This is a genomic window from Acidovorax sp. GW821-FHT09B03 (assembly GCF_059418305.1).
Genome location: NZ_JBWKPP010000028.1, coordinates 1 through 51,525 on the forward strand (window position 1 = coordinate 1; position 51,525 = coordinate 51,525).

Sequence of the window (51,525 nt, forward strand, 5' to 3'; positions counted from 1 at the left end):
GGAAGAAGGCCTGCGCTTCGCCATCCGTGAAGGCGGTCGTACCGTCGGCGCCGGCGTCGTGGCCAAGATCATCGCCTGATCGATCCAATAACAAGAAGGAACTGACATGTCCAAGCAAAAGATCCGCATCCGCCTGAAGGCGTTTGACTACAAGCTGATCGACCAGTCCGCTGCCGAGATCGTTGACACCGCCAAGCGCACCGGCGCCATCGTCAAGGGCCCCGTGCCCCTGCCGACGCGCATGAAGCGCTTCGACATCCTGCGCTCGCCGCACGTCAACAAGACCAGCCGCGACCAGCTCGAAATCCGCACGCACCAGCGTCTGATGGACATCGTGGACCCCACCGACAAGACAGTTGACGCCCTGATGAAGCTCGACCTGCCAGCCGGCGTGGACGTCGAGATCAAGCTGCAGTAATGATCCCTTCCTGGCGGGCCTGCCCGCCAGGTTTTGGTCTCGTATAACGCGAACTTGCTTGCAAAAGCAGTTCGCGTTATACTTTAGGGCTTCGCTTTATTTGCGTGCGCTTTTGTGCATGCGGATTCATAGGTGCACCTTGCCCAGGCAAGGTGCGCGGGCGAAGTTTTAATAACCCTCTTTCATGCACGCGAGTGCAACGCCGCAGCCAATTGAAGTTGCGGCGGTGGAAGTTTTGGAGAAACAAATGAGTCTGAGCAACTCCCTCGGGTTGCTGGGTCGCAAGGTGGGCATGATGCGTCTGTTCACCGATGACGGGGACGCAGTGCCTGTCACGGTGGTGGATGTGTCCAACAACCGCGTAACCCAGATCAAAACCCAAGAGAACGATGGCTACGTGGCCCTGCAGGTCACGTTCGGTTCGCGCAAAGCATCGCGTGTGACCAAGCCAGAAGCCGGCCACCTTGCCAAGGCAGGTGTCGAAGCCGGTGAAATCATCCAGGAATTCCGCGTGACCGCCGATACCGCTGCCCAGTACCAAGCTGGCGCATCGGTGGCTGTGACGTCCGTGTTCTCCGTGGGTCAAAAGGTCGACGTGCAAGGCACCTCGATCGGTAAAGGCTACGCCGGTACCATCAAGCGCCACAACATGAGCTCGCAACGCGCGTCGCACGGTAACAGCCGTTCGCACAACGTTCCCGGCTCCATCGGTATGGCGCAGGATCCAGGCCGTGTGTTCCCTGGCAAGCGGATGACGGGCCACCTCGGCGATGTCACCAAGACCACGCAGAACCTCGATGTGATCCGCATCGACGAAGCGCGTCAACTGCTCTTGATCAAGGGCGCTATTCCGGGCTCCAAGGGTGGGTTCGTGACGGTGCGTCCAGCGATCAAGGCCAAAGCCTCCAAAGGAGCGAACTAATGCAGCTCGAACTCCTGAATGACCAAGGCCAGGGCGCATCCAAGCTGGATGTTCCTGAAACCGTGTTCGGTCGTGAATACAACGAAGATCTGGTGCACCAGATCGTGGTGGCTTACCAAGCCAACGCACGCCAAGGCACTCGCGCTCAGAAGGACCGCGAGCAAGTCCGTCACTCGACCAAGAAGCCTTTCAAGCAAAAGGGTACGGGTAACGCACGTGCAGGTATGACCTCGTCGCCACTGTGGCGCGGGGGCGGTCGGATTTTCCCGAACCTGCCAGAAGAAAACTTCACGCAAAAGATCAACAAGAAGATGTACCGCGCCGGCATGTCTGCGATCCTGTCGCAGCTGGCCCGCGAAGGCCGTCTGGCGGTGGTCGACTCCCTGAAGCTTGACTCGCCCAAGACCAAGGTCCTGGCCGACAAGTTCAAGGCGATGAACCTGCAATCGGTGATGGTGATCTCCGAGGAAGTGGACGAAAACCTGTATCTGGCTTCGCGCAACCTGGTGAACGTGCTCGTCGTCGAGCCCCGTTACGCAGATCCCGTGTCGCTGGTCCGTTTCAAGAAAGTGCTCGTCACCAAGGGTGCAATCGACAAACTCAAGGAGATGTTCGCATGAGCACACTCAAGTTTGACGAAGGTCGTCTGATGCAAGTGCTGGTCGCTCCCATCGTGTCCGAAAAGGCCACCATGGTTGCCGAGAAGTCCAATGCTGTGACGTTCAAGGTGCTGCAGAACGCTACCAAGCCAGAAATCAAGGCCGCTGTGGAATTGATGTTCAAGGTCGAGGTCAAGGGCGTTTCCGTGGTGAACACCAAAGGCAAGACCAAGCGCTTCGGCAAGACCGTGGGCCGCCGCGACAACGTTCGCAAGGCATACGTCACGCTGCAGCCAGGTCAAGAGCTGAACCTGTCTGGGGAGGCTGCTTAATCATGGCCGTTATCAAGATGAAACCCACTTCGCCCGGCCAACGTGCCGTGGTGAAGGTCACGCGTGACCACCTGTACAAGGGTGAAGCGTACGCCCCCCTGCTGGAACCCCAGTTCCAGAAGGCCGGCCGTAACAACAACGGTCACATCACCACCCGCCACAAGGGCGGTGGTCACAAGCACCACTACCGTGTGGTGGACTTCAAGCGCAACAAGGACGGCATTCCGGCCAAGGTTGAGCGCATCGAGTACGACCCGAACCGTACGGCCCACATCGCTCTGGTGTGCTATGCCGACGGCGAGCGCCGCTACATCATCGCTCCCCGCAACCTGGAAGTGGGCGCAACCCTGCTGTCCGGTTCGGAAGCGCCGATCCGCGCTGGCAACACGCTGCCTATCCGCAACATCCCCGTGGGTTCGACCATCCACTGCATCGAGCTCAAGCCCGGTGCCGGTGCGCAGATCGCCCGCTCGGCTGGTGCTTCGGCAACCCTGCTGGCCCGCGAAGGCACCTACGCCCAAGTGCGCATGCGCTCGGGTGAAGTGCGCAAGATCCACATCGAATGCCGCGCCACCATTGGCGAAGTGGCCAACGAAGAACACAGCCTGCGCCAACTGGGCAAGGCCGGTGTGAAGCGCTGGATGGGTATTCGTCCTACGGTTCGCGGCGTGGCCATGAACCCGGTGGATCACCCTCACGGTGGTGGCGAAGGCCGCACCGGCGAAGGCCGCCATGCAGTCGATCCTTGGGGCAATCTGACCAAGGGTTATCGCACCCGTAACAACAAGCGCACACAGATCATGATCGTGTCGCGTCGCAAGAAGTAAGGGGTAACAGATGACTCGCTCTCTCAAAAAGGGTCCATTTGTTGACCATCACTTGCTGGCCAAGGTCGAAAAGGCCGTTGCCACCAAGGATAAGAAGCCAGTGAAGACCTGGTCGCGCCGCTCCATGGTTCTGCCCGATTTCATCGGTCTGACCATCGCCGTGCACAACGGCAAGCAGCACGTACCTGTGTACGTTACCGACCAGATGGTGGGCCACAAGCTGGGCGAATTCGCCCTGACGCGCACCTTCAAGGGCCACCCCGCGGACAAAAAAGTCCAGAAGAAATAAGGAACGACCATGTCTGAAACACGTGCAGTCCTCCGGGGCGTCCGTCTGTCGGTCGACAAAGGCCGTCTGGTCGCTGATCTGATCCGCGGCAAGAAGGTGGATCAGGCTCTGAACATCCTGAACTTCACGCAGAAAAAAGCTGCGGGAATCGTCAAGAAGGTTCTGGAGTCCGCCATCGCCAACGCTGAGCACAACGACGGCGCCGACATCGACGAACTGAAGGTCAAGACCATCTACGTCGAACAAGGCACCACGCTCAAGCGCTTCACCGCGCGCGCCAAAGGCCGCGGCAACCGCATCAGCAAGCCCACGTGCCATGTGTACGTGACGGTTGGCAACTAAAGGCTCGGAAGACTATGGGACAAAAAATCCATCCTACCGGCTTCCGCCTTGCGGTCAGCCGCAACTGGTCCAGCCGTTGGTACGCCAGCAACCGCGACTTCGCGGGCATGCTGGCCGAAGACATCAAGGTGCGCGAGTACCTGAAGGCCAAGCTGAAGAACGCCGCCGTGTCGCGCATCCTGATCGAGCGCCCCGCCAAGAACGCCCGCATCACCATTTACTCGGCACGTCCGGGCGTGGTGATCGGCAAGAAGGGTGAAGATATCGAGAACCTCAAGAAGGAACTCGCTGCTCGCCTGGGCGTGCCCGTCGCAGTGAACATCGAAGAAGTGCGCAAGCCCGAAATCGATGCCAAGCTGATCGCCGACAGCATCACGCAACAGCTCGAAAAGCGGATCATGTTCCGCCGCGCCATGAAGCGCGCCATGCAGAACGCCATGCGTCTGGGTGCCCAGGGCATCAAGATCATGTCGTCCGGCCGTCTGAACGGTATCGAAATCGCTCGCTGCGAGTGGTACCGTGAAGGCCGCGTGCCACTTCACACGCTGCGCGCCGACATCGACTACGGCACCTCCGAAGCCAAGACCACCTACGGTGTGATCGGCGTCAAGGTCTGGGTCTACAAGGGCGATACGCTGGGTCGTAACGACCTGCCTGCCGTGGAAACCCCACGTCCAGACGAAGAACGCCGCCCACGCGGTCCACGCCGTGATGGCCGCCCAGGTGGCGACCGTCCAGGTGCTGGCCGTGGAGGCCCACGTCGTCCAGCCGGTGTGAACACCGGCCCGGCCGACGGCAGCGACAAGCCAGCGGAAGCTGGTGGCGCTGATAACACCGCCGTTAAGCGCGTACGCAAAGTCGCCGCGCCCGCTACAGCAGCGGACGGAAAAGGAGAATAAGTATGCTGCAACCTGCTCGCCGCAAATACCGCAAGGAGCAAAAGGGCCGTAACACTGGTGTTGCAACGCGGGGTGCCTCCGTTGCTTTCGGTGATTTCGGTCTGAAGTGCACCGACCGTGGCCGTCTGACGGCCCGCCAGATCGAGGCTGCACGCCGTGCAATCTCCCGTCACGTGAAGCGTGGCGGCCGCATCTGGATCCGCGTGTTCCCGGACAAGCCAATCTCTACCAAGCCCGCAGAAGTGCGTATGGGTAACGGTAAGGGCAACCCCGAGTACTACGTGGCCGAAATCCAGCCCGGCAAGATCGTCTTCGAGATCGTCGGCGTGCCCGAAGAACTGGCCCGTGAAGCGTTCCGCCTGGCTGCCGCCAAGCTGCCGCTGCGCACCACGTTCGTCAGCCGCCACATTGGCTCGTAATTCAGGAGAACAAGCAATGAAGACTACTGAACTGCGCCAAAAAGACGTTGCCGGCATCGAAAGCGAAATCAAGGCTCTGCAGAAGGCCCACTTCGGCCTGCGCATGCAGAAGGCGACCCAGCAGTTGGCCAACACCAACACGCTGCGTACCACCCGCCGCGACATCGCCCGTGCAAAAACCATCCTTGCTGAAAAGCAAGCCGCCAAGTAAGGAGCCGACATGACGGAAGCTAAAAAATCCCTCAAGCGCACCTTGATTGGCAAGGTGGTCAGCGACAAGCGCCAAAAGACCGTGACCGTGCTGATCGAGCGCCGTGTGAAGCACGAGCTCTACGGCAAGATCGTGGGCAAGTCGAGCAAGTACCACGCCCATGATGAAAATGGCGAGTACAAGCTGGGCGACGTGATCGAAATCACCGAGAGCCGTCCGCTCTCCAAGACCAAGAACTGGGTTGCCACCCGCTTGGTGCAAAAGGCCGGCCTGCTCTAAGCCCTCCCGGCTTGTTGGCAGCACTGCCCTCCAAAACGACCCACAATGTGGGTCGTTTTGCTTTTGGGGGTCGCATTTTGTGTGCGGCGCCCGGGGCATGCGGATACATACCTACCAACAACCCTAGGAGAGATCAATGATCAAAGTCGGTGACACCCTGCCTGCCAGCACCCTGATGGAATACTCGGAAGTCGAGGGCGAGGGCTGCTCCATTGGCCCGAACCCCGTGCCGGTGGACAAGGCTACGGCAGGCAAGACCATTGCGCTGTTCGCGCTGCCCGGCGCCTTCACGCCCACCTGCTCGGCCAAGCATGTGCCCGGCTACCTGGAAAAGGCCGCCGAGTTCAAGGCGGCGGGCGTCGATGAAATCTGGTGCGTGAGCGTGAACGACGCGTTCGTGATGGGCGCCTGGGCGCGCGACCAGAAGACCGACGGCAAGGTGCGCATGCTCGGTGACGGCGACGCCACCTTCGCCAAGGCCACTGGCCTGACGCTGGACCTCAACGGCAAGGGCCTGGGCCTGCGCAGCAACCGCTACTCGATGCTGGTGCGCGACGGCAAGGTCGTCACCCTCAACATCGAAGCCCCGGGCAAGTTCGAAGTCAGCGACGCGGCGACCCTGCTGGCCCAGGCCAAGGCCTGATTTCAGCCCTTCGCCGCCAGCCCGCTGTCCATCGACCCGAAGCGGATCGCGGCGAGCAAGCGTTGCAACTTTGCAGTGCGCGCTGGTGCCAGCCATTGGCTGGCCCAGCGGATTTCCCCCTCCAACCGCGCGCGCTCGCCCGCATCCACCTGCGCCTGCTGTGCCAGCCGGTGCAGCCGTGCCTTGAGCGTGTCGAACTGCACTCGGCTGTAGTTGGCGCGCTGGTTGACCACCAGGCCGGTGACAAACTGGCGCTGGTGGGCGGGCATCACCCGGGTCTTGTCGGCCCGCAAGGCAAAGCCTTCGTCCTGTGCAATCGCCGCGACCCAGGCGCGCAGCGCAATGAACTGGCGCCGCAGCATGTCGGGACCGGAAAAGACCAGGTCGTCGGCATAGCGCGTGTAGTTCGCGCCAAACCGTTGCGCGAGCGCCTGCAGCCTCACATCGAGCCCAAAGGCGCACAGGTTGGCCAGTGCCGGCGACGTGGGCGCACCCTGGGGCAAATGGGGCCGGGCCAGGCGCTGGGCGGTGGCGCGGCGCTGCGCAATGGACGTCGGCAGCTCGGGCATGGATTCCAGCAGCCGATCCCGCACCCCCGCCGGGGTGCGCGCGGTGGTCAGTTGGGTGAGCAGTTCGGCGGCGGCGCGTCCGTGGCCCAGGGCGCGCCACAGGGCCCGCACGCGCGTGGCGTGAATCTGCGTGAAGAAGTCCGCCAGATCGAAGCGGATGACCACGGCTTGGCCGGTGTGAATGCGTGCGTGGCTGCCCACGCTGCGGCCGCGAACAAATCCGTGCGCAGCTTCATGGGTGGGGATGTTCGCCAGCAGCGTGTACAGGATGCGCCGCTGCGCGTGCACCAGGCGCGGGCGCGGGGACTCGAGCAGGCGCAGGCCACCGCTGGGCTTGGGCAGCAGCCTGTAGCGGTAGTGCGACGCAGGAAGGGAATGGCCTTCGGAGTGCCGCTCACGCCAGAAGGCGCCTTGGGGCGCAAGCCACAACAGATCCTCCACCGAAACAGCCAGGACCTGGGCCACATCGGTGGCTGTCGCCAGGACCGGCACTGTGGTGCCGCGGTCCATCCAGGCGGGCAGGGTCCCCGCTCCGGCGGGGCGCAGCAGCCAACGCCGTGGCACGGCGCTGCGTGCCGTCGCGGTCCAGATGCGAAATGCCTGGCCCAGGCGCGGTGCCGTCCAATCGGTGGGCGGCAGGCCGGGCAGGATGTCATCGCCTTCACCATCGCCGTCGGGTTCGGCGATGTCTTCGTCATCGCCATCCCAGGCCGATGCGCCATCTTCCACCCCAGCCCCGGAAGGCTCCGTTCCCCAGCGCAGACCTGCGCTGCGCCACCAACGGCCCCAACAGAGCCAGGCGGCCACATCTTCCGGTTCCCACCGCGCCCACTCCGGGGACGACATCGCGGACAGGCGCTGCAACTGTTCCAGCAGAAAGGCAGGGAGGGGAGAGCCTGCAGCAGGCTCCAGTCCCAGGCTGGCCTGTACCCGCGCGACCAAGGCCTGGGGCGTGCGGTGCTCGGGTGTCTGCGCGTCGGCCAGCACGGCCATCGCGATCGCCTTGGCCAGCACGCGGGAGCGGACGGGTGTCTTCACGGCGTATTGGCGGGGATGGGCGGCTGTGGGATGGAGGTGGCCTGGCACCAACCTGCGGGTCGGGCGCGAACTGGGCGCCACGGGTGGCGGGTGGTTCGCGCGCCGCGAAGCGTGCTTGTCGGATACACCGTGGGGCTACCCCACGGCCCGAACCTTCAGTGGTTCAGAATGCTTGGCACCAGGCCGCAGGCATTCTCTCGTTGCTATCAAAAACAGGGCAACGAACGATGGCCCAACAGGTGCAGTGGAACACCATCGACCTCAGGAGATGTCCACCTTGAGGTAGTGCGAGCCCGCAATGGGGTTGTGGTAGTAGGGCGGGATCTCCTCGAAGCCCAGGTCGGTGTAGAGGGCCCGGGCCGACTCCATGCCATCGAGCGTATCGAGCAGCACGCAGGCATAGCCCGCGCGGCGCGCCTGGTCCAGCATGGCCTCGGCCAGTTCGCGGCCCAGGCCGAACCCCCGAAAGGCCTTGCGCACGTACAGGCGCTTCATCTCGCTGGCGTTGGGATAGTCGGCGGCATCCAGCGGACGCAGGGCGCAGCAGCCCGCAATGGCCCCCTCCACCATGGCCAGCAGCAAGTGGCCGCGCGGTGCGGCATAGTCGCCGGGCAACCGGGCCAGCTCGGTCTCGAAATCCTGGAACGCCAGGTCCACGTTCAGGGTGCCGGCGTATTCCCGGAAGATGTCGCGCACCGCCTCCATCTCGGCGGCGGACGACGGATTCAGCAGGGTGACGGCAGGCTTGTCCAAGGCGGAAATTCAGGGGCTGGGGAAGGGGCAGTGTAGCGGCTCGACCCGGGCACGCCGGGAACAGGCGCTCAGAACGCGGCTGCCCCGAGGGTCGACACCCACCAGGCCAGACCCGCGCCCAGGGCCAGGGCCACCACCGCCGCGATGCGGCTGGCCAGGTCGTCACGCGAAGGCGCCACGGGCTGGGGCAGCTCCTTGTCGCCGTGCAGCATGGGCCGCACCAGCCGGTGCTTGCGCACCACCACGTAGAAGACGATGGCCAGCAGGTGCAGCGCGACCAGGCCCAGCACCAGGTACTGGCCGATCTCCTTGTGGTAACCCGTGGCCTGGCCCACGACCGCGTTGGAGACAAAGCGGGTCAGCGGTCCTGAAAAGGCGATCTCATCGTCGCTGAGCAGGCCGGTGCCCACCTGCGCGGCCAGCACGGCCAGCAGGGCGAAGACCGAGAGCGCGCCCAGCGGGCTGTGGCCCACCGCGTCCTCGGGGTGACCGGCGCCGCGCAGGTAGCGCACCAGGCGGGCAGGCGAGTACAGGAAGGCGCCAAAGCGCGACCAGTGCCCGCCCACCAGGCCCCAGACCAGCCGAAAGACCAGCAGCGCCAGCACCACATAGCCCAGGCGCAGGTGCCAGACCATGGCATTGCCGCCCACCTTGGCCGTCACCACCAGGGCGATCACGCTGGCGGCCAGGGTCCAGTGGAAGAGGCGGGTGGGCAGATCCCAGATGCGGACGGTGTGTGTCATGGTCGTGCTCCGGCGCTTGCCGTGTCGTGGGGGTGTTCTTGGCCGCATTGTGCGCGAGATGGCCGGCGTCGCCAACGCGCATCGACAGACATGCCAAAACCGCCGCAAAGCGGCATACTGGCGTCGGCTGGTTGGTTTTTGCTCCCCACGATAAAAGGAAATATCCGATGAAAACCCTCGCTGTAGTCGCCTTTGCCGCGGCCGTCACCATGCTGTCGGCGCCCGCATCTGCCCAGTTCGCCAAGCCCGAAGACGCCATCAAGTACCGCCAGAGTGCGCTGTTCGTGATGGGCCAGCACTTCGGCCGCCTGGGCGCCATGGCCAATGGCCGCATTCCCTTCGACGCCAAGGCGGCGCAGGAAAATGCGGACATCGTCGCCGAGATGGCCAAGTTGCCTTGGGCCGGCTTTGGCGCCGGCACCGACAAGGGGGCGCCCACCAAGGCCCTGCCCGAGATCTGGGCCCAGCAGGCCAAGTTCAAGGAGCACTCGGACAAGCTCGAGGCCGATACCGTCAAGCTGGCGGCGGCTGCGAAGACCGGCAACCTCGACAACCTCAAGACCGCCTTCGGTGCCACGGCCAACAGCTGCAAGGCCTGCCACGACAACTACCGCGCCAAGTGATCCGGCCGCCTCGGCGGTGGTCCCCAAGGCAAAAAGCCTCTTCCGGGTGGAAGAGGCTTTTTTTCATGGCGCGGTGGCTGGTGGGATCAGGTCTCCGCCAGCAATTTCTCGATCAGCTGGTGCAGTTCGGGGAAATTGGGTGCCCCGACATAGGTCTTGACGATCTCGCCACGCTTGTTGACGATGAAGGTCGAGGGCGTGAGCCGCACGTCGCCCCAGGCCTGGGCCACGGCGCCGGTGTTGTCGATGGCCACCTTGAAGGGCAGCTTGCGCGTTTCGGCAAAGTTCACCACGTAGCTCGGCGGGTCGTAGCTCATGGCCACGGCCAGCGTATCGAAGCCCTTGGGCTGGTACTTCTTGTAGGTGGCGACGATCTCGGGCATCTCGGCCACGCAGGTGGTGCAGCTCGTGGCCCAGAAGTTCACCAGCGTCACCTTGCCGCGCAGGTCGGCCGTCGACTGGCGCGAGCCGTCGAGCAGCACGAAGGTGGACTCGGGCGCCGCAGAGCGGCCCGTGTCCAGGTACACGTAGGCACCCACGGCGGCAAAAGCCACCACCGCTGCACCTGCTGCCCACTGCTTGATACCCATGGCGTCATTCCATCCCGAAAGTGCGGGCACCAGCCCGCACGGTATTGTGCCGGACAAGGCTCCCGCCTGCCGGCGGCCTGTCCTTCCGTATGGACTGCGGGGCCGCGCAAAAGTTCTCCTTCCCGTTCGCCGTGCACCAAAAAGGCGAGCACTGCCGATAATGGGTCCATGAACTGGACACTGACCGGCGCTGCCAGCGCCCTCCTGGGACTGGCCGCATGCAGCCCGGCACTCAACTGGCGCACCGTGGCCCTGCCCGAGGCTGCTCTCACCATCACGCTGCCCTGCAAGCCCGACCATGCCACGCGCAAGGTGGAGCTGGCGGGCACGCCGGTCGACCTGTCCATGGTGGGCTGCGAAGCCGATGGAGCGACCTTCGCCGTGTCCTACGCCACGCTGGCCGATCCCGCGCAGGTGGGCGTGGCACTCACGCACTGGCGGTCCGCCATGCTGGCGCGCCTGGGCGGCGCCCAGGCCCAGGCCACCGATGCCCCATTTGCCCCGCGCAACGCCTTGCCACTGCCCCAATCGGTGCGCACCGCGGCGCAGGGGCGGGCGGCCGATGGGCAGGCCGTCACCGCCCAGGCGGTCTGGTTTGCCCGCCCCGTGGGGCCGCAGATGCGGCTGTACCACGCCGTGGTCTATGCGCCCAAGCCGCGTCCGGAGGTGGCCGATACCTTCTTCGCCGGGCTGGTGCTGCCATGAGCGCCGGTGTGCTGCCACGGCGCATGGCCGTCATCGTCTTCCTCGCGTTCGCCTTCGCGTATTTCTTGTCGGCGCTGCTGCGCGCCGTCACGGCCACGCTGGCGCCCACCCTGTCGCAGGAATTCACCCTGCACGCCAGCGACCTGGGCCTGCTCGCGGGCGGCTATTTCCTGGGGTTCTCCGCCACGCAACTGCCGCTGGGCACCTGGCTGGACCGGCACGGCCCGCAGAAGGTGCTGCTTGGCTTTTTGGGCGTGGCCGTCGCCGGTTGCCTGGTGTTCTCGATGGCCACGGGCTTTTCGGGCCTGCTCGCGGGGCGCGTGCTCTGCGGTGCCGGGGTGAGCGCCTGCCTGATGGCGCCGCTCACCGGCTACCGCCGCTGGTTCGACCCGACTGCGCAGATGCGCGCCAACTCCTGGATGCTGATGACCGGTTCGCTGGGCATGGTGGCCTCCACCCTGCCGGTGCAGTGGGCCCTGCCGCTGGTGGGCTGGCGCCCGCTGTTCTGGGGGCTGGCCGTGCTGATCGGCGTGGCCATGGTGGGCATTGCGCTGTGGGTGCCGCGCTGGCATGCGGCGGTGCCCGCGGCAGGAGCGGCTGCGCCGCCAGCTGCCCCGGGCGGCTATGGCGTGGTCTGGCGCCATCCCTACTTCCAGCGCATGGCGCCATTGGGTTTCTTCGTCTATGGCGGCATGGTGGCCATGCAGACCCTGTGGGCGGGGCCCTGGATGCAGCAGGTGGCCGGTTACACCGCGTTCGAGTCGGCCATCGGCCTGTTCTGGATCAACGTCTCCATGCTGTGCACCTTCTGGACCTGGGGCATGGTCAACCCCTTGTTGCTGCGCCGCGGCCTCGGGGCCGACCGGCTCATCCTTGCGGGCCTGCCGCTGTCCCTGCTCATCCTGCTGGCGATCATCGTCGCCGGGCCGGCGGCGGGGGGCGCGGCCTGGGCGCTGTTCTGTGTCTCGTGCACTTTCGTATCGCTGTCGCAGCCGGCGGTGGGCATGGCTTTTCCACAGGCATTGGCGGGGCGTGCGCTGTCGGCCTTCAACCTGGTGATCTTTGCCGGCGTGTTCGTGGTGCAATGGGGCATTGGCCTGGCCGTGGATGCCTTTGCGGCCGCAGGCCTGTCGACGACCGAATCGTTCCGGGCGGCCATGGGGGTTTTCCTGGCCTGCAACACCGGGGCCTACCTGTGGTTTGCCCGGGCCCAGCGCCATAATGTGCTCCAAACCTCTGTCCCATGAGCACCAGCATCCTCCTCATCGCCCATGCCCCCCTGGCCCATGCCCTGCGCGAATGCGCATTGCATGTGTTCGCCGACTGTGGCGACAGCGTGGCCGCACTGGATGTGCAGCCCAACGAGCGGCCCGAAGAAACGCTGGCCCAGGCGCAGATCCTGCTGGACCAGCTGGGCGCCGACTCCACCCTGGTGCTGACCGACGTGTTCGGCGCCACGCCCTGCAACGTGGCGCAGCGCCTGGTCGATGGTGTGCGCTCGCGCCTGGTGACAGGGGTCAATCTTCCGATGCTGCTGCGTGCCGTGAGCTACCGTGCAGAGCCCCTGGACTCGGTCGTCACCCGTGCGGTGGTGGGCGGTACGCAAGGGGTGATGCAGGTGGCCATCGCCGCGCCGCAGAACCAGTCCCGACGCAACCGACATGATCAAGACTCGTACGACCATCAGCAATAAACTGGGCCTGCATGCCCGCGCCTCGGCCAAGCTCACCAAGCTGGCAGGCAGCTTTCCCTGTGACGTTTTCATGAGCCGCGGCGACCGCCGCATCAATGCCAAGAGCATCATGGGGGTCATGATGCTGGCCGCCGGCATCGGCACCGAGGTCGAGATCGAAACCAACGGCGATCGCGAGCAGGAGGCCATGGATGGGCTGCTGGCGCTGATTGCGGACAAGTTCGGCGAAGGCGAATAAACGCGCCATGGCTGACATGGCTGAAGAAGAAAGGGGTTTCCGATGACCTTCGCCGTCCACGGTCTGGCGGTGGCACGCGGCATTGCCATCGGCCGTGCCGTGCTCGTGGCTTCGAGCCGCGTGGACGTGGCCCACTACTTCATCCAGCCCGAACAGATACCGGCCGAGATCGAGCGTGTGCGCCAGGGCCGCAATGCGGTGGTCGAGGAGCTGCAGCGCCTGCAGACCGACATGCCGGCCGACGCGCCGCACGAGCTCACCGCGCTGCTCGACGTGCACCTGATGCTGCTGCAGGACGAGGCCCTCACGGGGGGCGTCAAGCACTGGATCACCGAGCGCCTGTACAACGCAGAGTGGGCGCTCACCACCCAGTTCGAGGTGATCGCGCGCCAGTTCGACGAGATGGAGGACGAGTACCTGCGCGAGCGCAAGGCCGACCTGGAACAGGTGGTCGAGCGCATCCTGCGCTACATGAAGGGCGTGGCCAGTCCCGTGGCACCGCCCGCCAGCAGCCCGCGCCGCAAGACCCAGCAGGACCTGCTGCTCGACGACACGGTGGACGTGCCCCTGGTGCTGGTGGCGCACGACCTGTCGCCGGCCGACATGCTGCAGTTCAAGCAGAGCGTGTTCGCCGGCTTCGTGACCGACGTGGGCGGCAAGACCTCGCACACCGCCATCGTCGCGCGCAGCATGGACATCCCGGCCGTGGTCGGCGCCCGCGCGGCCAGCCAACTGGTGCGCCAGGACGACTGGGTCATCATCGACGGTGATGCTGGCGTGATCATCGTCGACCCTTCGCCCATCATCCTGGCCGAGTACGGCTTTCGCCAGCGCCAGACGGAGCTCGAGCGCGAGCGCCTGTCGCGCCTGCGGCACACCCCGGCCGTCACCATCGACGGCCACCGCATCGAACTGCTGGCCAACATCGAGCAGCCCGGCGATGCCGTGGGGGCCGTGCGCGCCGGTGCCGTGGGTGTGGGCCTGTTTCGCAGCGAGTTCCTGTTCATGGGCCGCACCGGCAACCTGCCAGGCGAGGACGAGCAGTACCGCGCCTACCGCGAGGCGCTCGACGGCATGCAGGGCCTGCCGGTCACCATCCGCACCATCGACGTGGGGGCCGACAAGCCGCTGGACAGCAAGGTCCACAAGGACACGCACCTGAACCCCGCGCTCGGCCTGCGTGCCATCCGCTGGAGCCTGGCCGACCCGGCCATGTTCCGCACCCAGCTGCGGGCCGTGCTGCGTGCGGCGGCGCATGGCAAGGTGAACCTGCTGTTCCCTATGCTGGCGCACACCAACGAGATCCGCCAGACCCTGGCCCAGGTGGACCTGGCGCGCGCCGAGCTCGATGCCCGGGGCGAGCCCTACGGCCCGATCCAGCTGGGGGCCATGATCGAGGTGCCGGCCGCGGCGCTGATGGTGCGCACCTTCCTGCGCTATTTCGACTTCCTGTCCATCGGCACCAACGACCTGATCCAGTACACCCTGGCCATCGACCGGGCCGACGAGGCCGTGGCGCATCTCTACGACCCGGTGCACCCGGCCGTGCTGCGCCTGGTGGCCGACGTGATCGCCGAGGGCGAGCGCCAGGGCAAGAGCGTCTGCGTCTGCGGCGAGACCGCGGGCGACGTGACCATGACGCGGTTGCTGCTGGGCCTGGGCCTGCGCAGCTTTTCCATGCACCCGGCGCAGATCCTGGCCGTCAAGCAGGAGATCCTGCGCGCCGACACGCGCAAGCTCGTGCCCTGGGCGCAGCAGGTGCTGGACGGTGAAGAACCTGCGGCGCTGCTGGCATCCTAGAAAACTCTCGAATCAATAGCTGCCAGCGCTCGCTGGAAAAGCGCTGGAGGTCGATTTGGCCCATATCCCGGTAGCAGTCCCTGCAGACGCGTCCCTCATCGACTCGCGCCAGGCCTTCCAGCGCCTCTTGGTCACCCTGGGCCTGGTGGTGCTGGGCAACAGCAGCATGTACGTGGTGTCGGTCGTGCTCCCGGCCGTGCAGAGCGAGTTCGGCATCGGCCGTGCGAGCGCCTCGCTGCCCTACACCCTGATGATGGTCTGCCTGGGCCTGGGCGGCCTGTTCACGGGCCGGCTGGCCGACCGCCATGGCCTCACGCCCGTGCTCTGGCTGGGGGCGCTGGCCGTGCTGGGCGGCTTCGTCGGTGCGGCCTTTTCCGGCAGCATCTGGGCCTTCGGCCTGGCGCATGCGGTGATGGGCTTCATCGGCAGCTCGGCCACGTTCGCGCCCTTGCTGGCCGACACGGCGCTGTGGTGGAACCGCCGGCGTGGCATTGCGGTGGCGGTCTGCGCCAGCGGCAACTATGTGGCGGGCGCGGTCTGGCCGCCCATCGTGCAGTACGGCATCGACACCATCGGCTGGAGGCCGACCTACATGGCGCTGGGCGTGGTTTGCGGCCTGGGCATGCTCGCGCTGTCGCTGCGCATGCGCCAACGCCCGCCGGCCATCCAGGCCGCGGCGGCTGGCGCCCAGGCGGCCGCCGTGGACCACGCACGTCCCTTCGGCCTCGCGCCGGGCGCCGCGATGGCGCTGCTGTGCGTGGCCGGTGTGGCGTGCTGCGTGGCCATGGCCATGCCGCAGGTCCACATCGTGGCCTACTGCACCGATCTGGGCTTCGGTGCCGCCCAGGGCGCGCAGATGCTGTCGCTCATGCTGGCCTGCGGCATCGTGAGCCGGCTGGTCTTCGGGCTGATCTGTGACCGCATCGGCGGCATCCGCACCCTGCTGCTGGGGTCTGCGCTGCAGGGCATCGCCCTGCTGCTGTTCCTGCCCTATGACGGCCTGGTCCCGCTGTATGTGATCTCGGCACTGTTCGGCCTGTTCCAGGGCGGCATCGTGCCGACCTACGCCATCATCGTGCGCGAGCACTTCGCGCCCGCGCGGGCGAGCGCATTGGTGGGTGCCGCCATCATGGCCACGCTCGTCGGCATGGCGCTGGGCGGCTGGCTGTCGGGCTTCATCTTCGACCTCACCGGCAGCTACCACGCCGCCTTCCTCAACGGCATTGGCTGGAACCTGCTGAACCTGTCCATCACCGGCTGGCTCTTCCTGCGCTTGCGCAGGGCGCAAATGGCTCCCAGGGTGTCCGCGGGGGCGGCTTGAGCTGTTGGCGCTTGCGGGGTGTTCTTTCTCTACTTCGCCCGCATGCCCAGGATGGCCGCACTGATGATCATGGCCGTGGCCAGCGCGATGCTGGCGCTGAACGCGCGGCCGCTCACCACGATCAGCAAGGCGGTCGAGGCCAGGGGCGTGATGTAGCTCAGGATGCCGATGTGCCGGGCATCGCCGAGCTTGAGCGCCTTGTCCCACAGGAAGAACGAAGCACCCAGCGGCCCCAGGCCCAGCACGGCCAGCAGCATCCAGTCGCGCGGCGCCAGGGTGGCCGCGGGCTCCAGCGCCACGTGGCACAACAGCGAGAGCACGCCCGAGACCAGGCCGAAGAGCCCTATGGCCGTGGTCGGAAAGGCCGCCACGCGCTTGGTCATGAGCGAATAGGTGGCCCAGATCAACGCCGCTGCGAAGGCCGGCAGGTAGCCCCAGGCCAGGGTGCCGCTGAGCTCGCGGCCGCCCACGATGGCAATCGCCGCGCCGCCGAAGCCCAGCAGTGCCGCTAGCACGTGCGGCCAGCGCAGTGACACGCCAGGCAACAGCACGGGTGCGAGCACCACGATGAACAGCGGCCACAGGTAGTTGACCAGGTTGGCCTCCACCGGTGGCGCGTGGCGCAGCGCGATGAACAGGAGAAAGTGGTAGGCGAACAGCCCGTACACGCCCAGGGCCAGCGTGCGCAGCGGAATGCGCCACTGCGACGGGTCGCGCAGCACGAAGGGCCAGGCCGGCACGCTGCCGATGATCAGCGCCACCCCGGTCAGCAGGAAGGGCGGCACATGGGTCAGCGACACGCCCAGCGAGGCGAGGGAAGCCCACAGCGCAATGGCGCCCAGGGCATAGAGATTGGCTTGCATGCGGCCACTGTAAGCGCGCCGGGCATCGCGCAACGACGGAGCGTCGTCGCCATCCCCCGGTCGTGGAGCCGGGCCGGTCAGCCGCGGCGCAGGGCCGCCGTGAGGGCCGAAGGTGAGCGGTAGCCCGTGCGCCGCGCCACCTCGGCCACAGCCATGCCACCCGAGCGCAGCAAGCGGGCGTGTTCGAGCCGCTGGCTGCGCAGCCAGGCCATCGCGCCCTGGCCTTGTTCCTCGCGGCAACGCGCGGCGAACTGGCTGGGGCTCAGGTGCACTTGCCGGGCGATATCGGCCACCGACAGCGACCGGTGCCATTGCAGTGCGGCCCAGGCGCGCAGCGCGGGCCAGTCGATGGCGCGGCGGCGTGCGGTGGCGTCCACCGGGTTCGGCGTCCGGGAGGCGGGGGAGGGGGGCAGCCAGGCCTCCAGCAGCAGCGCGGGCCCGTGGGCCTGGGCCAGGGGGCGGCCCTGCTGCAGGGCGCTGGCGAGGTAGCGGGCCAGGGTCAGCGCCGGGGGCGGCGGGGCGCTCTGCAATGCCGGGGCGGTGCAGTGCGTCCAGCCCATGTCGCTGCTGTCCAGCACCAGGCACAGGCTGCCACCGGTGGCCTCGAAATCGTGGTGCGCGCCCGGTGCGATGACGCAGCCGCCGCCGGTGGCCACGCGCATGCCGCGTCCATCGATCTCCAGCTCCAGCGCGCCGGCCAGGCCCAGCAGCACCTGGAAGTGGTCATGGCTGTGGCTGCCGGGGGAGGGGCCATACCGGCGCAGCGAGAGCGAGCCGGCGGTGTCCATGGGCAGGAGGGCAGGGCGCGTGGGCGGCGCAGCAGGTCTTACACGCCGGCGGCGTGGGCCTGCTGGTCGGCGTGGTAGCTGCTGCGCACCATGGCACCCACGGCGGCGTGGCTGAAGCCCATCTTGTAGGCCTCTTCCTCGAACATCTTGAAGGTGTCGGGGTGCACATAGCGGCGCACCGGCAGGTGGCTGTTGCTGGGCGACAGGTACTGGCCGATGGTCAGCATGTCGATGTCGTGTGCGCGCATGTCGCGCATCACCTGCAGGATTTCTTCGTCCGTCTCGCCCAGACCGACCATGATGCCGCTCTTGGTCGGCACCTTGGGGTGCAGGGCCTTGAACTTCTTGAGCAGGTTCAGGCTGAACTGGTAGTCCGAACCCGGGCGCGCTTCCTTGTACAGGCGCGGCGCGGTTTCCAGGTTGTGGTTCATCACGTCGGGTGGCGCGGCCTTGAGGATCTCCAGCGCGCGGTCGTCGCGGCCGCGGAAGTCGGGCACCAGGATCTCGATCTGCGTGAGCGGCGAGAGCTCGCGGATGTTCTGGATGCACTCCACGAAGTGGCCGCTGCCGCCATCGCGCAGGTCATCGCGGTCGACGCTGGTGATCACCACGTACTTCAGACGCAGCTGGGCGATGGTGCGCGCCAGGTTCAGCGGCTCGTCCTTGTCCAGCGGGTCGGGGCGGCCGTGGCCCACGTCGCAGAACGGGCAGCGGCGCGTGCACTTGTCGCCCATGATCATGAAGGTGGCCGTGCCCTTGCCGAAGCATTCGCCGATGTTGGGGCAGGACGCCTCTTCGCACACCGTGTGCAGGTTGTTCTGGCGCAGGATGTCCTTGATCTCGTAGAAGCGCGTGGTGGGCGAGCCGGCCTTGACGCGGATCCACTCGGGCTTCTTGAGCACTTCGCCCTGTTCGACCTTGATCGGAATGCGCGACAGCTTGGCCGCGGCCTTCTGCTTGGCCAGCGGGTTGTAGGCTTCGATGGACTGCGCTTCGCGGACGACGTCGGTGGTGCTCATGGCTTGGTGGCGGTTCAGGGAGACAGGCGGATGCCGAGCTGCTGGCCCAGCACCTTGGCGGCATCGTCCCAGGTGGTTTGGACCCCGATTGTAGAAAGGTCCACGGTTTGCAGTCCCGCGTAGCCGCAAGGGTTGATACGGCCGAAGGGTTCCAGGTCCATCGCCACGTTGAGCGCGGCGCCGTGGTAGGTGCTGTGGCGGCTGACCTTGATGCCCAGTGCGGCAATCTTTCCGAGGCCCGCGAAATCGGGCTCGGCGGGCCCGGCGGCCTCGCGCTTTTGCGGGCGCTGGGGCAGCATGGCGTGGCTGTGCGGGTCATCCAGGCGCACATAGATGCCCGGGGCACCGGCCACGCGGTGGCCGGTGACGCCGAAGTGCGCCAGGGTGCGGACCAGCGCCTCTTCGACGCGGTAGACGTATTCCTTGACGAAGTAGCCCGCGCGCTGCAGGTCGATGAGCGGGTAGGCCACTACCTGGCCGGGGCCATGGAAGGTGACCTGGCCGCCGCGGTTGGTGGGCACCACCGGAATCGTGCCGGGATTGAGCAGGTGATCGCTCTTGCCCGCCAGGCCTTGCGTGTAGAGCGCGTCGTGCTCGCACAGCCACAGCGCATCGGGCGTGTCGGCCGTGCGTGTGGCCGTGTAGTCCTGCATGGCCTGCACGGTGGCGGCGTAGTCCACCCGCCCCAGGGTGCGCAGATCGATGGCCACGGACTTAGAGCACCACCTTGACGAGGGGGTGCGATGACAGGGCCCGGTACAGGTCGTCGAGCTGCTCGCGGCTGGTGGCCTTGATGGTGACAGTAACTCCGAGGTAATTGCCCTTGCTGCTGTCGCGCAGTTCAATGGTGGCGGGGTCGAAGGTCGGGTCGTACTGGCGGGCCAGCTCGGTCACTGCATGGACGAAGCCATCCACCTTGGCGCCCATGACCTTGATCGGGAACCGCGAGGGGTATTCGATCAGCGAGTCCTTGCGGGCATCCGCAGAGGAGGAGTCGAGGATGGTGAGGTTCGGTGGCAAAGGAGGAGACGTCATGGGCAGGTGCTACGGTTGCGGTGGCGGTGCGGGCAAGGCCATTGTGCGGCAAGCCCTTCGCGGTGTCGTGGATGTGTCACACGGATGTGCGCCTTTTCGGTGCATAACCGGGAACCCCAGCGCCCGGGCGGGCGTTGGTGGGTCACCACAAAGGTGCTGGCGAGCGCACCCCTTTCAGTCCCGATTGCGGGTCTTTGTCGCTGCGCACGGGTTTTTACTTATAATTAGAGGCTTTGTGAAATTTGCAGTCTGTAACACGGGCGTTACTCAACAATGAAAACAATCGCCCCTGAGACTGAAACTGAGGCTGAAGATTCTGACTTCAAGCCCCTGACCGCGCAGGAAGCGCAGCAGTGGCGAAGCCGCAACCCACCTGTCTCGATGTGGAGGGTGGTGGCGGGTCAGGCGCTTGTCGGCGTGCTCGTGGCCCTGGTGGCCTGGGGGCTGACGGGCAGGACCGAGGTGGGCTGGTCTGCCGCCTACGGCGCGCTTGCAGTGGTGGCTCCGGCCGCATTGTTCGCCCGCGGTATGTCGCGCCAGATGGCGTCCGGAAATGCGGGCGCCTCCATGGCGGGGTTCTTTGGTTGGGAGATTGCCAAGATCGTGTTCACCATTGCATTGCTGGCAGCGGCCCCCTGGGTTGTGCCGGGGCTGGTGTGGCTGGCCTTGCTGGCAGGCATGGTGCTCACGATGAAAACGTATTGGGTCGCGCTCATGGTGCGGTCCGGTGTCCGAAAAACCGATTGATATAGAGAAGAGTTGTCCGATGGCCGCAGAAGCGCACGCTCCGACTGCAAGTGAATACATCGTTCACCACCTGCAGCATCTTCAAAACGTCAACCAGACCAAGATTGTTGACTTCACGGTCATCAACTATGACTCGATCATCGTGGGTTTGGTTCTGGGTGCTCTGACCCTTTTGATCCTGTGGTCCGCGGCCCGCAAGGCAACCTCCGGCGTTCCCGGTCGCTTCCAGGCGGCAGTGGAAATGCTGGTCGAGATGGTGGACAACCAGGCCAAGGCCAACATCCACAACGCCGAGAGCCGCAAGTTCATCGCGCCCCTGGGCCTCACGGTGTTCGTCTGGATCTTCCTGATGAACTTCATGGACATGCTGCCCGTGGACCTGCTGCCCGCCATCTGGGCCCAGATCTATGGCGCTGCCGGCCATGACCCGCACCACGCCTACCTGCGCGTCGTGCCCACGGCCGACCTCTCCACTACCCTGGGCCTGGCATTCGCCATCCTGATCCTGCGCTTCTGGTACAGCGTGAAGATCAAGGGCGCCGGCGGCTGGGCGCACGAACTCGTGTCGGCCCCGTTCGGCACCAGCAAGAATCCCATCTTCGCCCTGATCCTGGGCGTGGTGAACCTGCTCATGCAGGTCATTGAATATGTCGCCAACACCGTGTCGCATGGCATGCGGTTGTTCGGCAACATGTACGCCGGCGAACTGGTGTTCATGCTGATCGCCCTGATGGGTGGTGCGGCTGCGCTGTCGCTGTCGGGTGTGCTGCTGCCTGTGGGCCACGTCATCGCTGGCACCATCTGGACGCTGTTCCACATTCTGGTGATCTCGCTGCAAGCCTTCATCTTCATGATGCTTGCGCTGATCTACCTCGGTCAGGCGCACAACGCGCACTAACGGTTCCCTTTCGTTTCTCTTTCCTTTCAACCTTTCTTTTTTTAACTCAGGAGTCATCATGGAAAACATTCTCGGTCTCGTCGCTCTGGCTTGTGGTCTGATCGTTGGCCTCGGCGCTATCGGCGCTTCCATCGGTATCGCACTGATGGGCGGCAAGTTCCTCGAATCGTCGGCTCGTCAGCCTGAGCTGATCAACGAACTGCAAACCAAGATGTTCATCTTGGCCGGTCTGATCGACGCTGCCTTCCTGATCGGTGTGGCCATCGCCCTGCTGTTCGCCTTCGCCAACCCCTTCGCTTCCACGTTCTTGGCCAACCTGCCCAAGTAATTCCCACTCAACGCCACTCTAGAAAGGTGTTGCCGTGAGTATCAACGCGACCCTGTTCATTCAGGCCATCGTCTTCCTGATCCTGGTGTGGTTCACGATGAAATTCGTGTGGCCCCCGATCGCGAAGGCGTTGGATGAACGAGCCCAGAAAATCGCCGAAGGCCTCGCTGCTGCCGACCGTGCCAAGTCCGAACTGACCGCTGCCAACCAGCGCGTCGAGAAGGAACTGTCACAGGCACGCAACGAAACGGCCTCGCGTCTTGCGGACGCCGACCGACGTGCCCAGGCCATCATCGAAGAAGCCAAGGCACGCGCCACGGAAGAAGGCAACAAGATCGTTGCTTCCGCCCGTGCCGAAGCCGAACAGCAAACGGTGCAAGCCCGCGAAGCCCTGCGTGAGCAGGTTGCCGCGCTGGCCGTCAAGGGTGCAGAGCAGATTCTCCGCAAGGAAGTCAATGCCGGCGTTCACGCCGACCTGCTCAACCGCCTGAAGACCGAGCTGTAAGGGGACACACATGGCTGAACTCGCCACCATTGCCCGCCCTTACGCCGAAGCCCTGTTCAAGGCCGCTACTGCGGGCGCGGGCATGGACCTGGCCAGCACCGCTGACTGGGTCGATGAACTGGCGGCCATTGCCGCCAACCCCCAGTTGCGCCAGCTGGCAGACAGCCCCAAGGTGACGGCAGACCAGGTGTTCGCCGTCGTCACGGGTGTTGCGCGTTCGGCGCTGTCCGATACGGCCAAGAACTTCCTGCGCACGGTCATCGACAACGGGCGCCTCAACGCGCTGCCGGAAGTCGCCGTGCAATTCCGTGCCCTCGTGAATCGCCGCAGCGGCTCTTCGGATGCCGTGGTGCACAGCGCCTTCCCGATGGACGCCGCAGCGCTGGCTGAGGTCGGCTCGGCGCTCGAAAAGCGCTTCGGCCGCAAGCTCAACCTCGCCGTTCAGCTGGACGAGTCCCTGATCGGTGGCATTCGCGTAGTGGTGGGTGACGAGGTGCTGGACACTTCGGTCAAGGCCCGTCTTGAACAAATGAAAGCGGCCCTCACCGCGTAACGCGCGGCGAGGACAGCGAACCAAAGAAAGAAGGAAAGAGTCATGCAACTCAATCCCGCAGAAATTTCTGAACTCATCAAGAGCCGCATCGAAGGTCTGGCCGCCAGCAGCGATATCCGCAACCAGGGTACCGTGGTGTCCGTGTCCGACGGTATCGTGCGCGTGCACGGCCTGTCGGACGTGATGGCCGGTGAAATGCTTGAGTTCCCCGCCACCAAGGACGGCCAGCCCTCCTTCGGCCTGGCCCTGAACCTCGAGCGCGACTCCGTCGGCGCCGTGATTCTGGGTGAGTACGAACACATCTCCGAAGGCGACACCGTCAAGTGCACGGGCCGCATTCTGGAAGTGCCGGTCGGCCCCGAGCTGGTTGGCCGCGTGGTGAACGCCCTGGGCCAGCCGATCGACGGCAAGGGTCCCATCAACGCCAAGCTCACCGACGTGATCGAAAAGGTCGCTCCGGGCGTGATCGCCCGTAAATCGGTGGACCAGCCCCTGCAGACCGGCCTGAAGTCCATCGACTCGATGGTGCCCGTGGGCCGTGGCCAGCGCGAGCTGATCATCGGCGACCGCCAGACCGGCAAGACCGCCGTGGCCATCGACGCCATCATCGCCCAGAAGGGCCAGGGCGTGACCTGCATCTACGTCGCCATCGGCCAGAAGGCTTCGTCGATCAAGAACGTGGTGCGCGCACTGGAACAAGCCGGTGCCATGGACTACACGATCGTGGTGGCCGCATCGGCCTCCGAATCGGCAGCCATGCAGTACGTGTCGGCCTACTCGGGCTGCACGATGGGCGAGTACTTCCGCGACCGCGGCCAGGACGCCCTGATCGTTTATGACGACCTGTCCAAGCAAGCCGTGGCCTACCGCCAGGTTTCGCTGCTGCTGCGCCGCCCACCAGGCCGCGAAGCCTACCCCGGCGACGTGTTCTATCTCCACAGCCGCCTGCTCGAGCGCGCAGCCCGCGTGAACGCCGACTACGTCGAAGCCTTCACCAAGGGTGAAGTCAAGGGCAAGACCGGTTCGCTGACCGCACTGCCCATCATCGAAACGCAAGCCGGCGACGTGTCCGCCTTCGTTCCGACCAACGTGATCTCGATCACCGACGGCCAGATCTTCCTGGAAACCAGCCTGTTCAACGCCGGTATCCGCCCCGCCATCAACGCCGGTATCTCGGTGTCGCGCGTCGGTGGTGCTGCCCAGACCAAGCTGGTGAAGAACCTGTCCGGCGGTATCCGTACCGACCTGGCCCAGTACCGTGAACTGGCTGCCTTCGCGCAGTTCGCTTCCGACCTGGACGAAGCCACCCGCAAGCAGCTGGACCGCGGTGCCCGCGTGACCGAACTGCTCAAGCAGGCACAGTACAGCCCCCTGTCCATCTCGCTGATGGGCGCGACGCTGTTCGCGGTGAACAAGGGCTTCATGGACGACATCGACGTCAAGAAGGTTCTCGACTTCGAACACGGCCTGCACCAGTTCCTGAAGACCAGCCACGCCGCACTGCTGGCCAAGCTGGAACAGGCCAAGGCCATGGACAAGGACGCTGAAGCCGAATTGACCGCCGCCATCGGCGCGTTCAAGAAGTCGTTCGCTTAAACCGGACGAGGAGCCATCATGGCAGCAGGCAAGGAAATACGCGGCAAGATCAAATCGGTGGAAAACACCAAGAAGATCACCAAGGCCATGGAGATGGTGGCTGCATCCAAAATGCGCAAGGCGCAGGAACGGATGCGGGCTGCCCGCCCCTACAGCGAGAAGATCCGCAACATTGCAGCCAATCTCGGCCACGCCAATCCGGAGTACGTGCATCCGTTCATGAAACTGAACGATGCCAAGGCGGCCGGCGTGATCGTGGTGACGACCGACAAGGGCCTGTGCGGTGGCATGAACACCAACGTGCTGCGCATCGTGACGGCCAAGCTGCGTGAGCTGCAGGGTGCTGGCGTGTCCACCGAGGCGGTTGCCATCGGCAACAAGGGCCTGGGTTTCCTGAACCGTGTCGGCGCCAAGGTGGTTTCGCACGTGACGGGCCTGGGTGACACGCCCCATCTGGACAAGCTGATCGGCCCTGTGAAGGTGCTGCTCGACGCTTACGCGGAAGGCAAGATCAACGCGGTGTACCTGAGCTACACCAAGTTCATCAACACCATGCGCCAGGAATCGGTGGTGGAGCAGTTGCTTCCCCTGTCGTCCGAGCAGATGCAGGCCGAGAAGACCGAGCATGGCTGGGACTACATCTACGAACCCGATGCCCAGACCGTGATCGACGATCTGCTGGTCCGCTATGTCGAGTCCCTGATCTACCAGGCGGTTGCGGAAAACATGGCGTCCGAGCAGTCGGCACGCATGGTGGCCATGAAGGCCGCCACCGACAACGCCGGCAGCGTCATTGGCGAGTTGAAGCTGGTCTACAACAAGACGCGCCAGGCAGCGATCACGAAAGAACTTTCGGAAATCGTGGCTGGCGCCGCTGCTGTGTAAGCAGCTCAACCAACATCTAAATTGGAGCGAAAAATGGCTCAAGTGCAAGGCAAGATTGTTCAATGTATCGGCGCTGTGGTGGACGTTGAGTTCCCGCGCGACCAGATGCCCAAGATTTACGATGCTCTGAAGCTCGAAGGCACGACGCTGACGCTGGAAGTGCAGCAGCAGCTGGGTGACGGCGTGGTGCGTACCATCGCCCTGGGTTCGTCCGACGGCCTGCGCCGCGGCATCATGGTGACCAACACCGGCAACGCCATCACCGTGCCCGTGGGCAAGGCGACGCTGGGCCGCATCATGGACGTGCTGGGCGCGCCCATCGACGAACGCGGTCCCGTGAGCCAGGAACTGACGGCATCCATCCACCGCAAGGCCCCTGCGTACGACGAACTGTCGCCTTCGCAAGAGCTGCTGGAAACCGGCATCAAGGTGATCGACCTGGTCTGCCCGTTCGCCAAGGGCGGCAAGGTGGGCCTGTTTGGTGGCGCCGGCGTGGGCAAGACCGTGAACATGATGGAACTCATCAACAACATCGCCAAGGCCCACTCGGGTCTGTCGGTGTTCGCTGGTGTGGGCGAGCGTACCCGCGAAGGGAACGACTTCTACCATGAAATGGCCGATTCCGGCGTGGTGAACCTCGAAAAGCTCGAAGACTCCAAGGTCGCCATGGTCTACGGTCAGATGAACGAGCCACCAGGCAACCGTCTGCGCGTGGCGCTGACCGGCCTGACCATCGCCGAGTCCTTCCGTGACGAAGGCCGTGACGTGCTGTTCTTCGTGGACAACATCTACCGCTACACGCTGGCCGGTACCGAAGTGTCCGCTCTGCTGGGCCGCATGCCTTCCGCCGTGGGCTACCAGCCTACGCTGGCCGAGGAAATGGGCCGCCTGCAAGAGCGTATCACCTCGACCAAGGTCGGTTCGATCACCTCCATCCAGGCCGTTTACGTGCCAGCCGATGACTTGACCGACCCTTCGCCTGCCACGACCTTCGCCCACTTGGATTCCACCGTGGTGCTGTCGCGTGACATCGCTTCGCTGGGTATCTACCCTGCCGTGGATCCTCTGGACTCCACCAGCCGCCAGCTGGACCCGAACGTCGTGGGCGAAGACCACTACGCCACGGCCCGTGCGGTGCAAGGCACGCTGCAGCGCTACAAGGAACTGCGCGACATCATCGCCATTCTGGGCATGGACGAACTGGCTCCTGAAGACAAGCTGGCCGTGGCCCGCGCGCGCAAGATCCAGCGTTTCCTGTCGCAGCCTTTCCACGTGGCCGAAGTGTTCACGGGTTCGCCAGGCAAGTACGTTCCCCTGGCCGAAACCATCCGTGGTTTCAAGATGATCGTCGGCGGCGAATGCGATCACCTGCCAGAACAGGCGTTCTACATGGTCGGTACCATCGACGAAGCCTTCGAAAAGGCCAAGAAGGTGGCCTGATTGCCCGGCGGCTGAGCGGCGGCCCACCGCTGCTCGGCCTTCCACTGCAATCGAGCAACCCATCCCCTTTTCCTAGGAGCAATGATGAACACCATCCACGTTGATGTGGTCAGTGCCGAAGAGTCCATCTTCTCCGGTGAAGCACGCTTTGTCGCGCTGCCTGGTGAGTCTGGCGAACTGGGCATCTTTCCCCGCCACACCCCGCTGATCACGCGCATCAAGCCGGGCTCGGTGCGCATCGAAATGGCCGACGGTCGCGAAGAGTTCGTGTTCGTGGCAGGTGGCATTCTGGAAGTGCAGCCCAACCGCGTGACCGTGCTGTCCGACACCGCCATCCGCGGCAAGGACCTGGACGAAGAGAAGGCCAATGCTGCTAAGGCATCGGCCGAAGAAGCCCTCAAGAATGCCAAGGGCGAGATCGACTTGGCACGAGCCCAGTCCGAGCTGGCCGTCCTGGCGGCGCAAGTCGCCGCATTGCGCAAGTTCCGCCAGAAGAAGTAAGAAGAGAAAACAAGTAAGCAAGCAAGCCCTCCAGATCCTCGCGGATCTGGCCTGAAAACCCGGCCCTGCCGGGTTTTTTTATGCCTGCTCGCCGGGGCCCTGGACCAGGCGGATCTGCAGGCCTTCGCACGCCAGCGCCAGTGTGTCCTCGGTGGTGCTGTCTGCCTGCAGCAACTGCCGGGGGGCCAGGAAGGCGCGTGCCTTGGCCAGCGAGCGCACGCCGAACGTGAGCGATTCGATGCGCAACTGCCCGGCGGGAAACAGCTCCAGCCCGATGCCGGGAGCGAGGCTGAGGGCATTGCCGGGCGGGGTGCCGGTGAGTGCCCGCCAACGGCACTGGTGCGCGGCAAGGTCCGGCGTGCCGATGCGCACCGTCTGCAGCCCGAGCAGTCCCAGGGGGCCGCCAGCCTGGCCGTGCAGCGCCTGCGTGTGCTGGGCGCGGCGTTGCGTGGGGGTGGCGGCTTCACCCCAGGGGTAGATGCTCCCCTGGGCATTCCATTCGCAAAAGAACACGCAGCATTCAGGTGCCGACAGGTCCAGCAGCACAGAGTTGGTGAAGTTCGTGACCACTTCGCCGTGGGCATTCGTGGATTGGAACGGCCGGGATGGTTTGCATTGCATGCCCAGTGCCGCGACTTGCGCCATGGCCGTCGGCAAAGGCCCCGCAGGCTCGAGTGCGAACCCATGCACGAGGGGTGGTTGTGCGTGGGAGGGCAAGTCGGCATTGGACGCCGCAGCCCAGAGCTCCAGGTCCGTGTTGCCCACATGCACCCAGCCGTAGGTAGCGAAAGCCGTGTGCTGCAAAGGCCAGGCCACGGGCAAGCCGAACACGCGGCTGAACAGATCGAACAAGGGCTCCGCGGCGGTCAGGCGCAGCATGATGTGGTCGATGGAACGGTAGGGTGGCATCCGGGGTGTGCGTGCGGTTCCTGTCCGATGCATTGTGCCTTTGTGAGCCATCACTTCCGCTGTCTCGCGCTTCCCCATACAAAAGGCCGGTGGCCCTCGCGGGGCACCGGCCTTTTGCATGGGGGCTGCAGTGCGGTCTGCAGCCTTGCCTTGCCTGTGGATTACAGGGCGCTGATTTCGCCCGAAGGGATCTGGCCCAGGCGCACGGCTTCGGCGGCTGCTGCACGCACGGCAGCGCGGTCGGCCGTGGACTTGTAGGTCACGACGCGCGAACCAGCGGGCTCGATGCTGCGGGTCTGGGCCACGGTCGCGGCTTCTGCAGCCACTTCAGCGCGGGTGCGGTTCGTCTCGAACTTCAGGGCGAACTGCGAGCTGTCGGCTTCGTCAGCGTGGGCACCGAAAGCGGAGAAAGCAGCCACAGCGGCGATGGACAGGAAACGTGCGGTCTTGTTCATGGTGATCTCGATTCTTTGTTAGGTTTGTTTGGGCAGAGGGTCAGTTCAGTCCGGGGCGCTGATTACAGAGCGCCGATTTCGCCAAAAGAGATCTGGCCGGTGCGCACAGCGTCAGCAGCCTGGGCACGCACGGCAGCGCGGTCAGCGGTGGACTTGTAGGTCACCACGCGCGAACCAGCGGGCTCGATGCTGCGGGTCTGGGCCACGGTGGCGGCTTCAGCGGCCACTTCGGCGCGGGTGCGGTTGGTTTCGAACTTGGTGGCGAATTGCGAAGCGTCGGCTTCGTCGGCGTAAGCGCCGAAGGAAGCGAAAGCGGCAACAGCGGCGATGGAGAGGAAGCGTGCGGTCGTGTTCATGATGAAAATCCTTAAAGTGAAAAAGCGTCTCAAAAAAACCGGAACAAAAACAACTTCGAACCGGGTTCGGTGAGTCGCCTTGCGGGTTCGGCTCATCGATGGGTTGAACTGTACGCCTCGGATGGATAGAGAAAAACCACCCAGTCGCGAACTAACTGTTCCAGTATTGGAAACAATGCATCGGGAACTTTTGCGGGTTTACCCGTGCCTCAAGCTGGCAGGTGGCGCGCTTGTCCGGGGAGGTACAGGAAAACCCGCGGCTGCCAGCAGGACAGTGGCAAATGCTGTGCAGACCGCCCGCAGGGGCCCGCCCGGGCGGGCCCACAAGCACGGCGGACCGCGCACAATAGGCGCACCGCCCACCACCCCCTCTCCTTGCCCATGCCACGCGCACGACCCACAGCCGCCCCTCTGGGCGGCTCTTCGGATGAAACCGAAACTGCCTTCTACGACGCGCTCCAGCGGGGCGACATCGAACTGCTGATGTCGTGCTGGGCCGACGAGGAGGACATTGTCTGCGTGCACCCGGGCGGTCCCCGGCTCGTGGGGGCCGGTGCCATCCGCGCCGCGTTCGAGGCCATGTTTTCCAATGGCACGGTGCGTGCCCGACCGACCCAGGTGCGCCGTGTGCAGGCGCTGTCCAGCGCGGTGCACAGCGTGGCCGAGCATGTGGAGGTGATGCTGCCCGACGGCATGCACCGCGCCATCGTGATTGCCACCAATGTCTACCACAAGACCCCCCAGGGCTGGCGCCTGGTGGTGCACCATGCCAGCGCGGGCGTGGTGGAGGATGTGCAGGCCATGCAGGCGCAGCAGCCGGTGCTGCATTGAGGGTGCCGCACGCCATGCACTCCCTGCAATACACGGCGCCACGGTGGCTGCCCGGTGGGCAGCTGCAGACCATCTGGCCTGCGCTGTACTCGCGCCGCGTGTTCGGTGCGCCGCCATCCTACCGGCGCGAGCGCTGGGACACACCCGATGGGGATTTCGTGGACGTCGATTTCCTCGACGACGGGGTGCCGCCAGCGACGCAGCGGCCGCTGCTGGTGGTGTTCCATGGCCTTGAAGGCTCCTCGCGCAGCCACTACAGCGAGGCCTTTGCCGACCTCGCGCGAGAGCGTGGCTGGGCCTGTGCGCTGCCGCACTTTCGCGGCTGCAGCGGCGAGATCAACCGCGCGCCGCGCGCTTATCACTCGGGTGACCATGCCGAGATCGGCTGGATGCTGCAGCGCCTGCGTGCCATGCACACAGGCCCGCTGATGGCGGCAGGCGTGTCATTGGGGGGCAACGCGCTTTTGCGCTGGGCCGCCGAGCTGGGCGAGGAGGCTGGCCACAGCGCCGACGCTATTGCTGCGGTGTGTTCGCCCATCGACCTGGCCGCCGGCGGGCATGCGATCGGGCGCGGCTTCAACCGGCAGGTTTACACCCGCATGTTCCTGCGCACCCTGGTGCCCAAGGCCTTGCAGAAGCTGGCCCAGCACCCCGGCCTGTTCGATCGCCAGGCCCTGCTGGCGGCCCGCGACCTGTACGCGTTCGACAACGTCTTCACCGCACCGGTGCATGGCTTTCGCAACACCGAGGACTACTGGCTGCGGGCGTCGGCCAAGCCGCTGCTGCACCGCATCCGCATCCCGGCGCTGGTAGTGAACGCGCGCAATGACCCCTTCGTTCCGGCCAGCAGCCTGCCTGGCGTGCACGAGGTGGGCCGCTGCGTCACCCTCTGGCAGCCGGCGCATGGTGGCCACGTGGGCTTTGCCAAGGGGCGGCTGCCCGGCCATGTGCGGGCCATGCCGGATGCCGTGGGCACCTGGCTCGCGGCGCAGACTGACACGGAAAGCCGTGCAGCGGGGGCACAATCGCGGCATGGATGACATCGTCAAGCAGGCCCTGGCCAAATGGCCGAACGTACCCGACTGCTACGGCTGGCTGGGGCTGGATGCGCGCGGGCGCTGGTACATGCGCGACGACCGGACGCAGGCCGCCGGCCCGTTCCCAGAGGCCAAGGGCTCGCTGCTGCAGCACGAGAAGCTGATCGACTTCATCCACCGCAACTATGAGGCCGATGGGGCAGGGCAGTGGTTCTTCCAGAACGGGCCGCAGCGCGTGTACGTGGAACTCGAAGCCACGCCGCTGGTCTGGCGCCTGGCGCCCGATGGATCGGTGACCTCCCACACAGGCAAGTCCACCACGGTGGACCAATGCCTGCTTGATGCGCAAGGCCGGGTGTACCTGGCCACGCCGCTGGGGCTGGGCCTGGTGCACACGCTGGACGTGGGCCTGGCCGCCGACGCCGTGGAGCAGGGCCGCTGGACGCCGGTGGAAGTGCGGGCCGAGGACCTGCCGGCCCGCCATGGTTTTGTGACCAGCCCGGCTGCGCGACACGCCAGCGCCTGAGCAGGCCATTCAGAGGCAACAAAAAAGCCGACCTCGCGGGGTCGGCTTTTTGTTGGGGTGAGCGCAGTGCGCTTACTGCGACGCGCCAGATGCAGGCGCTGCCGCTGCGGCGGATGCGCCGTCACCCGCGGCAGATGCCGCCGCCGCAGGGGCGGCGGGCTCTTCGAACTTGGCACCACCGGCATTGGCCATGAAGGCCACGGCACGTGCGATCTCGGTGTCGCTGAAGTCGCCGCCACCCTGGGGGGCCATGGCGCCCTTGCCCTTGAGGGCGGACTGCACCAGCGTTTCAAAGCCGGTCTTGATGCGGGCCGACCAAGCGGCGGCATCGCCGAACTTCGGGGCCCCTGCTGCGCCGGTGGCGTGGCAGGCGGCGCACTGGGCCTTGTAGACGGCTTCGCCATTGGCCAGCGGCCGGTTGGCATCGCGCACCTCGACCGCGCCCACCTTCTGGATGCGTGCCGCTGTGGCCTTCTGGGTGTCCACCGCGCCGGCGGCCGGCTTGTTGTCCGAGGTGACGTAGAGGACCAGGCCGATGATGGCAAAGATCGGAATCACAAACGAGGCAAGTACCGCGATCAGCAACTGCTTGGGGTTCTTGATCGGGCCGGTATGGGCTTCTTCGTGGTGGGTGTCGCTCATGACTTCCTCGGGTTTATCGTGGGGCTTTGATGCAATCAACCTTCAATTATATCTGCCGGTGCCCCCGGCCCCTGCAGCACGGGCGACGTGCGTGCCGAAAGGCAGACAAAACAATTTCGGGCGGCACACTGTGGCAGTGGCCGCCCGAAGGCGTTCAGGAGCCCGCAGCCGCCCGGGCCACTGGCTCGGCCATACCGCCGCCGCCCAGCGCCTTGTAGAGCACGACCTGGTTCTGCAGTTGGGCCAGCCGCACCTGCACCACCCCTTGCTGGGTGCTGAACAGCGAGCGCTCGGCATCCAGCAGGTCCAGGTAACTGGACACGCCGTTGCGGTAGCGCAGGTCGGCCAGGCGCAGGCGGGCCTCTTCGGCCTCGGCCTGGCGCTGCTGGGCCTCGGACTGCTCGACCAGGGTGGACTGGCCGGCCAGCGCATCGGACACCTCGCGGAACGCCGTCTGGATGGCTTTCTCGTACTGCGCCACGGCGATGCTGCGCGAGGCCTGCGAGCTCTCCAGGTTGGCCTGGTTGCGGCCGGCATCGAAGATCGGCAGCAGCAGCGACGGGGCGATGGTGAAGCCCCAGGAGCCGCTCTTGAACAGGCCCGAGAGCTCGCCACTGGCCGTGCCGGCCTGTGCCGTCAGCGAGATGCGCGGGAAGAAGGCGGCGCGCGCGGCACCGATGTTGGCGTTGGCAGCGATCAACTGCTGCTCGGCCTGGCGGATGTCGGGGCGCTGCCTGAGCAGCTCCGAGGGCAGGCCCGCAGGCAGCGCGGCCATGGCCGGTGCGTTGGCCAGCGTGCTGCCCGCCAGGCTGGCCAGGACCTCGGCCGGCACCGGCTGGCCCAGCAGCAAGGCCAGGGCGTTCTCGTCCAGCGCGCGCTGGCGCTGCTGCTGTGCCAGCGTGGCACGCGCGGCCTGGGTGAGCGACTCGGCCTGGCGGAAGTCGAGTTCCGAAGCCACGCCGGCATCCAGGCGCAGGCGCGTGAGGCGCACCGATTCTTCGCGCGAGGTCAGTGTGCGGCGCGAGAGCTTGAGCAGCTCTTCGTCGGCCAACAGGGTCAGCCAGCCGTTGGCCACGGCGGCCACGAGGCTGACCTGGGCGGCATTGCGGCCTTCCTCGCTGGCCAGGTACTGTGCCAGCGCCTGTTCCTTGAGGCTGGCGATGCGGCCGAAGAAGTCGATCTCCCAGGCCGAGAGGGCCAGGCCCGCGCTGAACGAGTTGGTCAGATCGCCGTTGGACGCCGAGGGCCCCCGGCTGGCGTTGACGCCCAGGCCCACGCTGGGGAACTGGTCCGCGCGGCGGATCTGGAACTGCGCCCGCGCCTGCTCGATGTTGAGCGCGGCCACGCGCAGGTCGCGGTTGTTGGCCAGCGCCGCGCTGATCAGGGTTTGCAGGCGCGGGTCGGCAAAGTAGTCCCGCCACGGCACCTGCGCCGCGCCAGCGGCCCCTGCGGGCGCCGTGGCGCCCGCCTGGTAGGTGCCGGGCACGGGTGCCTCGGGACGCTCGTAGGTGGGGATCATCGAGCAGCCCGAGAGCAGCAGCAGCGCGGTGGCTGCGGCCAGGGCCAGATGGGTGGGGCGGCGGTCAATCATGGGTTCCAACTCCTGCTTCTTCTGCGTGGCGGCGGTTCATTTCCTGCTGGCGCGCGCTGCCCTTGAACAGGCTGCGCACCACCACGAAGAACACGGGCACGAAGAACACGGCCAGTGCCGTGCCGGTGATCATGCCGCCGAGCACGCCGGTGCCGATGGCGCGCTGGCTCGCCGAGCCCGCGCCCGAGGCGATGGCCAGGGGCAGAACGCCCAGGCCGAAGGCCAGCGAAGTCATCACGATGGGGCGAAAGCGCAGGTGGGCCGCGGCCAGCGCCGACTCGACCACGCCCCGGCCCTGGGCCTGCAGGTCCTTGGCGAACTCGATGATCAGGATGGCGTTCTTCGCGGACAGGCCGATGATGGTGATCAGCCCCACCTGGAAGTAGATGTCGTTCGCATATCCGCGCAGCAGGGTGGCCAGCAGCACGCCCAGCACACCGAGCGGCACCACCAGGATCACGGCCAGCGGGATCGACCAGCTTTCGTACAGCGCGGCCAGGCACAGGAACACGGCCAGGATGGCAAAGCTGTACAGGATCAGCGACTGCGAGCCGGCGAGCTTTTCTTCGCGCGACATGCCCGTCCACTCGTAGCCGAAGCCCGGCGGCAGCTGGGCGGCGAGCTTTTCCATCTCGGCCATGGCGGCGCCGGTGCTCATGCCCGGTGCGGGCGAGCCCGAGATGCGCACGGCCGGGTAGCCGTTGTAGCGCACGGTCTGCTGTGCACCCTTGATCCAGCGGGTGCTGGCAAAGGCCGACAACGGCACGGGCTTGCCCTGGCTGTTACTGGCGTTGATCTTGAGCAGGTCCTCGGGCTGCATGCGCGCCGGCGCGTCGGCCTGCACCACCACGCGCTGCAGACGGCCCTGGTTCGGGAAGTCGTTGACGTAGGTGGAGCCCAGGGCGGTGGACAGGGCCGAGTTGATCGCGTCGAAGGGCACGCCCAGTGCGTTGGCCTTGTCGCGGTCGATGTCGATCTGCAGCTGCGGTGCGTCTTCCAGGCCGTCGGGGCGCACCTGGGTGATCACCTTGCTCTGCGAGGCCATGCCCAGCAGCTGGTTGCGGGCGTTCATCAGCGCCTCGTGCCCGGCGCCGCTGCGGTCCTGCAGGCGGAACGAGAAGCCGCTGGCGTTGCCCAGCTCGGGGATGGGTGGCGGGCTCAGCGGGTAGATGAAGGCATCGCGGATGCCCATCAGTCCGCCGAAGGCCCGGCCTGCCACGTCCTGGGCCGACTGGCCGGGGCCGTGGCGTTCCTTCCAGTCCTTCAGGGTCACGAAGGCGAGCGCGGCGTTCTGGCCCTGGCCGGAGAAGCTGAAGCCCAGCACGCCGACCATGCTCTGCACTTCGGGCTGCTTGAGGATGAACTCTTCGACCTGCTGCATCACGGCCAGCGTGCGCTCCTGGGTGGCACCCGGAGGCAGTTGCACGTTGACGATGATGTTGCCCTGGTCTTCCCCGGGCAGGAAGGAGGTGGGCACGCGCATGTAGACCACCACCACGGCGCCGATGATGGCAGCGTAGATCACGAGGTAGCGCGCGGCCTTGCGGAGCATGCGCGAGACCAGGCCTTCGTAGCCCTTGGCCGTGCGCGAGAAGCCGCGGTTGAACCAGCCGAAGAAGCCGCTCTTTTCATGGTGGTGGCCGGCTTCCACCGGCTTGAGCAGCGTGGCGCACAGGGCCGGCGTGAGCGACAGCGCCATGAAGGCCGAGAAGCCGATGGAGGCCACCATCACTGCCGAGAACTGGCGGAAGATGTTGCCGGTGGAGCCGGAGAAGAAGGCCAGCGGCACGAACACCGAGATCAGCACCACGGTCACGCCGATGATGGCGCCCGAGATCTGGCGCATGGCCTTGCGGGTCGCCTCCAGCGGCGGCAAGCCTTCCTCGCTCATGATGCGCTCGACGTTCTCCACCACCACGATGGCATCGTCCACGACGATACCGATCACCAGCACCATGCCGAACATGGTCAGCACGTTGATCGAAAAACCCAGCGCCAGCAGCGTGGCGAAGGTGCCCAGCAGGGCGATCGGCACGACGATGGTCGGGATGATGGTGTAACGCCAGTTCTGTAGGAACAGGAACATCACCAGGAACACCAGGGCCACGGCCTCCAGCAGGGTGATGGCCACCTGGGTGATGGAGATGTCCACGAAGCGCGAGCTGTCGTAAGGGATGCTCCACTCCGTGCCCTGCGGGAAGAAGCGGGAGAGCTCGTCCATCTTCACGCGCACGGCTTTGGCGGCCTCCAGCGCATTGCCGCTCGGCGACAGCTGCACGCCGATACCGACGGCGGGCTTGCCGTTCAGGCGCGCCGAGGTGGCATAGGCCTGGCCACCGAGCTCGACGCGCGCCACGTCCTTGAGGCGCACGGTGGAGCCATCGGTGTTGGCGCGCAGCACAATGCCGCCGAACTGCTCGACGCTGGACAGCTGGCCATTGACCACCACCGTGGCGGCAATGCCCTGGCCGGCCACGTTGGGCAGGTCACCGATGGTGCCGCTGGCCACCTGGGCGTTCTGCGCCCGGATGGCGGCCGTGATCTCCGCCGAGGAGAGGTTGAAGCTGACCATCTTGGCCGGGTCGATCCAGATGCGCATCGAGCGCTCGGTACCGAACAGCTGGGCCTGGCCGATGCCGGGAAGGCGCTGCAGCTCGGGCACGATGTTGCGCGAGGCATAGTCGCCCAGGGCCACGGTGTCCATCTTCGGGTTGGTCGACGAGAGCATCGTGAACAGCAGGAAGTTGGAGCGCGACTTGTCCACGCGCACGCCCTGCTGCGTCACGGCCGAGGGCAGCCGCGGCGAGGCGCGCGAGAGGCGGTTCTGCACGTCCACCTGCGCCAGCTCGGCGTTGGTTCCGGGCTGGAAGCTCAGCGTGATGCTGCCCGAGCCATCGGCCTGGGCCACCGACTCCATGTAGATCAGGCCGGGCGAGCCGTTCATTTCGCGTTCGATGACGGACAGCACGCTGTCCTCCAGCGTCTGCGCAGAGGCACCGGGGTAGGCGGCGTTGATGACGATGGCGGGAGGTGCCACCGGCGGGTACTGCGCGATCGGCAGCTGCGTGATCGCCACCCCGCCCATCACCATGATGAACAGTGCGATCACCCACGCGAAGATCGGGCGGTCGATAAAGAACTTGGCCATGGATGCCCCTTACTTCGACGCGGCGGCAGAGGCCGCAGGTGCGGCACCGGGGGCTGCTGCGGCGGCTGGCGCCGCAGCGGGCGCGGCACCGGCGGCCTGCCATGGAACGGGTTTCACGGGTGTCCCCGGAGGCAGCATCTGCAGCTTCTGGAAGCCGTCGACCATGACCTTCTCGCCGGCCTTCAGGCCGTCGAGCACCACCCAGCGGTTGTTCTGCGCCGCGCTGATCTTCACGCTGCGCGGGCTGATCTTGCCGTCCTCGCCCACCACGCTCACCGTGTCACCCTGCTGGGTGCGCGTCACCGCCTGCTGGGGCAGGGTGATGGCGTTGCTGACCTCTGCCTGCTCGATCTGCACGCGCAGGTACAGGCCGGGCAGCAGCTCGCCCTTGGGGTTGGGCACTTCGGCGCGCAGCGTGACCTGTCCCGTCGACGCATCGACCGACAGGTCCGAGAACAGCAGCTTGCCGGGATGGGCGTACGCCGAGCCATCGCCCAGCAGCAGCTTGACGCTGGCGGCGTCGCCGCTGGCGCGCTTGAACTGGCCGCTTTCCATGGCACGGCGCAGCGCGAACACGTCGCTGGCCGACTGGGTGAAGTTCACGTACACCGGGTCGATCTGCTGGATGATGGCCAGCGGCGTGGCTTCGCCCTGGCCGACCAGCGCGCCTTCGGTCACCAGGGCGCGGCCGATGCGCCCGGAGATGGGGGCCGTCACGCTGGCGTAGCCAAGGTTGATGCCCGCGGTGCGCGTGGCTGCGCGGCCGGCTTCCACGTCGGCCTGGGCCTGCTTCTGGGCGGCCTCGGCGTTCACGAAGTCCTGCTTGCTGATGGCATTGGCGGCCACCAGGGGGCGGTAGCGCTCCACCGTGGCCGTGGCCTGGGCCAGGTTGGCCTCGGCCTTGGCCAGGCTGGCCTTGGCGCTGTCCGCAGCGGCCGCGTAGGTGGCCGGGTCGATGCGGAACAGCGGCTGGCCCGCCTTCACGTCGCTGCCTTCGCGGAATTCGCGCTTGAGCAGGATGCCGGCAGCGCGGGCACGCACCTGGGCCACGCGCGAGGCTTCGACCCGGCCGGGCAGCTCGGTGACCAGCCCCACGTCGCCCGGCGTGGCAACCACCACGCCGACTTCGACGGGAGGCATCTTGGGCGCACCGCCCGCGGCGGCCGGGGCATCGGACTTGCCGCATGCGGCGAGAAAGACGGTAACGGTGCACAGAGCGGCCACGGGCAGCATGCGCTGCAGGGCAGGGATGCGCGCAATGCGGCGGGATGGGTCACGCAGGCGAGGCATGGGAGTCCTTGTGTTGGGCATCAACGGGATGTTCACGGCAGGCATCGCCGAGCAGCGGTGTGCGTCGGCGAATAGGAGTTTCTACCAATAGACGGGCAATTATACATACAACCATGGATGTATAATAGGGCTGGCGCCCAACCTGGGCCGCCTGTGAAATTGCAATGAACGGGAGGCTGTATCCATGGTGCGCAGAACCAAAGAAGACGCGATTGCCACGCGCAACAGCCTGATCGATGCAGCCGAGAAGGTGTTCTACGACAAGGGCGTCTCCAGGGCATCCCTGAGCGACATCGCCCTGGCCGCGGGCACCACCCGGGGAGCCATCTACTGGCACTTCAAGGACAAGGTCGACCTCTTCAACGCCATGATGGACCGGGTGACCCTGCCGCTGGAGCAGGGCTACGGCGAGTTCGAAGCCAGTACCGACCTGGACCCGCTGCAGCGCCTGCGCGCCGTGATGGCCCTGGTGCTGGAGAGCGTGGCCTCGGACGAGCACACGCGCCGGGTGTTCGAGATCGCCATGCACAAGGTGGAGTACGTGGGCGAGCTGGTGGCGGTGCGCGAGCGCCACCTGGCCGCCAGCGACGGATTCACGCGCCAGCTGGCCCGTGACTTCGAGCTGGCTGCCCAGGCCCAGCGCGTGGCCATGCCGGTGCCTCCCATGGGCGCAGCCGTGGGCCTGCATGCCCTGTTCGATGGCCTGATCCAGAACTGGATCCTGTCCAACGGCGTGTTCGACCTCGCCGGTATCGGCCGTGTGACCACCGATGCCTTCATCACCGGCCTGGGGCTGCGGCTCGGGGCCCCGGTGCCGGCCGCCGGCAGGCCGTAAGCGGAGGGCGGGGGCCGCTTGCTCCGCAGGGTGCGTGCTGCATGCGATAATGCCGAGCTACACGCATGCGGCTGTAGCTCAGTGGATAGAGTATTGGCCTCCGAAGCCAAGGGTCGTGGGTTCGATCCCCGCCAGCCGCACCACCATCTCCCAGCATGAACCTGGATGCTGTTCCTGTCTCCATGCCGATTCGGAACGCTGACGCTTCCTTTTCGGAGTGGCATGGACATGCGCCTCCATGCATTGCCAACAGGATCCGGGCACGCCCCTGGGGCAACCAGGTGACCCTCATCGGTTCTATGCAAAAACCATCCATGGTGTTTGCGCAATGCTGATGCGCCGTGTCCAATAGAACCATGCCGCACCTGCTTTTCAAATGGGTCCTGCGCGAGGACCGCTACGAGTTCTCCGGCCAGGCGCTGACCCCCCGTGCCCTCGAAACCGAGGTCAATGCGGAGATCGTTGCCATCTGGGCATGGATCCAGCGTCAGAAGCTGCGCCCCGGGCAATTCGGCTGGGAGGCCACGCGCCGCACCACCACCTCGAAGGACGAAACACTGGCCGTCGCCAACGGCGCCATCGTCGCCGATGGGGGGACGATTCTTCATCCCCAGGAGACACGCGTCGTGGTGACGTTGCCCGAGAAGGTCGCGGTGCAGTTCCGCTTCGAATTCAACGTGGTGGACGACCGGCGCTGAGCGGGCGGCGCGTCCGATGGGCTCAGCGGGGCTCTGCCATCACCAGCAGCACCCGCACCGGGTGCGCGCTGCGATTGCGCAGCTGCCGCGCCTCGCCCGGCGCGATACGGCAGCTGTCGAGCGCGCGCAGCACCTCGCTGCATGGCGGGCCGCCGGGTTGCTGGCTGGTGATCTCGAGCTCGCCGTCCAGCACGACGTAGAACTTTTCCAGCGCGGAGGCGGACAGCGTGGTGCTGCCCCTCGGGGCCACCAGCGACAGCCCTATCCACGCCGTGTCCGCGGGGCCGGCCTCGCGGCCCTGCAGGCGTGCCATCGCGAAGCCTTCGTGGCCCGGGGCGTCGTAGCCGGGCGCATCGGCATGTCGTACCAGGTGCATGCTCGTCTCCGTTCAGGGGGCCAGCACGACACGCGAGGACGAGCCCGCAATCACGCGCCGGTAGGCGTCGGCCGCTTCCTCCAGGGGCACCAGGCCGGCAGGATCGACGTCGAAGGCGCGCAGCGAGCCATCGCTGAAGCCGGGTGCCAGCAGGTTCAGGATGGCGGCGCAGTCCTCCACGCTGAGCTTGAGGCTGTCCACCCCGAGCAACTGCAGGTTGCGGCGGTAGAACATCAGGATGTCGAACGGCACCGAGCGCTCGATGGTGGAGATGAGCACCTGCGTGCCGCCCACGGCCAGGCCCTGCAGCGCGGGTGCGAAGTAGGGCGAACCCACGGTGTTGTAGGCGATGTCGGCGCCGCGCCCGCCCGTGGCGTCGAGGAGGGCCTGGCCCAGCTCGGGGAGGGTTCCGTCCAGCACGGTGACGGGCCGGCTGGCGTGGCCGCGGTAGCTGCTGGTGCCCCGCTCCACGCCGATCACCGTGGCGCCGGCGCGCGTTGCCAGCTGGGTGGCGGCCTGGCCCACCTTGCCGTTGGCGCCGAACACCACCACCGTCTGGCCGGGGCCCTGCAGGCCCGCCCGGCGCAGGCCCTCCCATGCGGTGATGAAGGGCACGCCCACCGTGCCCGCAGCGGCCACGGGCACGGCATCGGGCCGGCGCGCCAGGGCCGCCACCGGCAGCACCAGGTAGCGTGCGTGGCTGCCGTCGCGGGTGACACCCAGGTCGCCGCCCGTGCCCCAGACCTCGGCGCCCAGCCACTCCGTCGGGCCGGCCACCACGCGGGCGGAAAAGTCACGCCCCGGTGTGCGTGGCCAGATGGCCTGCGGCATCAGGCCCAGCGCCGCCTTGACGTCACTGGGGTTGACGGCGGCCGCCAGAACTTCGACGACCGCATGGCCGGGCGGTGCGTCGGGCCGGTCCTGGGGCTGCAGCTGCAGCTCGAGGGTTTCTGGCGCTTCGGCCTTCTGGGACACGCGCAATGCGTGCGCGGGAGAGGCAATGGTCATGATGAGAGTCCTTCGATGGGATGGAGAGTGAAATCGGTTCAGTGCAGGGCGTTGGTGGCACGCAGGCCCCAGGTGGTGCGGGCCTGGGCGCTGGTCGCCAGGCGTCCGCCGAGGTCCTCGACGATGCGGCGCGCCTTGTGCACCAGTTCGGCATTGCTGCGGGCGAGCAGGCCCTTGTCGAGGTAGATGGTGTCTTCCAGGCCGATGCGCACGTTTCCGCCCAGCAGGTGGGCCTGGGCCACGGCGGGAAAGGCGTGGCGCCCCACGGCGAACGCCGACCAGCAGGCCTGCGGCGCGATCAGCGAGCGCGCCAGCATCAGGGCCGCGGGCGTGAACGGCAGGGCATAGCGCACGCCCATGACGAAGGTGTACAGGCCCGGCCCGGCCAGCGTGCCGTCGGCCATCAGGGCCTGCGCGAGCACCAGGTCGCCGGTGTCGAAGCATTCGAGCTCCGGCACCACGCCGTGTTCGCGCACCACGGCGGCCATGCGGCGCACGTTGGCGGGGGTGTTCATCACCACCTGCTCGCCCGAATTCATGGTGTTGAGGTCCAGTGAGCAGATGTCGGGCTTGAGCGCCGCGATGTGCGCCACGCGCAGTTCGGGCCGCAGCAGCGAGGTGCCGGGTGCGGCCAGGCGGGGTTCGTCCGCGCTGGGCACGAAGCGCCCGCCCGGCCCGGTGGTGAGGTTGATGATGAGTTCGGGCCGGTCGCGGCGCAGCGCCTCGACCACGCGGGCATAGAGCTCGACGTCCATGGACGGTGCCCCGGTGTGCGGATCGCGCACATGGATGTGCACCGCTGCGGCGCCGGCGTCTGCGGCCTCCAGGCAGGCGTCGCTGATCTGCCCGGGCGTGACCGGCAGGTGCGGCGTCTGGTCGGGCCGCGTGAGATTGCCCGTGACGGCGCACGTGAGGATGGTGGTGGTTTCGAGGGACATGGTCAGTCAGCCGAGATGGCGGCCTCCGTCGGCGACGATCACGCTGCCGGTGGCATAGCGCAGCGCGGTGCAGCAGGCGACGATGGCGGCTGCCACGTCGTCCGCCGTGCCCACGCGTTGCAAGGGGATGGTGGGACCCACGCGGTCGTTGAAGGCCGCATCGCGCCCGGGAACGAAGGCCGTGTCGACCACACCGGGCGACACCGCCAGGCAGCGCACCTGGGGCGCCAGGGTCTTGGCCAGCGCGCGCGTCAGCGCATCGGTGCCGGCCTTGGCAGCCGCGTAGGCCAGGTTGCTGCCCAGGCCTGTGAAGGCCGCGATCGACGACACGTTGACCACGACCGAGTCGCCCGTTGCCTTCATTTGCGGTGCGAACGCACGGATGGCCGCAAAGCTGCCGCGCCAGTTGGTGGCGAAGATCTCGTCGATCAGCGCGTCGCTGAGACCATCCAGGTCGGCCGCAGGCACCGGGCGGGTGAAGCCGGTGCTGTTCACCAGCACCGTGGCGGCGCCCATTTCCTGCTCCACCGTCTGCGCGGCGTCGCGCAGGGCGGCGCTGTCGGTCACGCTGGCCTGCAGGGCCCGGTGCCCGCTGCCGGCCAGTTGCGCCAGCGCGGGCGCCGCCGCCTCGGGTGCGCTGCGCTGCAGCAGCACCACGCGTGCGCCCAGCGCAGCGATGCGCCGGGCTGTGGCCAGTCCGATGGCACCGGTGCCACCGGTGATGACGGCGATTTCGCCGTCGAGCCGCTCGCGCGGCGCGAAACTTCGGTTGTCGTTGTGTTGCATGGGGATGGAGGTCAGGGAAGGGGGCAATGGGGCAACTGCGTGGCCCCGGGTTCGAGGCGCAGTTCGATGTCCAGGGAGAAGCCACCCTGGCCATCGGGTTCGAAGCGGCGCAGCAGCGAGCCCACGGCACCGAACACCACGTCCTCGTGGGCATTCGGGTCGTCGATGTCGAAGTACTGCGTGGCCAGCACCTTGTGGCCTGCGGCCACCACGATGAAGTGCAGGTGGGCCGGTCGCATGATGGCGCGCCCCTGGGCCGCCAGCAGTTCGCCGCACGGTCCGTCCACCGGCACGGGGTAGCCTGCGGGGCGCACGCTGTGGAAGTCGAAGCGGCCCTGGGCGTCGGTCAGGAACACGCCGCGCAGGTTCATGTCCTCCTGTTCGGGGTCCTGGTTCTCGTACAGGCCCTGCGGCGAGGCCTGCCAGGTCTCCACCCGTGCGTTGGCCTGCGGTGCGCCGTCGAGCGAGCACACGCGGCCGCGCACATGCAGCGGAGCGCCCGGCGTGTCCGCGGTCGCGATGCTCTCGCCGCTGGCGCGCACCGGTTGCCGGGCGCGCCAGAAGGGGCCGACCAGTGCGGGCTCGGTGCCACCCTGGGCCAGGGCCTCGCGCGCGCCGCGCAGCTGGGCCAGCGTGGCCAGGCCCAGGATGTCGGCCAGCAGGATGCCCTCGTTCTTGTGCGGCCCGCTGGCCTGGCCGATGCGTACCAGGAAGTCCATGCCCAGGTCGAGTTCGGCGGACGTCAGGTCCACCTCCAGCGCGAAGGCATGGGCATGGCGGATGAGTGCGTCCATGATCTGCTTGAGCCGCGCATCCCGGGTGCCGGCATTGGCGCGCAGCACGGCGGCCAGCAGCTGTGCCGGGTCTGTTGCCGACAGGCCGCTCTGGGCGGGCAGCTGTTTCACCACAGGGGTGCCCGCGCTCATCGCAGCACCGCCTTGGCGTTGTCGCGGTAGATGGCCTGCAGCTCGCTGGCGCTCAGGCCGGATTTCTCCAGCCCTTCGACGATCCTGGCCGGATCGACCCACGGGAAGTCGGAGCCGAACACGATCTGCGAGGTCGGCACGATCATCTTCAGGATGCCGATGTGCACCGCATCCGCCGCAGCGGCCGTGTCGTAGTAGAAGCGGCGCAGGTGGTGCAGGCGCGAGTCGGGGGGCGCCACGCGCGCCAGCGATTCGGCCGTCTCGCCGACGAGGAAGCGCTGCGCCCAGATGCTGCCACCGCCGTGCGACCAGATGTAGCGCACATCGGGCGTGGCCTTGGCGGTGCCGCCGTGGATCAGGCTCACCATGGCCCGCGCGAGGTCCGAGCCCAACTCCACGAAGGTGGGCAGGATGCCCGGCTGGAAGTTCCACGCGCAGCAGTTGGGCGCGGTGGCATGGACGTAGACCACTGCCTTGCGGCGGTTGAGCTCAGCCCATACCGGCGCGAAGGAGGGATCGCCCAGCCACTTGTCGTCGTAGCTGGAGAGCAGGCCCACGCCATCGGCCTTGAGCACGTCGAAGGCATGGGCGATCTCGCGCAGGCTGCCCTCCACGTCGGGCAGCGGCAGCACGGCGAAGTGGCCGTAGCGGCCGGGGTGGTCGGCCTTCATGCGCGCGGCGAACTCGTTGAGTTCGCGGGCGGCAGCGCGTGTCTCGGCCACGTTGCCGAACCAGACGCCGGGCTGCGTGACGGAGAGGAAGGCCTTTTCCAAGCCGCCGCGGTCCATGGCTTCCAGGTCTTTCTCCACCGTCCAGGTCTTGAACTGGTCGAAGCCCAGCACCGGCTGCTGCAGGTGCTGGCGCTCCACCAGCCGCACCCACGCGGGCGAGAAGAAATGGTGGTGGAAGTCGATGCGCGAACCCTTGGCGGCCAGGGTCTGGGCGAGCGGCCGGCCCTCCGGCACGAAGCTGGTTGCGCCGATGGCACCCAGGGTGCCGAGCGAGCCGAACATGCCGAGAAAGCCGCGGCGCGAGGGCACGCGGGATGGGCTGCCGGCCGGGGAGGGGGACAGGTGGTCCATGGGGGAGGCTCCTGCTGCGGTTTCAGAAGTTGTGGCGGATGCCGAGCTCGACGCCTTGCGAGCGGGCGCCAGCCTGGGATGCCAAGGGCGGGGTGGTCGGCCAGTCGGCCACACCGGTGCCGCTGACCAACTGGGCCGAGGCCCCGCGGTTGCGGATGTGGGCATAGGTTCCGTACAGCGCCGTCCGCTTGGACAGGTGGTGCACGTAGCCCAGGGCCAGCTTGCTCCAGTCGTCGCCGCTGTGGCTGCGGTCGTAGTGGCTGTAGGCGGCGCGCCATTCGCCCACGCCATGGCGCAGCGACGCACCGATCAGCCAGGCGTCGATGCGTGCCCCCCGGCTGTCTTCTTCGCGGGCCCAGAAGGCCATGGGTGTGACGGGGCCGATGCGGTAGGACGCTGCCACGTTGGCGGCCTTGACCTGGGCCGCCGCGGTGGCAGTGCCGCTGTGGCGCCGGCCCACGGCGGCGGCGACGTTCAGGGCGTCGTCGGCGAAGCCCAGGCGCGCACCTTCGTAATTGTTGTTGCGGCGGTTGGCACTGTTGGAGGGCTCTTCGCCAAAGGCGTACTGCACCTGGCCGTACCAGCCGCCCAGCTGCCTGGGCAGCAGGTAGGCCAGTGCATTGCTGACGCGGATCGGTGCGCCCAGCATGCTGTAGACCGTGGGCTGGCCGATGCCGGTGCCCTGGAAGGGATCGAACCAGGAGGGGTTGAGGTTGGTCGCCGACATGTCGCGGCCCAGGCGCAACTCGCCGAAGCCGCCGCTCAGGCTGACGGTGGAACGGCGCTGGAAATTCAGTCCGGTCCCGCCCGTGTCGGGGGCGAGTGCGCTTTCGAGCCAGAAGCTGGCGGACATGCCGCCGCCCAGGTCTTCGGTGCCCCGAAAGCCCAGGCGTGCGTGGCTGTTGCCGCTGTAGCTCAGTGCGGTGAGGTGGGCATTGCCGTGCGAAACATGGGCGACACCCAGGTCGACCACGCCGAACAGCGTGACCTGGGTTTGTGCGGCGACGCCGCTACTGACCATGGCAAGACCCATGAAGGACAGGGCGAAGCAGGTTTTTTTCATGTGAGCGCTTCCGTGGAGGGGTGGGTGGGGACGGGGAAATAAATAGAATGAATGCTCGAAATTGATTTGAATTTCTTATGAACATCACCTTGCGGCAGCTGCGCGCCTTCGTGGAAGTGATCAAGAGCGAGGGCTTCACTGCGGGGGCGCGCAAGCTGCACCTGACGCAGTCGGCCACCAGCCTGCTGGTGCGCGAGCTGGAGTCGCAGCTGGGCCTGCCGCTGGTGGACCGCACCACGCGCCAGATCGCGCTGACCGACGCGGGCCGCGAGCTGTTCGAGAGTGCCGAGCGCATCCTTGCGGACGTGGAGCACGCGGTGGCGAACACGCAGGACCTGCTGCACAAGCGCCGTGGCCGCGTGACGGTGGCGACCACGCCCTTCCTGGCGGCCCACTTCCTGCCCGGCGTGATCGCGCAGTTCCAGGTCTCGCATCCCGCGGTGTCGGTGCGCATCGCCGATCTGCCCACCGAGCAGCTGGTGCGGGCGGTGGACAACGGGGACGCCGACATCGGCTTCGGCGTGTTTCCACAGATGGACGTCGCGATGGAGCGGGCGACTCTGCTGCGCCACAGCCTGGGTGTGCTGCTGCCCGCGGCCTGGCCCCTGGCGCAGCGGCGCCGGCGCATGGTCTGGGCCGACCTGGAGGGCCAGCCCATGATCGGCCTGGCGCCAGCGGGCGGCTTTCGTGCCTTGGTCGATCCGCTGGTGTCCCAGGGGGGCGAGACGGCGGCGCTGCGTTTCGAGGTCGGCCAACTGGGCACGGCGGTGGGGCTGGTGGAGGCCGGCCTGGGCGCGACCGTGGTGCCGGCCTACGTGGGTGCGTTGGTGCGCTCGACCCGCACGCGCTTTCGTGAACTGCACGACCCGGTCATCCACCGCAATGTCGAGCTGGTCTGGCGCGCCTCGCGCTCGCTGTCGCCCAGTGCCAGCGCCTTCCGTGCCTGCCTCGAAGACTGCTGCAAGCAACTGCAGGCCTGAGCGCGGGCGGCCGCTGGCGGGCCGGGGCGTCAACGCGCGATGCATGGCTTGGCCTTGCCGCATGGGTCACCGGTCACGGCCACGGCCTGGATCTCGATCAGCATGCCGGGGACGGCCAGGTTGGACACGGTGATCTGGGCGCTGGCGGGGAAGCGCCGGTCGGGGAACATCTCGGTGCGCACCTTGGAGAAGATCGCGCCGTTGCGGGCGTCGGTCAGGTAGACCGTCATGCTCACGATGTCCTGCAGGCTGCCGCCGGCGCGCTGGAGGGTCTGCTCCAGCAAGGCGAAGATGGTGCGGGCCTGGGCTTCGAAGTCGCCCTTGATGTCCTTGCCGTTCAGGTCCGTGGTGGTGGTTTCGCCTGCCAGCCAGATGGTGCGGCCGCCTTCGGTGACCACGGCGGGTGCATAAGACCGGCCTTTGGTCCTTTCGCCGTGCTCCAGGTGCTCGGCGGCCATCGCGGGGGGCAGGAGCAGGCCGGCCAGGGCCATGGCCGCCAGTGCGCGGGTGTATCGGTGTTGCATCGTGCTCTCCTTTGGGTGAGGGGCTGGCTCCGTTGCCGGCCCGGGTTGGGAAGTGGCGCTCAGGGCAAGGGGTGGCGGCGGGCCAGCGCACGCATGGACGCGGTGGCCCGGCGCACGATGTCGGTGCTGTCCCAGCGGGTGGGTTGGCTGCGGCGCAGCAGGACCCGGCCGTCGACCAGCACCGTGTCCACGTTGGCCGGCTGCGCCGAATACACGAGCGCATGGGCAGGATCGAAAACCGGTGCCAGGTTGGGATCGGTGGCGCGCACGATCTGGATGTCCGCGCGCTTGCCGGGGACCAGGGAGCCGATCAGGTGGTCCAGCCCGAGGTCACGTGCGCCGTCCAGCGTGGCCAGGCGCAGCAGGCGGCGCGCGGTGAGCGGGATGCGGTTGCCGAAGCGCTGTTTGTGCGACCACAGCAGGGCCCGCATGCAGGCGAAGAAGTCGGCATTGGCGGATGCGCCGGAGCTGTCCACCGACAGGCTCTGGTGCACGCCGGCCTCTTCCATCTCCTGGAACTGGATCACGCCGCGGTTGGCCTGGGCGTAAAGCATCTCGATCGTGGGCGAGCAGGTCATGGTGGTTCCGGCCGCTGCCAGCAAGGCGCAGTCCTGTGGCGCCATGCCCTGCGGATGGACCAGCTGCAGGTCGCGGCCCAGCAGGCCGTGCTCGGCCAGCACGGACACCACCCCGGGGCGGGCGTGCATGGTCAGCGGCAGGTTGAGGGAGCGGATGCGGGCGCACTCCTCAGCCACCACCTCTATGGGCACGGCGCCGCGCGGATTGCTCACAGGGGTGCGCACGGCTGCGCCGAGCGTGAGCAGCGGCGAGGGCAGGCCCTGCTGCTGCAGGCCTTCCAGGCCGCCCAGGTCCATGGGTTGGGCGAGCGGCTGCTCCTGCCCCCATCCGTAGGCGAAACGACCGCGCACGCCCATGTCGGCCATGGCGCGCAGTTCGGCGTCGGCGTGTGCTGGCGAACGGGTGTTGTGGGCCCAGTTGTGGACCGTGGTGATGCCCGACAGCAATCCCTCGGCAAGCCCCAGGCGCACGGAGCAATAGCTGTCGTCGGGGGTGAACAGCGGCCCGGTCCCCAGGGTGACGGGAAAGTAGCCGTGCACGGGGTCATCGCCACGCACCAGGGCGCGCAGGGCGCTGTTCCACAGGTGCCAGTGCGTGTCCACGAAGCCCGGCAGCACGATCATGTCCTGCGCGTCCACTTCGGGCACTCCCTGCACGGGAAGCTGGGGGCCGACCGCCACGATGGCGCCATCGCGCACATGCACGTCGGCACAGGGCAGATCGCCCAGCACGGGGTCCATGGTGAGCACGTGGCCGCCACGGATGATGAGCTCCTGGTCGAGGCCGGAACGGTCGGGCGAAGGTTTCGAAGGCACGAAGAATCTCCTGCACCACGCGCGGGTGCATAAGTCGCTGAAGGAAAAAGGGGGGAGGGGGCCTACTCGGCCTTGGCGCCCGAGATGCGGATCAGCTGCGCCTTCTGGCGCATGTCGGCCTCGATGAACCGCGCGAAGGCCGCAGGGTTCGAGAACACCGGCTCGAAGCCGCGCGCGAGCAGCACGGCCTCGCGGAAGGCAGGGTCGTTGCCGATGGCCGCGACATCCTGGTGGATCTTCTGCACGACGCTCGCGGGCGTGCCCCCGGTGGCGAACAGGCCGAACCAGGATTCGCCCGGATCGATGTCGGCCAGCCCCGCCTCGCGCAGGGTGGGCACATCGGGCATTTCTGCCAGCCGGGTGGCGCGTCCCACCGCCAGGGCCTTGAGCTTGCCGGCGCGCAGCAGGGCCAGGGCGCCTGACACGCCCGCCAGCGTGAGCTGCGTCTCGCCGGCGTGCACGGCAGACACCGCGGGCGATATCCCCCGGTAGGGCACGTGCACGAGGTTGCTTGCGTGCTTGGCCCGCAGCGATTCGAACAGCAGGTGTGGCAGGCTGCCGGAGCCGTAGGAGGCATAGCTCAGCGCATGGGTGCGCGACTTGACCAGGCCCATCAGTTCGGCCATGGTGTTCGCTGGCACCGAAGGGTGCGCAACGACCATCTGCGGCAAGCTCACCAGCTGGCTGATGGGCGCCAGCTCACGCACGGGGTCGTAGGGCAGCTTGTCGAACAGAAAGGGGTTGCTGGTGATGGTGGCCTCGCTGGTCAGCAGCAGCGTCAGCCCATCGGGGGCCGCCTTGGCGACCGCCGTGGCACCGATCAGCGTGGACGCACCGGCCTTGTTGTCGACCACGACCGGTTGGCCCCACTGCCGGTGCAGGCGCTCGGCCAGCATGCGTGCCACCAGGTCCACACCGCCCCCCGGCGCGTAGGGGACCACGATCTTGACGGTACGGGCCGGCCACGCGGGAGCTTGCGCCCACAGCGGGGCGCTGGCCAGGCCCAGTGCGGCCAGCAGGCACCGGCGGGTGGGGTTGATCAGGGGGCTCATCACTTGATGCTCTCGAAATGCCGGTAGGAGGGATCGCTGCGTCCGGTGTGGCCGATGACCTGGTAGCGCGACTTGACCAGCTCGGCGGGGACATCCAGCACGCGGCGGTAGTCGCTCACCGTGTGGCGTCCATCGAGCGCCCACTTGCCGTTGCGCCGCGACCAGGTGTCCAGGTAGCGGGAGTGCATCCAGCGTTCTTCGTAGAGATTGGGATTGCCTTCCTTGGGAACCAGCAGCGTGGCGGTGCCCGTGCATTCGCTCACGGCACGGTCGCCGTTGACTTCGATCAGGATGTTGGTGATGCGGTGGTTGTTGCCCGCCATCTCGTCATGGGCTTTGATCAGCCAATCCACGTAGGCCTCCCAGTGGGGGAAGTCACGGGTGCCAAAGCGCATCTTCGCGCCCGGATGGGCCAGCGACATCAGCATCTCGCGGTCACCGCGGTCCAGGGCGCGCGGGTACTTGTAGATCAGTTCCGTGATGGCCTGCTTGGCCAGCAGCCGGTCGATCTCGGCGGCAGCGGCACTCTGCGCATGGGCCTGCAGCGGCACCGCCAGGTGCAGGGTCAGTGCGGTTGCCAGGGACGCCAGCAGCAGGCGGCGCGGGGGTGGAAGCGGTCTGTCCATGGGCGATCTCTCCGTAGGGGGTTGTCGTGTAAGCCTCAGCCAGGGGGACGGGCTCCCGGCATGGGCTGTATTTCAATGCGTTCCATGCCATCTTTCAAACGATTAAATTCAATGGATTAATGAGTTAATTCAATACTTCGATCCGGCGCCTGTGCTGCGCGCACTGACGCGAGTTTCTGGACGCTGCACAGGAAATGGCTCTGGTGCGGCTGCCGGCAGGAGGGTGCGGGGTCCGGCGCTCGCGAGCAGGGGCCGGGGTCGACAGCGCACCTGCCGGGTGGAGGTCGTGCCGCTGGTGGGGCTGCGGCGGTTTTTTCCACACCAAAAGCCCGAACTTGGCGCCGGGGCATCTTCGGGTGGCATAGAATCGCGGTCTCAGGCAAAAACGCTGCCGCCGTCGCAAGCGGTGCCGCGCAATGTCTGGGGCGAAAAGTGGCGCTTGGATTTTTTTGGCATGTGCTTTTGCAGAGCGTAAAAATTCAGTGCTATAATTCGAGATTCTCCGGAGGGGTGCCCGAGTGGCTAAAGGGGGCAGACTGTAAATCTGTTGGCTTACGCCTACACTGGTTCGAATCCAGTCCCCTCCACCAGTAGAAGAAAATGAAAGCAGGTTGCGGTAGGCCCCTTGGGGCTGGGATCGCAGGGCCAGTTGGCAGTGCGGGAGTAGTTCAATGGTAGAACCCTAGCCTTCCAAGCTAATGACGCGGGTTCGATTCCCGTCTCCCGCTCCATTGTTCGGTTTGCTGGCAGGTTGAGAGAGAAGTTTTTTTTGGGGTTGCGAAAGCGGTTCCGATTGCCCATGTGGCTCAGTGGTAGAGCACTCCCTTGGTAAGGGAGAGGTCGCGGGTCCGATTCCCGCCATGGGCACCACCTTCAGGCGCACCCGAAGTCGTTCGGGTGCGCCGAAATTTCGTTGTGTAGTTTGTAGATTTTTTTCGGAGTCGGAAAAATGGCAAAAGGTAAGTTCGAACGGACCAAGCCCCACGTCAACGTGGGTACGATTGGCCACGTGGACCACGGCAAGACGACCCTGACGGCGGC

At 66.6% G+C, this 51,525-nt stretch carries 63 protein-coding genes and 4 tRNA genes; 40 read left to right on the top strand and 27 right to left on the bottom strand.

The features are described from left to right. The 13 genes from AC07PA_RS30410 to AC07PA_RS30470 form a co-directional block, all read left to right on the top strand. Positions 1-79, top strand: a 79-nt coding sequence (locus AC07PA_RS30410; protein WP_290575830.1) for an EF-Tu C-terminal domain-related protein, incomplete at its 5' end; no start/stop codon positions are given. Positions 80-106: 27 nt separating this feature from the next. Then, positions 107-418 (top strand): 30S ribosomal protein S10, encoded by a 312-nt coding sequence (gene rpsJ / locus AC07PA_RS30415; RefSeq protein WP_005796953.1) that lies wholly within the window; start codon positions 107-109, stop codon positions 416-418. 247 nt (positions 419-665) lie between these two features. Next, positions 666-1,340, top strand: coding sequence for a 50S ribosomal protein L3 (rplC, locus tag AC07PA_RS30420; protein WP_007847818.1), 675 nt, complete (start codon positions 666-668; stop codon positions 1,338-1,340). Next, positions 1,340-1,960 carry a 50S ribosomal protein L4 gene (gene rplD / locus AC07PA_RS30425; protein ID WP_007847817.1) on the top strand — a complete coding sequence of 207 codons (621 nt, stop codon included), beginning with the start codon at positions 1,340-1,342 and terminating at the stop codon, positions 1,958-1,960. Before rplC ends, rplD begins: the two co-directional genes overlap by 1 nt. Continuing rightward, positions 1,957-2,271 carry a 50S ribosomal protein L23 gene (gene rplW, locus AC07PA_RS30430; protein WP_007847815.1) on the top strand — a complete coding sequence of 105 codons (315 nt, stop codon included), beginning with the start codon at positions 1,957-1,959 and terminating at the stop codon, positions 2,269-2,271. Before rplD ends, rplW begins: the two co-directional genes overlap by 4 nt. A 2-nt stretch (positions 2,272-2,273) precedes the next feature. Next, positions 2,274-3,098 carry a 50S ribosomal protein L2 gene (gene rplB, locus AC07PA_RS30435; RefSeq protein WP_007847814.1) on the top strand — a complete coding sequence of 275 codons (825 nt, stop codon included), beginning with the start codon at positions 2,274-2,276 and terminating at the stop codon, positions 3,096-3,098. A 10-nt stretch (positions 3,099-3,108) separates the two neighbouring features. Further along, entirely contained in the window at positions 3,109-3,387 is a 279-nt protein-coding gene (gene rpsS / locus AC07PA_RS30440) for a 30S ribosomal protein S19 (RefSeq protein WP_007847809.1), read from the top strand. Between the two features lie 9 nt (positions 3,388-3,396). Continuing rightward, on the top strand, positions 3,397-3,729 hold the full coding sequence (gene rplV, locus AC07PA_RS30445) for a 50S ribosomal protein L22 (protein WP_007847806.1): 333 nt from the start codon (positions 3,397-3,399) through the stop codon (positions 3,727-3,729). Positions 3,730-3,743: 14 nt separating this feature from the next. Then, positions 3,744-4,628 carry a 30S ribosomal protein S3 gene (gene rpsC, locus AC07PA_RS30450; protein WP_007847801.1) on the top strand — a complete coding sequence of 295 codons (885 nt, stop codon included), beginning with the start codon at positions 3,744-3,746 and terminating at the stop codon, positions 4,626-4,628. 2 nt (positions 4,629-4,630) lie between these two features. Further along, complete coding sequence (rplP, locus tag AC07PA_RS30455) at positions 4,631-5,047, top strand: 50S ribosomal protein L16 (protein WP_007847799.1); 417 nt, start codon at positions 4,631-4,633, stop codon at positions 5,045-5,047. A 16-nt stretch (positions 5,048-5,063) separates the two neighbouring features. Continuing rightward, a complete protein-coding gene (gene rpmC / locus AC07PA_RS30460) occupies positions 5,064-5,258 on the top strand; it encodes a 50S ribosomal protein L29 (RefSeq protein ID WP_007847797.1) in 195 nt (64 codons plus the stop codon). A 9-nt stretch (positions 5,259-5,267) separates the two neighbouring features. Beyond that, entirely contained in the window at positions 5,268-5,537 is a 270-nt protein-coding gene (gene rpsQ / locus AC07PA_RS30465) for a 30S ribosomal protein S17 (protein ID WP_007847796.1), read from the top strand. A 136-nt stretch (positions 5,538-5,673) separates the two neighbouring features. Beyond that, complete coding sequence (locus AC07PA_RS30470; protein ID WP_007847795.1) at positions 5,674-6,180, top strand: peroxiredoxin; 507 nt, start codon at positions 5,674-5,676, stop codon at positions 6,178-6,180. Between the two features lie 2 nt (positions 6,181-6,182). Here AC07PA_RS30470 and AC07PA_RS30475 read toward each other — a convergent pair whose 3' ends face one another. From AC07PA_RS30475 to AC07PA_RS30485, 3 genes are all read right to left on the bottom strand, one after another. After that, positions 6,183-7,868 (bottom strand): reverse transcriptase family protein, encoded by a 1,686-nt coding sequence (locus AC07PA_RS30475; protein ID WP_494655412.1) that lies wholly within the window; start codon positions 7,866-7,868, stop codon positions 6,183-6,185. A gap of 180 nt (positions 7,869-8,048) precedes the next feature. Beyond that, complete coding sequence (locus AC07PA_RS30480) at positions 8,049-8,540, bottom strand: GNAT family N-acetyltransferase (protein ID WP_145699455.1); 492 nt, start codon at positions 8,538-8,540, stop codon at positions 8,049-8,051. 68 nt (positions 8,541-8,608) lie between these two features. Then, positions 8,609-9,283: a cytochrome b/b6 domain-containing protein gene (locus tag AC07PA_RS30485; protein ID WP_494610269.1), complete on the bottom strand. Its 675-nt coding sequence runs from the start codon at positions 9,281-9,283 to the stop codon at positions 8,609-8,611. 167 nt (positions 9,284-9,450) lie between these two features. On the opposite strand from AC07PA_RS30485, the gene AC07PA_RS30490 reads away from it, so the two are divergent. Further along, on the top strand, positions 9,451-9,906 hold the full coding sequence (locus tag AC07PA_RS30490; protein WP_007847785.1) for a c-type cytochrome: 456 nt from the start codon (positions 9,451-9,453) through the stop codon (positions 9,904-9,906). Positions 9,907-9,992: 86 nt separating this feature from the next. Here AC07PA_RS30490 and AC07PA_RS30495 read toward each other — a convergent pair whose 3' ends face one another. Continuing rightward, positions 9,993-10,496 carry a TlpA disulfide reductase family protein gene (locus tag AC07PA_RS30495; protein ID WP_494610270.1) on the bottom strand — a complete coding sequence of 168 codons (504 nt, stop codon included), beginning with the start codon at positions 10,494-10,496 and terminating at the stop codon, positions 9,993-9,995. Between the two features lie 168 nt (positions 10,497-10,664). Here AC07PA_RS30495 and AC07PA_RS30500 point away from each other — a divergent pair, with 168 nt between their 5' ends. Genes AC07PA_RS30500 through AC07PA_RS30525 form a run of 6 tightly spaced genes read left to right on the top strand, consistent with a single transcriptional unit; the run spans position 10,665 to position 16,253 of the window. Further along, positions 10,665-11,201 carry a hypothetical protein gene (locus AC07PA_RS30500; protein ID WP_494610271.1) on the top strand — a complete coding sequence of 179 codons (537 nt, stop codon included), beginning with the start codon at positions 10,665-10,667 and terminating at the stop codon, positions 11,199-11,201. Then, positions 11,198-12,448, top strand: a complete 1,251-nt coding sequence (locus AC07PA_RS30505; RefSeq protein ID WP_494610272.1) for an MFS transporter — start codon at positions 11,198-11,200, stop codon at positions 12,446-12,448. Before AC07PA_RS30500 ends, AC07PA_RS30505 begins: the two co-directional genes overlap by 4 nt. Beyond that, positions 12,445-12,894, top strand: a complete 450-nt coding sequence (locus AC07PA_RS30510) for a PTS sugar transporter subunit IIA (RefSeq protein WP_007847776.1) — start codon at positions 12,445-12,447, stop codon at positions 12,892-12,894. Before AC07PA_RS30505 ends, AC07PA_RS30510 begins: the two co-directional genes overlap by 4 nt. After that, positions 12,863-13,132: an HPr family phosphocarrier protein gene (locus tag AC07PA_RS30515; protein ID WP_007847774.1), complete on the top strand. Its 270-nt coding sequence runs from the start codon at positions 12,863-12,865 to the stop codon at positions 13,130-13,132. The genes AC07PA_RS30510 and AC07PA_RS30515 overlap by 32 nt, the downstream gene beginning before the upstream one ends. A gap of 42 nt (positions 13,133-13,174) precedes the next feature. After that, on the top strand, positions 13,175-14,932 hold the full coding sequence (gene ptsP / locus AC07PA_RS30520; protein WP_007847773.1) for a phosphoenolpyruvate--protein phosphotransferase: 1,758 nt from the start codon (positions 13,175-13,177) through the stop codon (positions 14,930-14,932). A 55-nt stretch (positions 14,933-14,987) separates the two neighbouring features. Continuing rightward, on the top strand, positions 14,988-16,253 hold the full coding sequence (locus AC07PA_RS30525; RefSeq protein WP_494610273.1) for an MFS transporter: 1,266 nt from the start codon (positions 14,988-14,990) through the stop codon (positions 16,251-16,253). Positions 16,254-16,282: 29 nt separating this feature from the next. Here the strand turns inward: AC07PA_RS30525 and AC07PA_RS30530 are convergent, their stop codons facing one another. The 5 genes from AC07PA_RS30530 to AC07PA_RS30550 form a co-directional block, all read right to left on the bottom strand. After that, entirely contained in the window at positions 16,283-17,116 is an 834-nt protein-coding gene (locus AC07PA_RS30530) for a DMT family transporter (protein WP_007847767.1), read from the bottom strand. 77 nt (positions 17,117-17,193) lie between these two features. Further along, positions 17,194-17,904 (bottom strand): helix-turn-helix transcriptional regulator, encoded by a 711-nt coding sequence (locus AC07PA_RS30535; protein ID WP_494610274.1) that lies wholly within the window; start codon positions 17,902-17,904, stop codon positions 17,194-17,196. A 38-nt stretch (positions 17,905-17,942) separates the two neighbouring features. After that, complete coding sequence (lipA, locus tag AC07PA_RS30540) at positions 17,943-18,923, bottom strand: lipoyl synthase (RefSeq protein ID WP_007847763.1); 981 nt, start codon at positions 18,921-18,923, stop codon at positions 17,943-17,945. A 14-nt stretch (positions 18,924-18,937) separates the two neighbouring features. After that, positions 18,938-19,576, bottom strand: a complete 639-nt coding sequence (gene lipB, locus AC07PA_RS30545; RefSeq protein WP_494610277.1) for a lipoyl(octanoyl) transferase LipB — start codon at positions 19,574-19,576, stop codon at positions 18,938-18,940. 61 nt (positions 19,577-19,637) lie between these two features. After that, complete coding sequence (locus AC07PA_RS30550; protein WP_494610275.1) at positions 19,638-19,958, bottom strand: YbeD family protein; 321 nt, start codon at positions 19,956-19,958, stop codon at positions 19,638-19,640. A gap of 273 nt (positions 19,959-20,231) precedes the next feature. Here AC07PA_RS30550 and AC07PA_RS30555 point away from each other — a divergent pair, with 273 nt between their 5' ends. The 9 genes from AC07PA_RS30555 (at position 20,232) to AC07PA_RS30595 (ending at position 27,411) form a co-directional block, all read left to right on the top strand. Continuing rightward, the gene (locus AC07PA_RS30555; protein WP_007847755.1) at positions 20,232-20,705 is read left to right on the top strand and encodes an ATP synthase subunit I; all 474 of its coding nucleotides are present in this window, start codon (positions 20,232-20,234) and stop codon (positions 20,703-20,705) included. Between the two features lie 19 nt (positions 20,706-20,724). Then, positions 20,725-21,603: a F0F1 ATP synthase subunit A gene (atpB, locus tag AC07PA_RS30560; RefSeq protein WP_007847753.1), complete on the top strand. Its 879-nt coding sequence runs from the start codon at positions 20,725-20,727 to the stop codon at positions 21,601-21,603. Positions 21,604-21,661: 58 nt separating this feature from the next. Beyond that, complete coding sequence (gene atpE, locus AC07PA_RS30565) at positions 21,662-21,931, top strand: F0F1 ATP synthase subunit C (protein ID WP_007847749.1); 270 nt, start codon at positions 21,662-21,664, stop codon at positions 21,929-21,931. Positions 21,932-21,965: 34 nt separating this feature from the next. Continuing rightward, the gene (locus AC07PA_RS30570; RefSeq protein ID WP_007847746.1) at positions 21,966-22,436 is read left to right on the top strand and encodes a F0F1 ATP synthase subunit B; all 471 of its coding nucleotides are present in this window, start codon (positions 21,966-21,968) and stop codon (positions 22,434-22,436) included. Between the two features lie 10 nt (positions 22,437-22,446). Next, the gene (locus AC07PA_RS30575; RefSeq protein WP_007847738.1) at positions 22,447-22,989 is read left to right on the top strand and encodes a F0F1 ATP synthase subunit delta; all 543 of its coding nucleotides are present in this window, start codon (positions 22,447-22,449) and stop codon (positions 22,987-22,989) included. 42 nt (positions 22,990-23,031) lie between these two features. Further along, positions 23,032-24,585, top strand: a complete 1,554-nt coding sequence (atpA, locus tag AC07PA_RS30580; RefSeq protein WP_007847735.1) for a F0F1 ATP synthase subunit alpha — start codon at positions 23,032-23,034, stop codon at positions 24,583-24,585. Positions 24,586-24,603: 18 nt separating this feature from the next. Further along, entirely contained in the window at positions 24,604-25,470 is an 867-nt protein-coding gene (atpG, locus tag AC07PA_RS30585; protein WP_007847732.1) for a F0F1 ATP synthase subunit gamma, read from the top strand. A 33-nt stretch (positions 25,471-25,503) separates the two neighbouring features. Beyond that, the gene (gene atpD, locus AC07PA_RS30590; protein WP_007847731.1) at positions 25,504-26,910 is read left to right on the top strand and encodes a F0F1 ATP synthase subunit beta; all 1,407 of its coding nucleotides are present in this window, start codon (positions 25,504-25,506) and stop codon (positions 26,908-26,910) included. 84 nt (positions 26,911-26,994) lie between these two features. After that, entirely contained in the window at positions 26,995-27,411 is a 417-nt protein-coding gene (locus AC07PA_RS30595) for a F0F1 ATP synthase subunit epsilon (RefSeq protein WP_007847729.1), read from the top strand. Positions 27,412-27,489: 78 nt separating this feature from the next. On the opposite strand, the gene AC07PA_RS30600 is transcribed toward AC07PA_RS30595, so the two are convergent. The 3 genes from AC07PA_RS30600 to AC07PA_RS30610 all read right to left on the bottom strand — a co-directional run bounded on the left by AC07PA_RS30600 (position 27,490) and on the right by AC07PA_RS30610 (position 29,131). Then, entirely contained in the window at positions 27,490-28,320 is an 831-nt protein-coding gene (locus tag AC07PA_RS30600) for a hypothetical protein (RefSeq protein WP_494610276.1), read from the bottom strand. A 161-nt stretch (positions 28,321-28,481) separates the two neighbouring features. Beyond that, complete coding sequence (locus AC07PA_RS30605; RefSeq protein WP_494608641.1) at positions 28,482-28,775, bottom strand: DUF4148 domain-containing protein; 294 nt, start codon at positions 28,773-28,775, stop codon at positions 28,482-28,484. 62 nt (positions 28,776-28,837) lie between these two features. Then, positions 28,838-29,131 carry a DUF4148 domain-containing protein gene (locus tag AC07PA_RS30610; RefSeq protein ID WP_108016751.1) on the bottom strand — a complete coding sequence of 98 codons (294 nt, stop codon included), beginning with the start codon at positions 29,129-29,131 and terminating at the stop codon, positions 28,838-28,840. A gap of 381 nt (positions 29,132-29,512) precedes the next feature. On the opposite strand from AC07PA_RS30610, the gene AC07PA_RS30615 reads away from it, so the two are divergent. The 3 genes from AC07PA_RS30615 to AC07PA_RS30625 are packed head-to-tail and all read left to right on the top strand — an operon-like array spanning position 29,513 to position 31,525. After that, positions 29,513-29,962 (top strand): nuclear transport factor 2 family protein, encoded by a 450-nt coding sequence (locus AC07PA_RS30615; protein ID WP_145699469.1) that lies wholly within the window; start codon positions 29,513-29,515, stop codon positions 29,960-29,962. Between the two features lie 14 nt (positions 29,963-29,976). Beyond that, a complete protein-coding gene (locus AC07PA_RS30620) occupies positions 29,977-31,002 on the top strand; it encodes a YheT family hydrolase (RefSeq protein ID WP_494610314.1) in 1,026 nt (341 codons plus the stop codon). Further along, the gene (locus AC07PA_RS30625) at positions 30,995-31,525 is read left to right on the top strand and encodes a DUF2946 family protein (protein ID WP_494610313.1); all 531 of its coding nucleotides are present in this window, start codon (positions 30,995-30,997) and stop codon (positions 31,523-31,525) included. Before AC07PA_RS30620 ends, AC07PA_RS30625 begins: the two co-directional genes overlap by 8 nt. A gap of 72 nt (positions 31,526-31,597) precedes the next feature. Here AC07PA_RS30625 and AC07PA_RS30630 read toward each other — a convergent pair whose 3' ends face one another. From AC07PA_RS30630 to AC07PA_RS30645, 4 genes are all read right to left on the bottom strand, one after another. Further along, positions 31,598-32,167, bottom strand: a complete 570-nt coding sequence (locus AC07PA_RS30630) for a c-type cytochrome (RefSeq protein ID WP_007859440.1) — start codon at positions 32,165-32,167, stop codon at positions 31,598-31,600. 154 nt (positions 32,168-32,321) lie between these two features. Continuing rightward, the gene (locus AC07PA_RS30635; protein WP_494610312.1) at positions 32,322-33,758 is read right to left on the bottom strand and encodes an efflux transporter outer membrane subunit; all 1,437 of its coding nucleotides are present in this window, start codon (positions 33,756-33,758) and stop codon (positions 32,322-32,324) included. Next, positions 33,751-36,906: an efflux RND transporter permease subunit gene (locus AC07PA_RS30640; RefSeq protein WP_007859437.1), complete on the bottom strand. Its 3,156-nt coding sequence runs from the start codon at positions 36,904-36,906 to the stop codon at positions 33,751-33,753. The genes AC07PA_RS30635 and AC07PA_RS30640 overlap by 8 nt, the downstream gene beginning before the upstream one ends. Before the next feature lie 9 nt (positions 36,907-36,915). Continuing rightward, a complete protein-coding gene (locus tag AC07PA_RS30645) occupies positions 36,916-38,217 on the bottom strand; it encodes an efflux RND transporter periplasmic adaptor subunit (protein ID WP_494610311.1) in 1,302 nt (433 codons plus the stop codon). Between the two features lie 163 nt (positions 38,218-38,380). On the opposite strand from AC07PA_RS30645, the gene AC07PA_RS30650 reads away from it, so the two are divergent. The 3 genes from AC07PA_RS30650 (at position 38,381) to AC07PA_RS30660 (ending at position 39,729) form a co-directional block, all read left to right on the top strand. Beyond that, the gene (locus AC07PA_RS30650) at positions 38,381-39,031 is read left to right on the top strand and encodes a TetR family transcriptional regulator (protein WP_145699474.1); all 651 of its coding nucleotides are present in this window, start codon (positions 38,381-38,383) and stop codon (positions 39,029-39,031) included. A 67-nt stretch (positions 39,032-39,098) separates the two neighbouring features. Then, positions 39,099-39,174: transfer RNA gene (locus AC07PA_RS30655), tRNA-Arg, on the top strand. A gap of 213 nt (positions 39,175-39,387) precedes the next feature. After that, a complete protein-coding gene (locus AC07PA_RS30660; RefSeq protein ID WP_007859432.1) occupies positions 39,388-39,729 on the top strand; it encodes a hypothetical protein in 342 nt (113 codons plus the stop codon). Between the two features lie 22 nt (positions 39,730-39,751). Here the strand turns inward: AC07PA_RS30660 and AC07PA_RS30665 are convergent, their stop codons facing one another. From AC07PA_RS30665 to AC07PA_RS30695, 7 genes are read right to left on the bottom strand one after another with little or no spacing between them, the layout of a single operon-like run. After that, on the bottom strand, positions 39,752-40,105 hold the full coding sequence (locus tag AC07PA_RS30665; RefSeq protein WP_494610309.1) for a cupin domain-containing protein: 354 nt from the start codon (positions 40,103-40,105) through the stop codon (positions 39,752-39,754). Positions 40,106-40,117: 12 nt separating this feature from the next. Beyond that, positions 40,118-41,113 (bottom strand): quinone oxidoreductase family protein, encoded by a 996-nt coding sequence (locus AC07PA_RS30670; RefSeq protein ID WP_494610308.1) that lies wholly within the window; start codon positions 41,111-41,113, stop codon positions 40,118-40,120. Positions 41,114-41,151: 38 nt separating this feature from the next. Next, positions 41,152-42,051, bottom strand: coding sequence for a beta-keto acid cleavage family enzyme (locus AC07PA_RS30675; RefSeq protein ID WP_494610307.1), 900 nt, complete (start codon positions 42,049-42,051; stop codon positions 41,152-41,154). A 6-nt stretch (positions 42,052-42,057) separates the two neighbouring features. Beyond that, positions 42,058-42,837, bottom strand: a complete 780-nt coding sequence (locus tag AC07PA_RS30680) for an SDR family NAD(P)-dependent oxidoreductase (RefSeq protein WP_494610306.1) — start codon at positions 42,835-42,837, stop codon at positions 42,058-42,060. A gap of 11 nt (positions 42,838-42,848) precedes the next feature. Beyond that, positions 42,849-43,763: a dioxygenase family protein gene (locus tag AC07PA_RS30685; protein ID WP_494610305.1), complete on the bottom strand. Its 915-nt coding sequence runs from the start codon at positions 43,761-43,763 to the stop codon at positions 42,849-42,851. Continuing rightward, on the bottom strand, positions 43,760-44,845 hold the full coding sequence (locus tag AC07PA_RS30690) for an amidohydrolase family protein (RefSeq protein WP_494610304.1): 1,086 nt from the start codon (positions 44,843-44,845) through the stop codon (positions 43,760-43,762). Before AC07PA_RS30690 ends, AC07PA_RS30685 begins: the two co-directional genes overlap by 4 nt. Before the next feature lie 22 nt (positions 44,846-44,867). Then, positions 44,868-45,908: a porin gene (locus AC07PA_RS30695; RefSeq protein WP_494610303.1), complete on the bottom strand. Its 1,041-nt coding sequence runs from the start codon at positions 45,906-45,908 to the stop codon at positions 44,868-44,870. Positions 45,909-45,985: 77 nt separating this feature from the next. Between AC07PA_RS30695 and AC07PA_RS30700 the strand changes: the two genes are divergently transcribed. Then, positions 45,986-46,888, top strand: a complete 903-nt coding sequence (locus AC07PA_RS30700) for a LysR family transcriptional regulator (RefSeq protein WP_494610302.1) — start codon at positions 45,986-45,988, stop codon at positions 46,886-46,888. A gap of 29 nt (positions 46,889-46,917) precedes the next feature. Here the strand turns inward: AC07PA_RS30700 and AC07PA_RS30705 are convergent, their stop codons facing one another. The 4 genes from AC07PA_RS30705 to AC07PA_RS30720 all read right to left on the bottom strand — a co-directional run bounded on the left by AC07PA_RS30705 (position 46,918) and on the right by AC07PA_RS30720 (position 50,484). After that, the gene (locus tag AC07PA_RS30705) at positions 46,918-47,412 is read right to left on the bottom strand and encodes a RidA family protein (protein ID WP_145699484.1); all 495 of its coding nucleotides are present in this window, start codon (positions 47,410-47,412) and stop codon (positions 46,918-46,920) included. A gap of 59 nt (positions 47,413-47,471) precedes the next feature. Continuing rightward, complete coding sequence (locus tag AC07PA_RS30710) at positions 47,472-48,806, bottom strand: amidohydrolase family protein (RefSeq protein WP_494610301.1); 1,335 nt, start codon at positions 48,804-48,806, stop codon at positions 47,472-47,474. Positions 48,807-48,868: 62 nt separating this feature from the next. Beyond that, positions 48,869-49,858: a Bug family tripartite tricarboxylate transporter substrate binding protein gene (locus AC07PA_RS30715; RefSeq protein WP_494610300.1), complete on the bottom strand. Its 990-nt coding sequence runs from the start codon at positions 49,856-49,858 to the stop codon at positions 48,869-48,871. Further along, entirely contained in the window at positions 49,858-50,484 is a 627-nt protein-coding gene (locus tag AC07PA_RS30720) for a nuclear transport factor 2 family protein (protein WP_494610299.1), read from the bottom strand. The genes AC07PA_RS30715 and AC07PA_RS30720 overlap by 1 nt, the downstream gene beginning before the upstream one ends. 504 nt (positions 50,485-50,988) lie before the next feature. Here AC07PA_RS30720 and AC07PA_RS30725 point away from each other — a divergent pair. From AC07PA_RS30725 to AC07PA_RS30740, 4 genes are all read left to right on the top strand, one after another. Continuing rightward, a tRNA-Tyr gene (locus tag AC07PA_RS30725) sits at positions 50,989-51,074 on the top strand. Between the two features lie 67 nt (positions 51,075-51,141). Then, a tRNA-Gly gene (locus tag AC07PA_RS30730) sits at positions 51,142-51,215 on the top strand. Positions 51,216-51,279: 64 nt separating this feature from the next. Beyond that, positions 51,280-51,354: transfer RNA gene (locus tag AC07PA_RS30735), tRNA-Thr, on the top strand. Between the two features lie 79 nt (positions 51,355-51,433). Next, positions 51,434-51,525 (top strand): GTP-binding protein (locus tag AC07PA_RS30740; protein WP_005434227.1); only part of this gene is annotated, 92 nt, incomplete at its 3' end.

Bases quoted from the DNA above. Each gene is read 5' to 3' on its own strand.
- rpsJ (WP_005796953.1), top strand. From the start codon at position 107: ATGTCCAAGCAAAAGATCCGCATCCGCCTGAAGGCGTTTGACTACAAG.
- rplC (WP_007847818.1), top strand. From the start codon at position 666: ATGAGTCTGAGCAACTCCCTCGGGTTGCTGGGTCGCAAGGTGGGCATG.
- rplD (WP_007847817.1), top strand. From the start codon at position 1,340: ATGCAGCTCGAACTCCTGAATGACCAAGGCCAGGGCGCATCCAAGCTG.
- rplW (WP_007847815.1), top strand. From the start codon at position 1,957: ATGAGCACACTCAAGTTTGACGAAGGTCGTCTGATGCAAGTGCTGGTC.
- rplB (WP_007847814.1), top strand. From the start codon at position 2,274: ATGGCCGTTATCAAGATGAAACCCACTTCGCCCGGCCAACGTGCCGTG.
- rpsS (WP_007847809.1), top strand. From the start codon at position 3,109: ATGACTCGCTCTCTCAAAAAGGGTCCATTTGTTGACCATCACTTGCTG.
- rplV (WP_007847806.1), top strand. From the start codon at position 3,397: ATGTCTGAAACACGTGCAGTCCTCCGGGGCGTCCGTCTGTCGGTCGAC.
- rpsC (WP_007847801.1), top strand. From the start codon at position 3,744: ATGGGACAAAAAATCCATCCTACCGGCTTCCGCCTTGCGGTCAGCCGC.
- rplP (WP_007847799.1), top strand. From the start codon at position 4,631: ATGCTGCAACCTGCTCGCCGCAAATACCGCAAGGAGCAAAAGGGCCGT.
- rpmC (WP_007847797.1), top strand. From the start codon at position 5,064: ATGAAGACTACTGAACTGCGCCAAAAAGACGTTGCCGGCATCGAAAGC.
- rpsQ (WP_007847796.1), top strand. From the start codon at position 5,268: ATGACGGAAGCTAAAAAATCCCTCAAGCGCACCTTGATTGGCAAGGTG.
- AC07PA_RS30470 (WP_007847795.1), top strand. From the start codon at position 5,674: ATGATCAAAGTCGGTGACACCCTGCCTGCCAGCACCCTGATGGAATAC.
- AC07PA_RS30485 (WP_494610269.1), bottom strand. From the start codon at position 9,283: ATGACACACACCGTCCGCATCTGGGATCTGCCCACCCGCCTCTTCCAC.
- AC07PA_RS30490 (WP_007847785.1), top strand. From the start codon at position 9,451: ATGAAAACCCTCGCTGTAGTCGCCTTTGCCGCGGCCGTCACCATGCTG.
- AC07PA_RS30495 (WP_494610270.1), bottom strand. From the start codon at position 10,496: ATGGGTATCAAGCAGTGGGCAGCAGGTGCAGCGGTGGTGGCTTTTGCC.
- AC07PA_RS30500 (WP_494610271.1), top strand. From the start codon at position 10,665: ATGAACTGGACACTGACCGGCGCTGCCAGCGCCCTCCTGGGACTGGCC.
- AC07PA_RS30505 (WP_494610272.1), top strand. From the start codon at position 11,198: ATGAGCGCCGGTGTGCTGCCACGGCGCATGGCCGTCATCGTCTTCCTC.
- AC07PA_RS30510 (WP_007847776.1), top strand. From the start codon at position 12,445: ATGAGCACCAGCATCCTCCTCATCGCCCATGCCCCCCTGGCCCATGCC.
- AC07PA_RS30515 (WP_007847774.1), top strand. From the start codon at position 12,863: ATGATCAAGACTCGTACGACCATCAGCAATAAACTGGGCCTGCATGCC.
- ptsP (WP_007847773.1), top strand. From the start codon at position 13,175: ATGACCTTCGCCGTCCACGGTCTGGCGGTGGCACGCGGCATTGCCATC.
- AC07PA_RS30530 (WP_007847767.1), bottom strand. From the start codon at position 17,116: ATGCAAGCCAATCTCTATGCCCTGGGCGCCATTGCGCTGTGGGCTTCC.
- AC07PA_RS30535 (WP_494610274.1), bottom strand. From the start codon at position 17,904: ATGGACACCGCCGGCTCGCTCTCGCTGCGCCGGTATGGCCCCTCCCCC.
- lipA (WP_007847763.1), bottom strand. From the start codon at position 18,923: ATGAGCACCACCGACGTCGTCCGCGAAGCGCAGTCCATCGAAGCCTAC.
- lipB (WP_494610277.1), bottom strand. From the start codon at position 19,576: ATGCAGGACTACACGGCCACACGCACGGCCGACACGCCCGATGCGCTG.
- AC07PA_RS30550 (WP_494610275.1), bottom strand. From the start codon at position 19,958: ATGACGTCTCCTCCTTTGCCACCGAACCTCACCATCCTCGACTCCTCC.
- AC07PA_RS30555 (WP_007847755.1), top strand. From the start codon at position 20,232: ATGAAAACAATCGCCCCTGAGACTGAAACTGAGGCTGAAGATTCTGAC.
- atpB (WP_007847753.1), top strand. From the start codon at position 20,725: ATGGCCGCAGAAGCGCACGCTCCGACTGCAAGTGAATACATCGTTCAC.
- atpE (WP_007847749.1), top strand. From the start codon at position 21,662: ATGGAAAACATTCTCGGTCTCGTCGCTCTGGCTTGTGGTCTGATCGTT.
- AC07PA_RS30575 (WP_007847738.1), top strand. From the start codon at position 22,447: ATGGCTGAACTCGCCACCATTGCCCGCCCTTACGCCGAAGCCCTGTTC.
- atpA (WP_007847735.1), top strand. From the start codon at position 23,032: ATGCAACTCAATCCCGCAGAAATTTCTGAACTCATCAAGAGCCGCATC.
- atpG (WP_007847732.1), top strand. From the start codon at position 24,604: ATGGCAGCAGGCAAGGAAATACGCGGCAAGATCAAATCGGTGGAAAAC.
- atpD (WP_007847731.1), top strand. From the start codon at position 25,504: ATGGCTCAAGTGCAAGGCAAGATTGTTCAATGTATCGGCGCTGTGGTG.
- AC07PA_RS30595 (WP_007847729.1), top strand. From the start codon at position 26,995: ATGAACACCATCCACGTTGATGTGGTCAGTGCCGAAGAGTCCATCTTC.
- AC07PA_RS30600 (WP_494610276.1), bottom strand. From the start codon at position 28,320: ATGCCACCCTACCGTTCCATCGACCACATCATGCTGCGCCTGACCGCC.
- AC07PA_RS30605 (WP_494608641.1), bottom strand. From the start codon at position 28,775: ATGAACAAGACCGCACGTTTCCTGTCCATCGCCGCTGTGGCTGCTTTC.
- AC07PA_RS30610 (WP_108016751.1), bottom strand. From the start codon at position 29,131: ATGAACACGACCGCACGCTTCCTCTCCATCGCCGCTGTTGCCGCTTTC.
- AC07PA_RS30615 (WP_145699469.1), top strand. From the start codon at position 29,513: ATGCCACGCGCACGACCCACAGCCGCCCCTCTGGGCGGCTCTTCGGAT.
- AC07PA_RS30620 (WP_494610314.1), top strand. From the start codon at position 29,977: ATGCACTCCCTGCAATACACGGCGCCACGGTGGCTGCCCGGTGGGCAG.
- AC07PA_RS30625 (WP_494610313.1), top strand. From the start codon at position 30,995: ATGGATGACATCGTCAAGCAGGCCCTGGCCAAATGGCCGAACGTACCC.
- AC07PA_RS30630 (WP_007859440.1), bottom strand. From the start codon at position 32,167: ATGAGCGACACCCACCACGAAGAAGCCCATACCGGCCCGATCAAGAAC.
- AC07PA_RS30635 (WP_494610312.1), bottom strand. From the start codon at position 33,758: ATGATTGACCGCCGCCCCACCCATCTGGCCCTGGCCGCAGCCACCGCG.
- AC07PA_RS30640 (WP_007859437.1), bottom strand. From the start codon at position 36,906: ATGGCCAAGTTCTTTATCGACCGCCCGATCTTCGCGTGGGTGATCGCA.
- AC07PA_RS30645 (WP_494610311.1), bottom strand. From the start codon at position 38,217: ATGCCCAACACAAGGACTCCCATGCCTCGCCTGCGTGACCCATCCCGC.
- AC07PA_RS30650 (WP_145699474.1), top strand. From the start codon at position 38,381: ATGGTGCGCAGAACCAAAGAAGACGCGATTGCCACGCGCAACAGCCTG.
- AC07PA_RS30660 (WP_007859432.1), top strand. From the start codon at position 39,388: ATGCCGCACCTGCTTTTCAAATGGGTCCTGCGCGAGGACCGCTACGAG.
- AC07PA_RS30665 (WP_494610309.1), bottom strand. From the start codon at position 40,105: ATGCACCTGGTACGACATGCCGATGCGCCCGGCTACGACGCCCCGGGC.
- AC07PA_RS30670 (WP_494610308.1), bottom strand. From the start codon at position 41,113: ATGACCATTGCCTCTCCCGCGCACGCATTGCGCGTGTCCCAGAAGGCC.
- AC07PA_RS30675 (WP_494610307.1), bottom strand. From the start codon at position 42,051: ATGTCCCTCGAAACCACCACCATCCTCACGTGCGCCGTCACGGGCAAT.
- AC07PA_RS30680 (WP_494610306.1), bottom strand. From the start codon at position 42,837: ATGCAACACAACGACAACCGAAGTTTCGCGCCGCGCGAGCGGCTCGAC.
- AC07PA_RS30685 (WP_494610305.1), bottom strand. From the start codon at position 43,763: ATGAGCGCGGGCACCCCTGTGGTGAAACAGCTGCCCGCCCAGAGCGGC.
- AC07PA_RS30690 (WP_494610304.1), bottom strand. From the start codon at position 44,845: ATGGACCACCTGTCCCCCTCCCCGGCCGGCAGCCCATCCCGCGTGCCC.
- AC07PA_RS30695 (WP_494610303.1), bottom strand. From the start codon at position 45,908: ATGAAAAAAACCTGCTTCGCCCTGTCCTTCATGGGTCTTGCCATGGTC.
- AC07PA_RS30700 (WP_494610302.1), top strand. From the start codon at position 45,986: ATGAACATCACCTTGCGGCAGCTGCGCGCCTTCGTGGAAGTGATCAAG.
- AC07PA_RS30705 (WP_145699484.1), bottom strand. From the start codon at position 47,412: ATGCAACACCGATACACCCGCGCACTGGCGGCCATGGCCCTGGCCGGC.
- AC07PA_RS30715 (WP_494610300.1), bottom strand. From the start codon at position 49,858: ATGAGCCCCCTGATCAACCCCACCCGCCGGTGCCTGCTGGCCGCACTG.
- AC07PA_RS30720 (WP_494610299.1), bottom strand. From the start codon at position 50,484: ATGGACAGACCGCTTCCACCCCCGCGCCGCCTGCTGCTGGCGTCCCTG.